This window comes from Vibrio sp. M250220 (genome assembly GCF_036533795.1).
GTDB lineage: Bacteria > Pseudomonadota > Gammaproteobacteria > Enterobacterales > Vibrionaceae > Vibrio.
In genome coordinates this window covers 1-47,541 of the sequence record NZ_JATABI010000033.1, presented here as the reverse complement: position 1 = coordinate 47,541, position 47,541 = coordinate 1, and the positions used below count along the sequence as shown (strand labels likewise).

At 45.4% G+C, this 47,541-nt stretch carries 42 protein-coding genes, 5 tRNA genes and 2 pseudogenes; 37 read left to right on the top strand and 12 right to left on the bottom strand.

Translation table 11 applies throughout. The features are described 5' to 3' along the window. The 9 genes and pseudogenes from QTN94_RS12520 to rpoC all read left to right on the top strand — a co-directional run. Positions 1 to 922: pseudogene (locus tag QTN94_RS12520) on the top strand (elongation factor Tu); the annotation flags it as partial. 275 nt (positions 923 to 1,197) lie between these two features. Beyond that, positions 1,198 to 1,578, top strand: coding sequence for a preprotein translocase subunit SecE (secE, locus tag QTN94_RS12515; protein WP_004747599.1), 381 nt, complete (start codon positions 1,198 to 1,200; stop codon positions 1,576 to 1,578). 13 nt (positions 1,579 to 1,591) lie between these two features. Beyond that, positions 1,592 to 2,140, top strand: coding sequence for a transcription termination/antitermination protein NusG (nusG, locus tag QTN94_RS12510; RefSeq protein WP_008078233.1), 549 nt, complete (start codon positions 1,592 to 1,594; stop codon positions 2,138 to 2,140). 205 nt (positions 2,141 to 2,345) lie between these two features. Next, on the top strand, positions 2,346 to 2,774 hold the full coding sequence (gene rplK / locus QTN94_RS12505) for a 50S ribosomal protein L11 (RefSeq protein WP_138971461.1): 429 nt from the start codon (positions 2,346 to 2,348) through the stop codon (positions 2,772 to 2,774). Positions 2,775 to 2,778: 4 nt separating this feature from the next. Continuing rightward, positions 2,779 to 3,480, top strand: coding sequence for a 50S ribosomal protein L1 (gene rplA / locus QTN94_RS12500; RefSeq protein ID WP_138971460.1), 702 nt, complete (start codon positions 2,779 to 2,781; stop codon positions 3,478 to 3,480). 289 nt (positions 3,481 to 3,769) lie between these two features. Then, positions 3,770 to 4,264: a 50S ribosomal protein L10 gene (rplJ, locus tag QTN94_RS12495; RefSeq protein WP_138971459.1), complete on the top strand. Its 495-nt coding sequence runs from the start codon at positions 3,770 to 3,772 to the stop codon at positions 4,262 to 4,264. 57 nt (positions 4,265 to 4,321) lie between these two features. After that, complete coding sequence (gene rplL / locus QTN94_RS12490; RefSeq protein WP_269378477.1) at positions 4,322 to 4,690, top strand: 50S ribosomal protein L7/L12; 369 nt, start codon at positions 4,322 to 4,324, stop codon at positions 4,688 to 4,690. A 231-nt stretch (positions 4,691 to 4,921) separates the two neighbouring features. After that, a complete protein-coding gene (gene rpoB / locus QTN94_RS12485; RefSeq protein ID WP_331427799.1) occupies positions 4,922 to 8,950 on the top strand; it encodes a DNA-directed RNA polymerase subunit beta in 4,029 nt (1,342 codons plus the stop codon). A 74-nt stretch (positions 8,951 to 9,024) separates the two neighbouring features. Further along, positions 9,025 to 13,227, top strand: a complete 4,203-nt coding sequence (rpoC, locus tag QTN94_RS12480; RefSeq protein ID WP_331418559.1) for a DNA-directed RNA polymerase subunit beta' — start codon at positions 9,025 to 9,027, stop codon at positions 13,225 to 13,227. A 128-nt stretch (positions 13,228 to 13,355) separates the two neighbouring features. On the opposite strand, the gene rsd is transcribed toward rpoC, so the two are convergent. Next, complete coding sequence (gene rsd / locus QTN94_RS12475; protein WP_138971455.1) at positions 13,356 to 13,850, bottom strand: sigma D regulator; 495 nt, start codon at positions 13,848 to 13,850, stop codon at positions 13,356 to 13,358. A 178-nt stretch (positions 13,851 to 14,028) separates the two neighbouring features. Here rsd and nudC point away from each other — a divergent pair, with 178 nt between their 5' ends. The 4 genes from nudC to QTN94_RS12455 all read left to right on the top strand — a co-directional run bounded on the left by nudC (position 14,029) and on the right by QTN94_RS12455 (position 17,914). After that, on the top strand, positions 14,029 to 14,805 hold the full coding sequence (gene nudC / locus QTN94_RS12470; RefSeq protein WP_331418521.1) for an NAD(+) diphosphatase: 777 nt from the start codon (positions 14,029 to 14,031) through the stop codon (positions 14,803 to 14,805). A gap of 270 nt (positions 14,806 to 15,075) precedes the next feature. Next, entirely contained in the window at positions 15,076 to 16,143 is a 1,068-nt protein-coding gene (gene hemE / locus QTN94_RS12465) for a uroporphyrinogen decarboxylase (RefSeq protein WP_331427798.1), read from the top strand. Between the two features lie 105 nt (positions 16,144 to 16,248). Next, positions 16,249 to 16,884, top strand: coding sequence for a TetR/AcrR family transcriptional regulator (locus tag QTN94_RS12460; RefSeq protein ID WP_331418529.1), 636 nt, complete (start codon positions 16,249 to 16,251; stop codon positions 16,882 to 16,884). Positions 16,885 to 16,957: 73 nt separating this feature from the next. Then, the gene (locus QTN94_RS12455; protein ID WP_331418522.1) at positions 16,958 to 17,914 is read left to right on the top strand and encodes a DHHA1 domain-containing protein; all 957 of its coding nucleotides are present in this window, start codon (positions 16,958 to 16,960) and stop codon (positions 17,912 to 17,914) included. A 33-nt stretch (positions 17,915 to 17,947) separates the two neighbouring features. Here the strand turns inward: QTN94_RS12455 and QTN94_RS12450 are convergent, their stop codons facing one another. The 7 genes and pseudogenes from QTN94_RS12450 to rsgA all read right to left on the bottom strand — a co-directional run bounded on the left by QTN94_RS12450 (position 17,948) and on the right by rsgA (position 25,992). Continuing rightward, positions 17,948 to 19,084 carry a murein hydrolase activator EnvC family protein gene (locus QTN94_RS12450; RefSeq protein ID WP_331418523.1) on the bottom strand — a complete coding sequence of 379 codons (1,137 nt, stop codon included), beginning with the start codon at positions 19,082 to 19,084 and terminating at the stop codon, positions 17,948 to 17,950. 158 nt (positions 19,085 to 19,242) lie between these two features. Then, positions 19,243 to 20,775: a 2,3-bisphosphoglycerate-independent phosphoglycerate mutase gene (gene gpmM / locus QTN94_RS12445; protein WP_331427797.1), complete on the bottom strand. Its 1,533-nt coding sequence runs from the start codon at positions 20,773 to 20,775 to the stop codon at positions 19,243 to 19,245. A gap of 239 nt (positions 20,776 to 21,014) precedes the next feature. Then, the gene (locus QTN94_RS12440) at positions 21,015 to 21,902 is read right to left on the bottom strand and encodes a DMT family transporter (RefSeq protein WP_331427796.1); all 888 of its coding nucleotides are present in this window, start codon (positions 21,900 to 21,902) and stop codon (positions 21,015 to 21,017) included. Positions 21,903 to 21,975: 73 nt separating this feature from the next. Beyond that, a pseudogene (locus QTN94_RS12435) lies at positions 21,976 to 22,170 on the bottom strand (methyl-accepting chemotaxis protein); the annotation flags it as partial. A gap of 194 nt (positions 22,171 to 22,364) precedes the next feature. Beyond that, a complete protein-coding gene (locus QTN94_RS12430; protein WP_269378487.1) occupies positions 22,365 to 23,780 on the bottom strand; it encodes an SLC13 family permease in 1,416 nt (471 codons plus the stop codon). Between the two features lie 181 nt (positions 23,781 to 23,961). Then, a complete protein-coding gene (gene asd / locus QTN94_RS12425; RefSeq protein WP_138971446.1) occupies positions 23,962 to 24,825 on the bottom strand; it encodes an archaetidylserine decarboxylase in 864 nt (287 codons plus the stop codon). A gap of 111 nt (positions 24,826 to 24,936) precedes the next feature. Then, positions 24,937 to 25,992, bottom strand: coding sequence for a small ribosomal subunit biogenesis GTPase RsgA (rsgA, locus tag QTN94_RS12420; RefSeq protein WP_331427795.1), 1,056 nt, complete (start codon positions 25,990 to 25,992; stop codon positions 24,937 to 24,939). 127 nt (positions 25,993 to 26,119) lie between these two features. Between rsgA and orn the strand changes: the two genes are divergently transcribed. Further along, positions 26,120 to 26,665, top strand: coding sequence for an oligoribonuclease (gene orn, locus QTN94_RS12415; protein ID WP_331418527.1), 546 nt, complete (start codon positions 26,120 to 26,122; stop codon positions 26,663 to 26,665). A 53-nt stretch (positions 26,666 to 26,718) separates the two neighbouring features. Here orn and QTN94_RS12410 read toward each other — a convergent pair whose 3' ends face one another. Then, a complete protein-coding gene (locus QTN94_RS12410; protein ID WP_331418528.1) occupies positions 26,719 to 27,429 on the bottom strand; it encodes a hypothetical protein in 711 nt (236 codons plus the stop codon). Positions 27,430 to 27,749: 320 nt separating this feature from the next. Between QTN94_RS12410 and QTN94_RS12405 the strand changes: the two genes are divergently transcribed. From QTN94_RS12405 to QTN94_RS12385, 5 genes are all read left to right on the top strand, one after another. Next, positions 27,750 to 27,825 (top strand) — tRNA-Gly (locus tag QTN94_RS12405). Between the two features lie 41 nt (positions 27,826 to 27,866). Further along, positions 27,867 to 27,943: transfer RNA gene (locus QTN94_RS12400), tRNA-Met, on the top strand. Between the two features lie 18 nt (positions 27,944 to 27,961). Next, positions 27,962 to 28,037, top strand: a tRNA-Gly gene (locus QTN94_RS12395). A 41-nt stretch (positions 28,038 to 28,078) separates the two neighbouring features. Further along, positions 28,079 to 28,155: transfer RNA gene (locus QTN94_RS12390), tRNA-Met, on the top strand. Between the two features lie 111 nt (positions 28,156 to 28,266). After that, a tRNA-Gly gene (locus QTN94_RS12385) sits at positions 28,267 to 28,342 on the top strand. 669 nt (positions 28,343 to 29,011) lie between these two features. On the opposite strand, the gene queG is transcribed toward QTN94_RS12385, so the two are convergent. Further along, complete coding sequence (queG, locus tag QTN94_RS12380; RefSeq protein WP_331418395.1) at positions 29,012 to 30,124, bottom strand: tRNA epoxyqueuosine(34) reductase QueG; 1,113 nt, start codon at positions 30,122 to 30,124, stop codon at positions 29,012 to 29,014. A 199-nt stretch (positions 30,125 to 30,323) separates the two neighbouring features. On the opposite strand from queG, the gene tsaE reads away from it, so the two are divergent. From tsaE to QTN94_RS12335, 9 genes are all read left to right on the top strand, one after another. Then, a complete protein-coding gene (gene tsaE, locus QTN94_RS12375) occupies positions 30,324 to 30,788 on the top strand; it encodes a tRNA (adenosine(37)-N6)-threonylcarbamoyltransferase complex ATPase subunit type 1 TsaE (protein WP_331427794.1) in 465 nt (154 codons plus the stop codon). Then, entirely contained in the window at positions 30,782 to 32,506 is a 1,725-nt protein-coding gene (locus QTN94_RS12370) for a LysM peptidoglycan-binding domain-containing protein (protein ID WP_331427793.1), read from the top strand. Before tsaE ends, QTN94_RS12370 begins: the two co-directional genes overlap by 7 nt. 16 nt (positions 32,507 to 32,522) lie before the next feature. Continuing rightward, positions 32,523 to 34,463 (top strand): DNA mismatch repair endonuclease MutL, encoded by a 1,941-nt coding sequence (gene mutL, locus QTN94_RS12365; RefSeq protein ID WP_331418399.1) that lies wholly within the window; start codon positions 32,523 to 32,525, stop codon positions 34,461 to 34,463. Positions 34,464 to 34,465: 2 nt separating this feature from the next. Then, entirely contained in the window at positions 34,466 to 35,416 is a 951-nt protein-coding gene (gene miaA, locus QTN94_RS12360) for a tRNA (adenosine(37)-N6)-dimethylallyltransferase MiaA (protein WP_331427792.1), read from the top strand. Between the two features lie 189 nt (positions 35,417 to 35,605). Next, on the top strand, positions 35,606 to 35,872 hold the full coding sequence (gene hfq, locus QTN94_RS12355) for an RNA chaperone Hfq (protein WP_138971627.1): 267 nt from the start codon (positions 35,606 to 35,608) through the stop codon (positions 35,870 to 35,872). Positions 35,873 to 35,912: 40 nt separating this feature from the next. Continuing rightward, positions 35,913 to 37,202 (top strand): ribosome rescue GTPase HflX, encoded by a 1,290-nt coding sequence (hflX, locus tag QTN94_RS12350; RefSeq protein ID WP_138971628.1) that lies wholly within the window; start codon positions 35,913 to 35,915, stop codon positions 37,200 to 37,202. Positions 37,203 to 37,247: 45 nt separating this feature from the next. After that, positions 37,248 to 38,435, top strand: coding sequence for an FtsH protease activity modulator HflK (gene hflK / locus QTN94_RS12345; protein WP_269378534.1), 1,188 nt, complete (start codon positions 37,248 to 37,250; stop codon positions 38,433 to 38,435). A 2-nt stretch (positions 38,436 to 38,437) separates the two neighbouring features. Further along, positions 38,438 to 39,415 (top strand): protease modulator HflC, encoded by a 978-nt coding sequence (gene hflC / locus QTN94_RS12340; protein WP_331418401.1) that lies wholly within the window; start codon positions 38,438 to 38,440, stop codon positions 39,413 to 39,415. A gap of 62 nt (positions 39,416 to 39,477) precedes the next feature. Next, entirely contained in the window at positions 39,478 to 39,666 is a 189-nt protein-coding gene (locus QTN94_RS12335) for a DUF2065 domain-containing protein (protein WP_331427800.1), read from the top strand. On the opposite strand, the gene QTN94_RS12330 is transcribed toward QTN94_RS12335, so the two are convergent. Both QTN94_RS12330 and QTN94_RS12325 read right to left on the bottom strand, forming a co-directional pair. Next, positions 39,660 to 39,887 (bottom strand): SlyX family protein, encoded by a 228-nt coding sequence (locus tag QTN94_RS12330; RefSeq protein WP_331427791.1) that lies wholly within the window; start codon positions 39,885 to 39,887, stop codon positions 39,660 to 39,662. The genes QTN94_RS12335 and QTN94_RS12330 overlap by 7 nt on opposite strands. 2 nt (positions 39,888 to 39,889) lie before the next feature. Beyond that, on the bottom strand, positions 39,890 to 40,870 hold the full coding sequence (locus tag QTN94_RS12325) for a WD40 repeat domain-containing protein (protein ID WP_138971632.1): 981 nt from the start codon (positions 40,868 to 40,870) through the stop codon (positions 39,890 to 39,892). A 136-nt stretch (positions 40,871 to 41,006) separates the two neighbouring features. On the opposite strand from QTN94_RS12325, the gene fkpA reads away from it, so the two are divergent. The 9 genes from fkpA to QTN94_RS12280 form a co-directional block, all read left to right on the top strand. Next, entirely contained in the window at positions 41,007 to 41,795 is a 789-nt protein-coding gene (gene fkpA, locus QTN94_RS12320; protein ID WP_331427790.1) for an FKBP-type peptidyl-prolyl cis-trans isomerase, read from the top strand. Between the two features lie 188 nt (positions 41,796 to 41,983). Next, the gene (locus QTN94_RS12315) at positions 41,984 to 42,706 is read left to right on the top strand and encodes a helix-turn-helix transcriptional regulator (RefSeq protein WP_138971634.1); all 723 of its coding nucleotides are present in this window, start codon (positions 41,984 to 41,986) and stop codon (positions 42,704 to 42,706) included. Then, positions 42,703 to 43,098, top strand: coding sequence for a sulfurtransferase complex subunit TusD (tusD, locus tag QTN94_RS12310; protein WP_138971635.1), 396 nt, complete (start codon positions 42,703 to 42,705; stop codon positions 43,096 to 43,098). Before QTN94_RS12315 ends, tusD begins: the two co-directional genes overlap by 4 nt. Continuing rightward, the gene (gene tusC / locus QTN94_RS12305; RefSeq protein ID WP_331418404.1) at positions 43,095 to 43,451 is read left to right on the top strand and encodes a sulfurtransferase complex subunit TusC; all 357 of its coding nucleotides are present in this window, start codon (positions 43,095 to 43,097) and stop codon (positions 43,449 to 43,451) included. Before tusD ends, tusC begins: the two co-directional genes overlap by 4 nt. Before the next feature lie 13 nt (positions 43,452 to 43,464). After that, positions 43,465 to 43,740, top strand: coding sequence for a sulfurtransferase complex subunit TusB (tusB, locus tag QTN94_RS12300; protein ID WP_331418405.1), 276 nt, complete (start codon positions 43,465 to 43,467; stop codon positions 43,738 to 43,740). A 189-nt stretch (positions 43,741 to 43,929) separates the two neighbouring features. Then, complete coding sequence (rpsL, locus tag QTN94_RS12295) at positions 43,930 to 44,304, top strand: 30S ribosomal protein S12 (RefSeq protein WP_004399892.1); 375 nt, start codon at positions 43,930 to 43,932, stop codon at positions 44,302 to 44,304. 100 nt (positions 44,305 to 44,404) lie between these two features. After that, positions 44,405 to 44,875, top strand: coding sequence for a 30S ribosomal protein S7 (gene rpsG / locus QTN94_RS12290; RefSeq protein ID WP_045957025.1), 471 nt, complete (start codon positions 44,405 to 44,407; stop codon positions 44,873 to 44,875). A gap of 154 nt (positions 44,876 to 45,029) precedes the next feature. Beyond that, the gene (gene fusA, locus QTN94_RS12285; RefSeq protein ID WP_331427789.1) at positions 45,030 to 47,129 is read left to right on the top strand and encodes an elongation factor G; all 2,100 of its coding nucleotides are present in this window, start codon (positions 45,030 to 45,032) and stop codon (positions 47,127 to 47,129) included. 155 nt (positions 47,130 to 47,284) lie between these two features. After that, positions 47,285 to 47,541 (top strand): GTP-binding protein (locus QTN94_RS12280; RefSeq protein ID WP_331427788.1); only part of this gene is annotated, 257 nt, incomplete at its 3' end.

Genomic DNA, 47,541 nt, shown 5'->3' with positions numbered 1-47,541 from the left:
GCTAAAGTGTACGGCGGTGAAGCGAAAGACTTCGCATCTATCGATAACGCTCCAGAAGAGCGTGAGCGCGGTATCACAATCTCAACTTCTCACGTTGAGTACGACACTCCAACTCGCCACTACGCACACGTAGACTGTCCAGGACACGCTGACTATGTTAAAAACATGATCACAGGTGCTGCACAGATGGACGGTGGTATCCTAGTTGTTGCTGCGACAGATGGCCCAATGCCACAAACTCGTGAGCACATCCTACTAGGCCGTCAGGTTGGTATCCCTTACATCATCGTATTCATGAACAAATGTGACATGGTTGACGATGAAGAGCTTCTAGAGCTAGTAGAAATGGAAGTTCGTGAACTTCTATCTGAGTACGACTTCCCAGGTGATGATCTACCAGTAATCCAAGGTTCAGCTCTAGGCGCACTAAACGGCGAAGAGCAATGGGAAGCTAAGATCATTGAACTAGCAGAAGCGCTAGACAACTACATCCCAGAGCCAGAGCGTGCAGTAGACATGCCGTTCCTAATGCCAATCGAAGACGTATTCTCAATCCAAGGTCGTGGTACAGTAGTAACTGGCCGTATCGAGCGCGGTATCCTAAACGTAGGTGACGAAGTTGCTATCGTAGGTATCAAAGAGACAATCACAACAACATGTACTGGTGTTGAGATGTTCCGTAAGCTTCTAGACGAAGGTCGTGCGGGTGAGAACGTTGGTGCACTTCTACGTGGTACTAAGCGTGATGAAGTAGAACGTGGTCAAGTACTAGCGAAGCGTAGAAATGGTAATGCCAGGCGATAACATCAAGATGACTGTAGAGCTAATCGCTCCAATCGCGATGGACGAAGGTCTACGTTTCGCGATCCGCGAAGGTGGCCGTACAGTTGGTGCTGGTGTTGTTGCTAAGATCTTCGCTTAATTCTAACGAATTAGCTAAAGTCTTCGGAAAATCTTGGAATAAGATTTGACGAACCAGTAGCAAAAAGGGCATCATTTGATGCCCTTTTTCTGCACTATACAAAATGTCTGTTGCATTGTTATGAAAACAGACATGTAAGCAGGATTTTTTGATTGAGGTGTTGCTTCTCAATCAATAAAAGCGTGCGTCAATCTAGTTAGATTGCCGTTTAATGGATTTGCCCTGCAACAGCGGGGTTGTTGTCGTCTATATTAAGACTTAGACAGGTTGGTTTTATGAAAGCAAATAATGCTGAAACTCCTGATAGCTCAAATGGCGCAGATATCTTTAAGTGGATTGTCACTTTCGCTCTGTTAGCTGCCGCTGTTGTGGGTAATTACCTGTATGGTGAAATGTCTGTAGTAATTCGTGCTGCAGGAGTTGTTGTATTAATCGCTGCGGCACTTGGTGTTGCTGCTACAACAACTAAGGGTAAAGCTGCGATTGAGTTTGCAAAAGAGTCGCGTATGGAAGTACGCAAAGTGGTTTGGCCTACTCGCCAAGAAACTATGCAAACTACTTTAATCGTTTTAGCTGTAAGTATTGTAATGGCTCTAGTGCTTTGGGGCATTGACGGCATCATGGTTCGTCTTGTCGCTCTAGCAACTGGGGTATAGAGGGTTTTAATTCATGAGTGAAGCTCCAAAAAAACGCTGGTATGTGGTTCAAGCCTTCTCTGGATTTGAAGGCCGTGTAGCCCAATCTCTTCGTGAGCATATCAAAATGCACAGCATGGAAGAGCTGTTTGGTGAAGTTCTAGTCCCTACTGAAGAAGTAGTGGAAATGCGTGCAGGTCAGCGTCGTAAGTCTGAGCGCAAGTTCTTCCCTGGTTACGTCCTAGTTCAGATGATCATGAACGATGAATCATGGCACTTAGTACGCAGTGTGCCGCGTGTCATGGGCTTCATTGGTGGTACCTCTGATCGTCCAGCTCCTATCACTGATAAAGAAGCTGATGCGATTCTTAACCGTCTAGAGAAAGCAAGTGAAGCTCCTCGCCCACGTACTATGTACGAAGCGGGTGAAGTTGTACGTGTTACAGACGGTCCATTTGCTGACTTCAACGGTACAGTTGAAGAAGTGGATTACGAGAAGAGCCGCCTGAAAGTGTCTGTATCGATCTTTGGTCGTGCGACACCAGTTGAGCTTGAATTTGGTCAGGTTGAAAAACTGGACTAATACTCTGATTTGTAGAGTATAAAAAATCACCTTTTTAGGCTTGTATAAGGCGCGAATTATTACTATAATCTCGCGCCTTATTATTTCAATCGAAGCTTAAGTATTATTTCAATCGAAGCTTAAGTTTTGAGCGAAATAAAAAGAATTTGTATCAACGGGGAGCTGATCGGTCGATTAGCGCTTGTACCCAAAATTAGGAATAATCATGGCTAAGAAAGTTGAAGCTTACATCAAGCTACAAGTTGCTGCTGGTATGGCAAACCCAAGTCCACCAGTTGGTCCTGCACTAGGTCAACACGGTGTTAACATCATGGAATTCTGTAAAGCGTTCAACGCGAAAACAGAATCTCTAGAGAAAGGTCTACCTACTCCAGTAGTTATCACTGTATACAGCGATCGTTCTTTCACGTTCATCACTAAGACTCCACCTGCTGCTGTTCTTCTTAAGAAAGCTGCTGGCGTTAAGTCTGGTTCAGGCCGTCCAAACACTGAAAAAGTGGGCACTGTAACTGAAGCTCAAATCCAAGAAATCGCAGAAGCTAAAGCTGCTGACATGACTGGTGCTGACATCGAAGCAATGAAGCGTTCAATCGCTGGTACTGCTCGTTCAATGGGCCTAGTGGTAGAGGGTTAATAAGATGGCTAAACTAACTAAGCGCATGCGCGTAATCCGCGACAAAGTTGACGCGACTAAAGAATACGAAATCAACGAAGCTGTAGCTCTTCTTCAAGAACTAGCAACTGCTAAATTCGTTGAGTCTGTAGACGTTGCTGTTAACCTAGGCATTGATGCTCGTAAATCTGACCAAAACGTACGTGGTGCAACTGTACTACCACACGGTACTGGCCGCGACATCCGCGTTGCAGTGTTCACTCAAGGTGCAAACGCTGAAGCAGCTAAAGAAGCTGGCGCAGACATCGTTGGTATGGAAGATCTTGCTGAGCAAGTTAAGAAAGGCGAAATGAACTTTGACGTAGTTGTTGCTTCTCCAGATGCAATGCGCGTTGTAGGTCAACTAGGTACTATCCTAGGTCCTCGCGGTCTAATGCCAAACCCTAAAGTTGGTACTGTAACTCCTAACGTTGCTGAAGCTGTTAAGAACGCTAAAGCTGGTCAGGTTCGTTACCGTAACGACAAAAACGGCATCATCCACACTACTATCGGTAAAGCAAACTTCTCTGCTGAGCAGATCAAAGAGAACCTAGAAGCTCTTCTAGTTGCTCTGAAGAAAGCTAAGCCATCTTCTGCTAAAGGTACTTACCTGCAGAAAGTAAGCATCTCTACTACTATGGGTGCTGGTGTTGCTGTTGATCAGGGTAGCCTGAACACTCAAGCATAATTGATTTGATTAGGCGCGAAATTAATGTATAATTCTGCGCCTAATATTTGTGGTTGGGGCTGAACTTTGGTTCATTAAATTCTTCTAGAATTTGTTGTGAATTATGACCCAGTCTCCGTCCAAGACCGTAGGTGTTTGACTTGTCAAACTTAATCATCCTACGTAGATGGTGCCCGAACTGACAGAAAGCTCTATGTAAATAGTTACCTTTCTTCTGGGAAGCACCTTTTAAGCTCTCACTGTTGTGATAATAGTGAGTGGTGTAACGACAACCAGGAGTTAATCCAAGATGGCTTTAAACCTTCAAGACAAAAAAGCAATTGTTGCTGAAGTCAACGAAGCTGCCAGTGGTGCACTTTCTGCAGTTGTAGCTGACTCTCGTGGCGTTGAAGTGGGCGCAATGACTTCTCTACGTAAACAAGCTCGTGAAGCGGGCGTTTACCTGAAAGTTGTTCGTAACACGCTGATGCGTCGTGCGGTAGAAGGTACTAGCTATGAGTGTCTAACAGAGACATTCACTGGTCCTACTCTAATCGCATTCTCTAACGAGCACCCAGGTGCTGCAGCGCGTCTTTTCAAAGACTTCGCTAAAGAGAACAAAAACTTCGAGATCAAAGCTGCTGCATTTGAAGGCGCGCTAACTGACGCTGAAGTACTAGCGACACTACCAACTTACGACGAAGCAATCGCACGCCTAATGATGTGCATGAAAGAAGCTTCTGCTGGCAAGCTGGTACGTACATTCGCTGCTATCCGCGATCAAAAAGAAGAAGCTGCGGCGTAAGCCTTGCTTTTTTCTGGTTGCTTAATAAACTTATTGTTGATTTAAAAGAGAATTGTTATGTCTATTACTAACGAGCAAATCCTAGACGCAGTTGCAGAAATGTCTGTAATGCAAGTTGTTGAACTAATCGAAGCGATGGAAGAGAAATTCGGCGTTTCTGCTGCAGCTGCTGTTGTAGCTGGTGGCGCTGCAGCTGGCGAAGCTGCTGCTGAGCAAACTGAGTTCGACGTAATCCTAGAATCTGCAGGCGCTAACAAAGTTGCTGTTATCAAAGCAGTACGTGGCGCAACTGGCCTAGGTCTTAAAGAAGCTAAAGCTCTTGTAGACGGCGCTCCAGCACCTCTTAAAGAAGGTGTTGAGAAGGCAGAAGCTGACGCTCTTAAAGCTCAGCTAGAAGAAGCTGGCGCAGTAGTTGCTGTTAAGTAATTATTACTTAGCTTCTTAGCCTAACGGCTAATGGCTGGTGGTTTTATAACCACCGGCCTTTTTGCGCTGTAGGGGTTGGGTGATTTTTCCGCTGTTTGAGCACCCATACTTCAAGCAAAAAACGCTTCATTAGCTCTTAATGAAACGCTACTACACTCAAACAGATATTTAGTCACTGTCTCATACTACCAGAGGCAGTTTGGGTCACTTATCAGCGAGCTGAGGAACCCCATGGTTTACTCTTATACCGAGAAAAAGCGCATCCGTAAGGACTTTGGTACTCGTCCACAAGTGTTGGACATTCCATACCTGCTATCGATCCAGCTCGATTCGTTCGAGAAATTTATCGAACAGGATCCTGAAGGTCAATACGGTCTTGAAGCTGCTTTCCGTTCTGTATTTCCGATTCAGAGCTACAACGGCAATTCCGAGCTGCAATACGTTAGCTACCGTCTTGGTGAGCCAGTTTTTGACGTTAAAGAATGTCAAATCCGCGGCGTAACTTATTCAAAGCCACTACGCGTAAAACTACGTCTAGTTATTTTTGATAAAGACGCGCCAGCAGGTACTGTAAAAGACATTAAAGAACAAGAAGTCTATATGGGCGAAATTCCGCTTATGACAGACAATGGTACCTTCGTTATCAATGGTACCGAGAGGGTTATCGTATCCCAGCTGCACAGAAGTCCTGGCGTATTCTTCGACAGCGATAAGGGTAAGACCCACTCATCAGGTAAAGTTCTATACAATGCACGTGTTATTCCTTACCGTGGTTCATGGCTTGATTTCGAGTTTGATCCTAAGGATAACCTATACGTACGTATTGACCGCCGTCGTAAGCTACCAGCATCTATCATTCTTCGCGCACTAGGTAAGACGACTGAAGAGATCCTGGACATCTTCTTTGAGAAGGTGAACTTCGAAGTTAAAGATCAAACTCTTCTAATGGAGCTTGTTCCTGATCGTCTACGTGGTGAAACTGCGTCGTTCGATATCGAAGCTAACGGTAAGGTTTACGTTGAGACTGGCCGTCGTGTGACTGCACGTCATATCCGTCAACTTGAAAAAGACAGCATTGACCACATCGAAGTACCTGTAGAGTACATCGTTGGTAAAGTTGCATCGAAAGATTACATCAACGAAGCAACCGGTGAGATCATTGTTGGTGCAAACCAAGAGATCAGCCTAGAAGCTCTAGCTAACCTTTCTCAAGCTGGCCATAAAGCTCTATCTGTTCTATTCACGAACGATCTAGACCACGGCCCATTCATGTCAGAGACACTACGTATCGACAGCACTGTTGATCGTATTTCTTCGCTGGTAGAAATCTACCGCATGATGCGCCCTGGCGAGCCACCAACGAAAGAAGCTGCTGAAGCACTATTCGAAAGCCTATTCTTCTCTGAAGAGCGTTACGATCTATCGACTGTTGGTCGTATGAAGTTCAACAGCTCTATCGAACGTGAAGATGCTCAAGAGCAAGGCACACTTGATGAAACTGATATCATCGAAGTGATGAAGAAGCTTATCGCTATCCGTAACGGCATCGGTGAAGTGGACGATATCGACCACCTAGGTAACCGTCGTATCCGTTCTGTTGGTGAAATGGCAGAAAACCAATTCCGCGTTGGTCTAGTACGTGTTGAACGTGCTGTTAAAGAGCGTCTAAGCCTTGGTGACCTTGATGCAATCATGCCTCAAGATCTAATCAATGCTAAGCCGATCTCTGCTGCGGTTAAAGAATTCTTTGGCTCTTCTCAGCTATCTCAGTTCATGGACCAAAACAACCCATTATCAGAAGTAACGCACAAGCGTCGTATTTCTGCGTTGGGTCCTGGCGGTCTAACTCGTGAACGTGCTGGCTTCGAAGTACGTGACGTACACGTAACTCACTACGGTCGTCTATGTCCTATCGAAACACCTGAAGGTCCAAACATCGGTCTGATCAACTCTCTATCTGCGTTTGCGCGTTGTAACGAGTACGGTTTCCTAGAGACTCCATACCGTCGTGTTGTAGATGGCGTAGTAACAGACGAAGTAGATTACCTATCTGCTATTCAAGAAGGTCAGTACGTTATCGCTCAGGCGAACACTGTTCTTACTGAAGAAGCCACATTTGCTGAAGAGCTAATCACAGCTCGTCAGAAAGGTGAATCTGGTCTACACCCACGCGAACATGTTGACTACATGGACGTTGCAACTAACCAGGTTGTATCTATCGCTGCATCGCTTATCCCGTTCCTAGAACACGATGATGCGAACCGTGCATTGATGGGTGCGAACATGCAGCGTCAGGCAGTTCCAACTCTTAAAGCTGATAAGCCTCTAGTTGGTACTGGTATTGAGCGTAACATCGCAGTTGACTCTGGTGTTACTGCGGTAGCGAAACGTGGTGGTGTAATCCAGTCTGTAGATGCTTCTCGTATCGTTGTTAAAGTGAACGAAGAAGAGTTGATCCCTGGTGAAGCAGGTATCGATATCTACAACCTAACTAAATACACTCGTTCTAACCAAAATACGTGTATCAACCAGCGTCCATGTGTGATGCCTGGTGAACCTGTTGCACGTGGTGACGTTCTTGCTGATGGTCCTTCAACAGACCTTGGTGAACTTGCTCTTGGTCAGAACATGCGTATCGCGTTCATGCCTTGGAACGGCTACAACTTCGAAGACTCGATCTTAGTATCTGAGCGCGTAGTTCAAGAAGACCGTTTCACGACTATCCACATTCAAGAACTATCTTGTGTGGCGCGTGATACTAAGCTTGGTGCTGAAGAGATCACCGCTGATATTCCAAACGTAGGTGAGTCTGCTCTGTCTAAACTAGACGAGTCAGGTATCGTTTACATCGGTGCGGAAGTGAAAGGCGGTGACATCCTTGTAGGTAAAGTAACGCCTAAAGGTGAAACTCAGCTAACTCCTGAAGAGAAGCTACTACGTGCTATCTTCGGTGAGAAAGCGTCAGACGTTAAAGATACGTCTCTACGCGTACCAAACTCTGTTTCAGGTACTATCATCGACGTTCAAGTATTTACTCGTGACGGTGTTGAAAAAGACAAACGTGCACTTGAAATTGAACAGATGCAGCTTAAAGAAGCGAAGAAAGACCTTACTGAAGAATTCCAGATTCTTGAGGGTGGCCTTCTAAACCGTGTTAAAGCTGTACTTATCGACGGTGGTTACACTGAAGCGAAACTAGATGCTATCGATCGCAAGAAGTGGCTAGAACTGACGCTTGAAGACGATGCTCTACAGACTCAGCTAGAGCAACTAGCAGAGCAGTATGACGAGCTACGTGCAGACTTCGATAAGAAGTTTGAAACCAAGCGTCGCAAGATCACACAAGGTGATGATCTAGCACCTGGCGTACTGAAGATCGTTAAAGTTTACCTAGCGGTTAAACGTCGTATCCAGCCTGGTGATAAGATGGCGGGTCGTCACGGTAACAAGGGTGTAATCTCTAAGATCAACCCTGTTGAAGACATGCCATACGATGAAAAAGGTCAACCTGTTGACATCGTACTGAACCCACTAGGTGTACCTTCGCGTATGAACATCGGTCAGATCCTAGAAGTACACTTAGGTCTGGCAGCGAAAGGTATCGGTGACAAGATCAACCAGATGGTTAAAGAGCAGCAAGAGCTAGCTAAGTTCCGTGACTTCCTACAGAAGGTTTACGATCTTGGTGAAACTCGTCAGAACGTAGACATCGCGTCTCTATCTGATGATGAAGTTCGTACGTTGATCTCTAACCTACGTGGCGGTCTACCGATCGCAACGCCGGTATTCGATGGTGCAAATGAATCATCAATCAAAGAGCTTCTAAAACTAGGTGACCTACCAGAATCTGGTCAGTTAACTCTGTTTGATGGTCGCACTGGTGATGCGTTTGAGCGTCCTGTAACTGTTGGTTACATGTACATGCTGAAACTGAACCACCTTGTTGATGACAAGATGCACGCTCGTTCGACTGGCTCGTACAGCCTAGTAACTCAGCAACCACTTGGTGGTAAAGCTCAGTTCGGTGGTCAGCGTTTCGGTGAGATGGAAGTATGGGCACTTGAAGCTTACGGTGCTGCTTACACGCTACAAGAAATGCTAACAGTTAAGTCTGATGACGTTAACGGCCGTACTAAGATGTACAAGAACATCGTAGACGGTAACCACAGCATGGAACCTGGTATGCCAGAATCGTTCAACGTACTGTTGAAAGAGATTCGCTCGCTAGGTATCAACATCGAGCTAGAAGACGAAGAGTAATCCCACGGGATTATTTGGTAGAAGGTGCTCACTTTTGCGGGTGAGCTCCTTTTAACTCCTTACAGGAGCTGATTGTGAAAGACTTATTAAACTTTCTAAAAGCGCAGCATAAGACCGAAGAATTTGATGCAATCAAAATCGGTCTATCTTCACCAGACATGATCCGTTCATGGTCTTTTGGTGAAGTTAAAAAACCTGAAACGATCAACTATCGTACGTTCAAGCCTGAGCGTGATGGTCTGTTTTGTGCGCGTATCTTTGGTCCAGTAAAAGACTACGAATGTCTTTGTGGCAAATACAAGCGTCTAAAACACCGTGGCGTTATCTGTGAGAAGTGTGGCGTTGAAGTTACACAAACTAAAGTTCGTCGTGACCGTATGGGCCACATCGAGCTTGCTTCTCCAGTAGCTCACATCTGGTTCCTAAAATCGCTACCGTCTCGTATCGGTCTACTAATGGATATCCCTCTACGTGATATCGAGCGTGTTCTTTACTTCGAAATGTACGTAGTAACTGAACCAGGTATGACTGATCTAGAAAAATCTCAGATGCTTACAGAAGAAGAGTATCTAGATCGCCTAGAAGAGTGGGGTGACGAGTTCACGGCTAAGATGGGTGCAGAAGCGATTAAAGACCTACTTGCGTCTATGGATCTGCCTGCTGAAATCGAAGAGATGCGTGAAGAGCTTCAGTCTACTAACTCAGAGACTAAGCGTAAGAAGATCACTAAGCGTCTGAAGCTAGTTGAAGCGTTTGTTCAATCTGGTAACAAACCAGAGTGGATGATCCTAACTGTGCTTCCGGTACTTCCGCCAGATCTACGTCCTCTAGTACCTCTAGATGGCGGTCGCTTTGCGACGTCTGATCTGAACGACCTATACCGTCGCGTAATCAACCGTAACAACCGTTTGAAGCGTCTACTAGAGCTAGCGGCTCCGGACATCATCGTACGTAACGAAAAGCGTATGCTGCAAGAGTCTGTTGATGCACTTCTAGATAACGGTCGTCGCGGTCGTGCGATCACAGGTTCGAACAAGCGTCCTCTGAAATCTCTTGCTGATATGATCAAGGGTAAACAAGGTCGTTTCCGTCAGAACCTTCTAGGTAAGCGTGTAGACTACTCTGGCCGTTCTGTAATCACAGTAGGTCCATACCTTCGTCTACACCAGTGTGGTCTTCCTAAGAAGATGGCACTAGAGCTATTCAAACCATTCATCTACAGCAAGCTAGAGACTCGTGGTCTTGCGACTACAATCAAAGCTGCTAAGAAGATGGTTGAGCGTGAAGAAGCGATCGTTTGGGATATCCTAGACGAAGTTATCCGCGAACACCCAGTACTATTGAACCGTGCACCTACACTTCACCGTCTAGGTATCCAGGCGTTCGAACCAGTACTAATCGAAGGTAAAGCGATTCAGCTACACCCACTAGTGTGTGCGGCATACAACGCGGACTTCGATGGTGACCAAATGGCGGTTCACGTGCCTCTAACCCTAGAAGCACAGCTTGAAGCTCGTACTCTGATGATGTCGACAAACAACATTCTGTCGCCAGCGTCAGGTGATCCGATCATCGTACCTTCTCAGGACGTTGTATTGGGTCTTTACTACATGACTCGTGAAAAGATCAACGTGAAAGGCGAAGGTATGTACCTTGCTAGCCCAGCAGAAGCTGAGAAGGCATACCGCACTAAGACTGCTGAGCTACACGCTCGCGTTAAAGTTCGTATCACTGAGACTGTAAAAGACGAAGATGGTCACAGCACAACAGAGACTAAGCTAGTTGATACAACTATCGGCCGTGCAATGTTGTGGCAAATCGTGCCAGAAGGTCTACCGTACAGCATCGTTAACCAAAAGCTAGGTAAGAAGCAAATCTCTAACCTACTTAACGAAGCGTACCGTAAGCTTGGTCTGAAAGACACGGTAATCTTCGCTGACCAAATCATGTACACAGGTTTTGCTTACGCGGCACTTTCTGGTGTATCGGTTGGTATCGACGATATGGTTGTACCAGCAGCTAAATACACTGAGATCGAAGAAGCTGAAGCAGAAGTTCGCGAAATCCAAGAACAGTACCAATCTGGTCTTGTAACTGCGGGTGAGCGCTACAACAAAGTGATCGATATTTGGGCATCGACCAACGATCGCGTAGCGAAAGCGATGATGGAAAACCTTTCATCTGAAACGGTAGTTAACCGTGACGGTGAAGAAGAGCAACAAGAGTCATTCAACAGCATCTACATGATGGCTGACTCGGGTGCTCGTGGTTCTGCAGCTCAGATTCGTCAGCTAGCTGGTATGCGTGGTCTGATGGCTCGTCCAGACGGCTCAATCATCGAAACGCCTATCACAGCGAACTTTAAAGAAGGTCTAAACGTACTTCAGTACTTTATCTCAACGCACGGTGCTCGTAAGGGTCTTGCGGATACGGCACTGAAAACTGCGAACTCGGGTTACCTAACTCGTCGTCTAGTAGACGTTGCGCAGGACGTAGTAGTACACGAGCACGACTGTGGCACCCACGAAGGTGTTGACATGATGCCGCACATCGAAGGTGGTGACGTTAAAGTTGCACTTTCTGAGCTAGCTCTAGGTCGTGTTGTTGCTGAAGATGTTCTTAAGCCAGGTACAGAAGAAGTTCTGATCCCACGTAACACTCTAATTGATGAGAAGTGGTGTCAAATCATGGAAGAGAACTCAGTAGACAGAATGAAAGTTCGCTCTGTAGTTACCTGTGATGCGGACTTCGGTTGTTGTGCACAGTGTTACGGTCGTGACCTAGCACGTGGTCACCTAGTGAACCAAGGTGAAGCAGTGGGCGTAATCGCTGCTCAGTCTATCGGTGAGCCGGGTACACAGCTTACGATGCGTACGTTCCACATCGGTGGTGCGGCATCTACTGCAGCAGCAGAGAACAGCATCCAAGCTAAGACAACAGGTACGGTTAAGCTACACAATGCTAAGTTTGTAACGAACAAAGATGGTAAGCTTGTTATCACTTCTCGTGCATCTGAACTGACTATTATTGATGAGTTTGGTCGTACGAAAGAGAAACACAAACTGCCTTACGGTTCTCTACTAACTAAAGGCGACAACGATTCAGTTCAAGCTGGTGAAACAGTAGCGAACTGGGAAGCGCACACTATGCCAATCATCACTGAAGTGGCAGGTCGCATCCAATTCGTTGACATGATCGACGGTGTAACAGTTTCTCGTCAAACGGATGACCTAACAGGCCTATCGTCAAGCGAAGTAACTGAAGCGGCAGCTCGCCCAGCAGCAGGTAAAGATATGCGTCCAGCAATCAAACTTGTTGATGAGCAAGGTAACGATGTAATGATCCCTGGTACTGAAATGCCAGCTCACTACTTCCTACCAGGTAAAGCTATCGTTAACATCGAAGACGGTGCAGAAGTAGGTGTGGGTGATACGCTTTCACGTATTCCTCAGAAGTCTGGTGGTAACCGAGACATCACTGGTGGTCTTCCACGAGTTGCTGACCTATTCGAAGCACGTAAGCCGAAAGAGCCTGCGATCCTTGCTGAGCACACAGGTACTGTGAGCTACGGTAAAGAGACGAAAGGTAAGCGTCGTCTAATTATCACTCGCGATGGCGGTGAGACGTACGAAGAGATGATTCCTAAGCATCGTCAGCTTAACGTATTCGAAGGCGAGAAGATTGAACGTGGTGACGTGATCGCAGATGGTCCAGAGTCTCCACACGATATCCTACGTCTACGTGGTATCCACGCTGTGACTCAATACATCGCGAACGAAGTTCAAGAAGTATACCGTCTTCAAGGCGTTAAGATTAACGATAAGCACATCGAGACTATCGTTCGTCAGATGCTACGTAAGTGTACTATTACTCACGCTGGTGACTCTGAGTTCCTAGCAGGTGAGCAAGTAGAATACGCTAACGTTAAGATTGCTAACCGTGCACTAGAGGCAGAAGGCAAAGAGCCAGCACGCTTCGAACGTGAACTACTAGGTATCACTAAAGCATCGCTAGCAACTGAGTCGTTCATCTCTGCGGCATCGTTCCAAGAGACAACTCGCGTACTAACAGAAGCTGCGGTTTCTGGTAAGCGTGATGAACTACGTGGTCTGAAAGAAAACGTAATTGTAGGTCGTCTAATCCCTGCAGGTACGGGTTTCGCTTACCACCAAGATCGTCAAGCTAAGCGTGCAGAAGAGCAAGAAGGTCCTTCAGCTGAACAAGCGACTGACAACCTTGCAGCACTACTAAACGCTGGTTTCTCTACTGACGAGTAATCGTTAGAGTGAAAAATGAGAAAAGGCACCTTCGGGTGCCTTTTTTGTTTTTAGTTACATCCTGTGGTGCTCTGTAACGTTTCACGGCAGGATGTTGGCTTTGGTAGTCTTGTTTTTCCGCTTCTCGCTTACGCGCCGGGAGGAACGGCCAGACTGTCGGCAATCATCTGAATAAGCTTATCTTCGACTTCAAACCTTACTTCGATGATCTCCCCAATAAGAGACATATCGCTGTCAAAACTGTCCAACGTGTCCTCGTCACTTACTGCGGCATATTTGTCTGTGAAATTGAGCAACGGTTCTGTCGTCAGAACGATCTTGCCATAAGTTTGGTTAATTTCGTCGGTTGCTTCAAATCCTGTCGCTCGCCATTTGTCCATTACCATGTCGTAGATCTTGAAATGCCCTTCAGAGATATAGTCGACGAGATGTTGGCAAAATACTTGGAGTTCTTGTGGAGTTGGCAGCGATGACAGTGCAGATTTAGTAGAGCAGGGTTGAAGTGCGGCTAGTTTACAATACTCAACAATGAGTGATTGTCTGGTTTCAAGCCAGTGATCGATGACTTCACTAGAGCCACCCCATTGTTCTTGTGTGTGTTTGAATTTATTCAGCATGACCATATCCTCATGATCGGATCACTTCTCTGGTGATCATTACGCTTTGGTCCCAAAGCTTGTTCAGAGTTACAACCTCTTGTCGTTACTAAAATTTATAGTCTTGAAATTGCGTGACTACAAACTCTGGTATGAATTTAGATTGCCAGTAAAATAGATGAACTGCAAGTGGAGAGGCGAGCTAATGTTACGTAAAGGTGATACAAACCGTATGAAAGATGCTTATTGGTGTGTTGTTTCAGGAAGCGACATTTGGCTGTTAGATGGTCAACTTCCTAAAGGTCTTGCTGATGATTTAGGTCTACCTTTCGAGCAGGCAACTCCACTTGGGCACTACGAGAATACACCGGTTTTTTGGCTCAATGAGGCTGACATTAATACCGAACTGGACCTGACCTCGTTACGTGATTGCTTGCACTTTCCACAAGCCCTGTTTCTTTTGATGAGCAAGGCAATTCAATATGGCCATATGTCGCAGACACTGCGCTTTTGTCCACAGTGCGGGGGACGGAATCACTTAAATCACAATCAGCTAGCCATGCAGTGTGGTGATTGCCGGACGTTGCATTATCCACGTATCTTCCCTTGTATTATTGTTGCGGTAAGACGAGACCACGAATTGTTACTGGCTCAGCATCCGAGGCATCGTAACGGAATGTACACCGTGATTGCAGGGTTTGTAGAGGTTGGTGAAACGTTGGAACAGTGTGTTGCTCGTGAAGTGAAGGAGGAGACGGGTATTAATGTGACCAATATTCGTTATTTTTCCAGCCAGCCTTGGGCTTTCCCCTCAAGTCTGATGATGGGTTTTTTGGCCGATTATCATTCGGGTGAGCTGAAGCCGGATTATAGCGAGTTGAGTGATGCGCAATGGTTTGATGTTGATCATTTACCACCCGTTGCTCCAGAAGGAACCATTGCGAGGGCCTTAATTGAGCATACAATCACATTGGCCAAGTAATTATGTTTTTGAATTTTAAATAAAAAAAAAACCTCCAGAAGGAGGGGGTAAGTAAGATGTCGTTATGAGATGCTGAACACGATGTGTCCAGTTTATAATTGTAGTTTTCGCTAGCAAACAAATTTTTAACACTGATAATGAGTGGGTGCAAATTAAGCACTGATTTAAAAGTTAATAACTTGATCTAGGTTGCAAAGCACACAGCTTTTGAGAGCCAAACAGTGTTAGAATAGCCGCCACAAAGTTGAGCCTAATAATCGGATAAACGGAATGACAGTACTAAAAAATGACCGCTACCTTCGTGCGTTACTAAAGCAGCCTGTAGACTACACTCCTGTATGGATGATGCGTCAGGCCGGTCGCTACCTTCCTGAATATAAAGCGACTCGCGCAGAAGCGGGTGACTTTATGTCTTTGTGTAAGAATGCAGAGCTTGCATCGGAAGTAACATTACAGCCACTACGCCGTTTTCCTCTAGATGCCGCCATTTTGTTTTCAGACATTCTCACTATCCCTGATGCTATGGGATTAGGCCTGCGCTTCGCAGCGGGTGAAGGCCCAGTGTTTGATAATCCAATTACATGTAAAGCTGACGTAGAGAAAATTGGTCTGCCAGATCCAGAAGGTGAACTGCAATACGTTATGAACGCAGTGCGCCAGATCCGTAAAGATCTTAATGGTGATGTTCCGTTAATTGGTTTCTCTGGTAGCCCATGGACTTTAGCGACTTACATGGTTGAAGGTGGCAGCTCTAAAGCATTCACAAAGATCAAAAAGATGATGTATGCTGAACCACAAACGTTACACCTGTTGCTTGATAAGCTTGCAGACAGTGTCATCGAGTACCTAAATGCACAGATTAAAGCGGGTGCTCAATCTGTCATGGTATTTGATACTTGGGGGGGTGTTCTAACTCCTCGTGATTACAACCTCTTCTCGCTTCAGTACATGCACAAAATCGTTGATGGTCTAATCCGTGAAAACGAAGGTCGCCGTGTTCCTGTTACTCTGTTTACCAAAAACGGTGGCATGTGGTTAGAACAGATTGCCGCTACAGGTTGTGATGCGGTTGGCCTAGACTGGACGATTAACATTGCAGACGCTGTTAAGCACGTAGGCGACAAGGTAGCACTGCAAGGCAATATGGATCCTTCAATGCTGTACGCATCTCCAGAGCGTATCCGTGAAGAAGTTGCCACTATCCTTGAAGGATTCGGTGATGCGGGTACTGGTCACGTATTTAACTTAGGCCACGGTATTCACCTAGATGTGCCGCCAGAAAATGCGGGTGTATTTGTTGAAGCGGTGCATGAGTTATCTAAGCCGTACCACAAATAATTGAGTAATTGAATGAAAGCGCCTGATATGACCAGGCGCTTTTTTGTTATAGGTTACACTAGTCGCTATACTGCCTTTGGAAATGGAAAGGGATTGAAACAACTAATGAAAACTCGTGACAAGATAGTGCTTGCTGCACTGGACCTATTTAATGAGCATGGTGAAAGGAATATCACCACTAACCACATAGCGGCGCATATTGATATTAGTCCGGGTAATCTGTATTACCATTTCCGCAATAAACAGGAAATTGTGCGCGAGATTTTTACTTTGTACTCCAATGAGTTGCTGGAACGTTTTACGCCGATTCAGGGTCAGCAAGAGAGCTTGGTATTACTTAAACACTATTTAGACTCGATCTTTACTCTGATGTGGAAATATCGTTTTTTCTACGCCAACTTGCCAGAGATCTTGCAGCGAGATGAACAATTGCATGAGGAGTACATCCAAGTACAGGATAAGTTGCAGGCTAATCTTATCAATATCATGCGTGCTTTTGTTGGGTTAGAGCTAGTGACGGTCGCTGATAGTGATATGAAGTCATTAGTGACAACTCTGCACTTGATTGCGTCAAGCTGGCTGGGGTATCAAGCGGCAATGTCTCCTAAAACTCAGATTACTGAACAAGTGATCCATCAGGGAATGCTGCAGATGATCTCGGTAGTCAAACCCAAAGCGACGGCACAAGGTCTAGAACAATTACAATTGTTGGAAGATGGCGTTAAAGCGATTCATGCTTAGTCATAACTAATTGAAATTGTACAAAGATGATTAACCCATTAGAGTAGCGAAAGCGACTTTGATGGGTTTTTTTATGCACTATGATGTTTTTAATGGTGATGCCGATGGCATCATCGCACTGCTCCAACTCCGACTAGCTGAGCCAAAAGCATCGATGTTGGTTTCTGGAGTAAAGCGTGATATTCAGTTATTGGAGAAGTTGTCGGTGAACCCCGGTGACTCAGTCGTGGCTTTGGATATCTCAATGGAACAAAACAAAGTGGGGCTAGAAGCTCTTCTTGCTGCAGGCGCAAGCGTGTTTTATGCCGATCACCATAAGTGTGGTGATATTCCCCAGCATGCTAACTTAGCCACCCATATCGACCTTGATCCCAATACATGTACCGCGCTTATTATCGATAAGCTGTTAAATGGTCGCTTTCACACATGGGCGATTACGGCTGCTTATGGTGATAACCTGATTACCAAAGCGGAACAACTCGCGGATGATGCCAAGTTATCTTCTCAGCAGAAAGAACAGTTGAAAGAGCTTGGTACCTTGATCAACTACAATGGGTATGGAGCCAAGTTGGAAGACCTTCATTTTGATCCGGTGCGCCTGTTCCAGCAGCTTTTGGCTTATGATGATCCATTTGCGGTAATTGCTGATCAAGCCTCGCCGTTTTATGTTCTCCGAGCTGCATATCAGCAAGATATGGACAAGGCACTGGCGATCGCTCCAAAGTATCACAGTGAAAAATTGGGTCTATTTGAGCTTCCTAATGATGCCTTTTCGCGGCGAATCAGTGGCGTTTACGGCAACTTACTCGCTAACCAAAATCCCGATTCAGCACATGCGGTATTAACGACAAATCTTGATGGAACTTATACCGTTTCATTGCGCGCACCCCTTAACAACAAGCAGGGGGCTGGGGATATATGTAGCCAATTTCCATCTGGTGGTGGGCGTGCAGCGGCGGCGGGGATAAATGCGTTAGAGCAAACGGATCTTGAACGATTTATTGAAACGGTTGAGTCCTATTACTCTTAACCTTTAAAAGGCCTGAACAAGCAGGCCTTTTTGTTATCGCGTTAACCAAGCTTTCGGATCTTGAGTTTTACTGTTGCGGCGAATTTCAAAGTAGAGGGATGGACGAGACTGACCTCCCGTATCTCCTGCAAGTGCGATACTCTCACCCGCAGCGACTTTGTCTCCCTCTTTTTTCAGTAGGCTTTGATTAAATCCATACAAAGTCATATCGCCCTTGCCGTGATCGAGTAGCACAACTAGACCGTAGCCACGTAGATAGTCAGCGAATACGACCGTACCTGAGTAAACAGCTTTGACTGATTGCCCATAATTGGCATTGATTACCATGCCTTTCCATTTGATTTGCCCGGTTTGATGGCTGCCATAGCTATGAAGCGTTGTGCCTTTTAGTGGCCAAGGCAGTTTGCCTTTTTGTTTTGCTAAGCCATCCATTGGCACGGCATTTCTCTTGGCGGCTTTTGCAATTTCAGCTTTTAGTCTTGTCTCATTGCGTTGCAATTCAGAGAGGTAAACTTTGTCATTGGAGATGCTTTTCTGAATCTGAGATACCGTTCCCTTACGCTGACTTTGGGCTTTGGTTAGCTCATCTCGCTGTTTGGTTTGCTGGTTCAGCAAGGTTGTAATTTGTTGTTTTTCCAAATTAAGTTGTTGACGGCTTTGTTCAAGCTCGGTCACGGTTGCTTCTAACTCAGCAATTGTACTTGCACGTTGTTTGGCTAGGTGTTGAAAGTATTGGCTAATTCGGTCTTCTTCAACACCTTGATTCAGAATGTTCGCTGACGACTTAGCACGTTGAGTGACGTAGTAGGTCTGAATAAGCTCAGCTAACTTATCACTCTGGGCTTTCTTGTCTCGTTCTAAATTATCGACCTTACTCTCTAACGTCGCGATATTTTGGTTGGTGCTTTGCAGAGCTGCTTTGGATTGTTTGATCTCGTTTTCGAGTCGATTAATCGTTGTTTCTTGCGATTTAAGCGATTGCTGTAGGGAGTCGAGTTTTTTCTGTTGTGAAGTGAGCGCATTTTTTTGGCGCGAGATTTCACCACTGACGCCCTTTAGCTCTGCATTGGTAGCAGCGTAGCTAGGAGATAATGAACAGGCAGAAAGAATTAACCCGAGAGTCACGAGTCGTTTACCGGCTGAAATTGTCCGGAGGTAAGTGGCAGCCATTGTTCAAATCAATCCTAACTATTTGACAGGCAATCAGTATACCCAAACAAATTCGTTAGACGAAAGAGGAATGTTAAAACTTGCTGGTGATAAGGGTATATCAGAAAAATAAAAGCCCGAGCTGATGCTCGGGCTTGATATCAAGGTATTCAGTTAAATTATTTAATCAATACTTCGCCTGACATTTCTGCAGGAATTTCTAGACCAGTCAGTGCTAGCATTGTTGGAGCTAGGTCAGACAGTTTACCGCCTTCTTTGAACTCAACCGCTTTGTCACCCACATAGATTAGAGGAACTGGAAGGTTAGTGTGCGCAGTGTGCGTACCGCCAGTTTCTGGGTCTACCATCATTTCTGCGTTACCGTGGTCAGCTGTGATCAGCATTTGACCACCGACTTCTTCGATAGCAGCAACGACTTTACCTACGCAAGCATCAACGGCTTCAATGGCTTTCTCAGCCGCTTCGTAAACGCCAGTGTGACCAACCATGTCTGGGTTAGGGTAGTTACAGATAATAGCGTCGTACTTGCCAGATTTGATTGCTGCAACCATTTTCTCTGTTAGCTCTTCTGAACTCATTTCTGGTTGTAGGTCGTATGTAGCGACTTTTGGCGAAGCAACAAGTTGGCGTTCTTCGCCTTCAAATTCAGATTCAACACCGCCATTGAAGAAGAAAGTAACGTGCGCGTATTTTTCTGTTTCTGAAATACGTAGCTGAGTCTTACCTTGCTTAGATAACCATTCGCCGTACGTGTTCTCAAGAGAAGCAGGTGGGAAGGCAATAGCTAGAGGAATGTCAGCAGCGTATTGCGTTAGCATTACGAAGTTGATCGCAGGGAATGATACACGCTCAAAGCCAGCAAAATCAGGTACGAAAGTACGCGTGATTTGACGAGCGCGGTCAGCACGGTAGTTCATGAAGATAACGGTATCGCCATCTTGCATTACCGCATCTTCTTGGCCGTCAGTTTTGATTGCAGTTGCTTTCACAAATTCATCGTTTTCTTCACGAGCATAAGCGGCTTCAAGACCAGCAATTGCTGAATCGTAAGTGAAGTCTGCTTTAGCTTGAGTGAGTAGGTCGTAAGCTACTTGAACGCGATCCCAGTTGTTGTCACGGTCCATTGCGTAGTAACGGCCAACTAGAGAAGCAACACGACCTTTGCCTAGTTTAGCGAATAGGTCTTGGAAGCGTTGTAGAGAGCCTTCTGCACTGCGTGGTGGCGTATCACGGCCATCAAGGAAGCAGTGTAGGTAAATCTTTTCTGCGCCACGTGCAGCTGCCATTTCAACGGCTGCGTAGATGTGATCTTCGTGAGAGTGTACGCCACCTGGAGACATTAGACCCATAATGTGAACGGCTTTATCTGCTTTTACCGCAGAATCGATCGCTTCTACTAGAGCGGCTGTTTGGGTGAATTCACCGTCAGTGATTGATTTGGTGATGCGAGTCAGGTCTTGGTATACCACTCGGCCAGCACCGATGTTGGTATGACCTACTTCTGAGTTACCCATTTGACCGTCAGGTAGGCCTACATCCATGCCAGAAGCAGAGATTAGAGTATTTGGATTGTTAGCAAACAGACCGTCTAATACAGGAGTGTTAGCGTTAGCGATCGCATTGCTTGCAGTTTCCTCACGGTGTCCGTAACCGTCAAGAATAACTAGAGCCATTGGCTTCTTAGCTGTCATAGTGATGACCTCGTCAAATTTCAAAGTAACTTTGGAAACAAAATTAGCGTAATTTTACTACACTTTTTAACCAAAACTGTAGGTTAAGATCAAATATTGTTTGCTAAATAATGTTGCTATCTTTCACGCGACTCAAAATGTATTCAAACTACACCGTTCGAGTGATTTGCTTCAATTGCTCCATTTTCACCTGTCTAATGAAAAAAGAAAGTCGGAAATACCTATTGTTATAATCGCTACTAGCTGACCAGTATCCCAGTACCAGCAACCGCGATAATTGCCCCAATCCATGCGAAGCGATTAGGGCGTTTACCTGAATAAATCCAAAGTATAGGCAACAACATGATGGGTGTCGTCGAAGAGAGCAGAGCAACCATACCGACATTCCCTTGCTGAAGTGCATAAAGGATAAGTGTCATCCCAACCGCCATAGCTAGGAAGCCGTTAAGGGCTGTAATAGAGAAAATTTTGATATTGATTGGGCGAGTAGCACGAGCGAGTTTCGCTCCTGTTAGATAGAACAAGCAGTGTGTGGCAAACGCAGTCATCATTCTCATTGCCGATGCCGCGATGGGGTCGATTTCCGTTTGCATCACAGGTTTGGCGATGATGCCTCCCAGTGCTTGGCACAGGGCTGCCAATAGTCCTAAGCAAACGCCAACCCAGACTTTGCCATTTATGGACTCTAATTGGTTATTGGACTGACCTTTTCTACCAAAGAAGATTGCCGTTAATACGCCTGAGAATACCAGTCCAGAACCTAATAGCTCTAGATGAGTCATGGTCTCGCTAAACAAGAAGTAACCGAGAATGGCAGAAAAGACAGCGTGACACGAAAACAGCAAGCCAGCTTGCCGTGGGCCCATACGATTCAAGCACGCAAATAGCGCCGTATCACCGATGAAGATACCAATCACACCAGATAGCATCATCGCAGATATGGCGCTGCTTTCCACGCTAGCCCAGCCGCCTGTCAACAGCGCAATCGACGCGAGGATAGCGGAGGTACATCCCATACGCCAACGGCTATAAGCAAACGTACCTAAGTGCTGAGCCGGAACCACAGAGAGTATGCTGGCAACTGCCCATAAAAACGCAGCTGCCAGTGCCAGCCATTCATAACCCATCGACTCCATGTCCTTGTGATGTGGGAGTAATACAGGCTGACAATATGCATCAAAATAGACTTAAAACAAAGCGTTAAACCTTAAAGCGTCCCACTTCTGCTCGCATGGTTTCAGCCGAGTGGCGCATGTTGTTCGCACTCGCACTACTCTGAATCGCTTGTTCTGCCAGAACGTCAGATGCGTCTTTGATACCTTGAGTGTTGCGACTAATGTCTTCACTCACCGCACGTTGTTCTTCGGCAGCACTGGCAATTTGTAGAGCCATGTCTCTAGATAGCAATGACCGCCACATATTCTCACTTTGACAGTGAGAAGGGGGTACTTTTATATCCGACTGATTTTATATCTGAAATTGGTTAATTGAGGTGATCCATGTATTGAATTTACTAATTAACCATTTTATTTGTAAGGTTTAATGGGTTGGGTTTCGTTGAGAAGAACAACCAAACCCAACTCTCTGTCTTAAGTCAGAAGCAGAGCACCAGCATAGACAATCGACAACCCAATCACACCGATGATGAGACCTGTTTTCGCCATATCCTTACTTTCAATTAATCCGGTTGAATAAGCCAAAGAGTTTGGTGGTGTAGAGACTGGTAGAATCATGCCCAGTGAGGCTGAAAACGCGACGACAACGAGTAGAGCCTGTAAGCCACCAACAGAAGCAAGACTTTCCATAGAGGCACCAATAGCCGCAGCAATGGGCATCAATAAGTTTGCCGTTGCGGTGTTAGACATAAAGTTTGCCATCAGCCAACAGATGAGCGACATGGTCAGAACAACGGCAATCGGAGACAACGACTCATAATCAACAGCGTGTGCCAGAGCTGACGCAAGCCCTGTTTTATCAAGACCAATACCAATCGCTATCCCCCCGGCAACCAGCCAGAGTACATCCCAGTTGATCAATTTCAGTTCGGCTTTCCCCATAATGCCCGTTAAGGTAAACACGGCTAGAGGGATGATGGAGACGACATAGGTGTTCATGCCATGAATCTTAGTAGTCATCCACAGCAGGATGGTCGTCGCGAATGTAGCGTAGACCACAATGGCTCTCCAATTCTTCTGGAACTGACCATCAAGTTTGAGTTTCATGGTTTGCTGAGAGGAAGGGAAAAGTTTTTGCAGCAAGAACCAAGCAATAGTCAGTTGAACAATGACAAACGGTAAGCCCATCATCATCCAGCTAAGAAAGTCGATACTGTTTTCGCCTGTCAGATATTGAAGTGCAATCGCGTTTGGTGGTGTACCAATTGGTGTTGCGATACCGCCTGTATTGGCTGCGATAGGGATGCACAGTACCAGAGCCTTGATACCCAAATCTCCTTTTGGTGCAGAAGCGACAATCGGACCAAGTAGTGCAAGCATCATCACCGTGGTAGCCGTGTTAGACATAAACATAGAGAAAATGGCGGTAATGAGCATTAGACCTAGCATGATGAATTTAGGCTGGTGGCCGAATGGCTTAAGTAAAACGCGCGCAAGGTTGTTATCAAGTTCATACTTTGACGCGGCAATAGCAAGAGCAAAACCGCCCATGAAAAGAATGATGATCGGTGAAGAGAACGCGCTGAAGATATCGGTGTAATTCATTAATTCACCAAGATCATGCCCACTAGGTGGCGTTCGGAACAAGTGGAGTCCTTTGTTCGAAATCATAACCAGTTCAAGCGCAATAATGAGTATCGATGTAGCAAAAACTGGAACGGGCTCTAATACCCACAGTAGCGCAGCAAGAAGAAAAATGGCCAGTAAGCGATGCTGAATCAATGTTAAGTCATCAATCGGAATCCAATCGATAGGCATAAACAATACAGCAATGGGCAGACCGAAACTGACTAAGAGTTTGATGACGATTCCTGATTCTACCTTGGGCATAGAGAAGGTGACCTCACAGATAACTTGATGAGGCTATAGATTAATTTACAAACAATGTCAGGTCTTAGAGCTAGTCTAGAGTTTTGTTAAACAATTGAATTTGTTGAGTGGGATTTGTTTTGCGTCAATAAAAAGCCCCGAACTTTCGGGGCTGATAACAGTTACCGGTTTGGTACTCATTTTACGCTTGTTTAGTATGAGCGTATGCAGTACCCATTACGGTTGCTTGACCATTCTGCATTGATTCATCAAACACGATGGCATCTTTTGCAAACAAGTTGATAACAGTTGAGCCAAGTTTAAAGCGGCCCATCTCTTCGCCTTTCTTGAGAATAACGGATTTATCACCTTCAGCTGGGTAATCCCACTTGTATACCGTGTTACCGCGAGGTGGTGTTACCGTACCTGCCCAGACTTGCTCTATACTGCCTACGATGGTTGCGCCAACAAGCACCTGTGCCATAGGGCCAAATTCGGTATCAAAAATACACACAACGCGCTCATTGCGAGCAAATAGGTTAGGTACGTTTTCTGCTGTCAGTGGGTTTACAGAGAACAGGTCGCCAGGTACGTAGATCATCTGACGCAATGTACCATCGCATGGCATATGTACACGGTGATAATCTCGTGGTGACAAGTAAAGAGTGGCAAACTCACCTTCTGCAAACTCTGCAGCTAGAGCTGCGTCGCCGCCGAGCAGTTCTTGAGCAGAAAAGTCGTGACCTTTTGCTTGGATTAGTTTTCCATCTGTAATTGGACCAAACTGGCTCACGCACGCGTCAGCTGGATGAGTAATGATTGACTCACCTTCAGTGATAGGTCGCGCTCCCTCTTTGAGTTCACGGACAAAGAATTCATTGAACGTCTTAAAATGCTTAGGATCAGAGTGAAGCGCCTCGTCCATGTTGACGTTGTACTGTTTGATAAACCAGCGAATGATCGCTGTTGTTAGACCGCCAGCCTTTGCAGAAGCTAGCTTGCCCACTAAGCGCGTTAGGCCATGTTGTGGAATCCAATATTGCAGTCCAACTTTAATCTTATCCATTGTGTTCAATTCCAATGTTATTTGCTTGATTGACTATATTCTGGGCGCGAGATGTTACTCAAATTGCACCCAAAAGTCAGTAGTTGCGATAGTTTGCTTACAAATTTGCGATTATAAATCGGCTTTTTTGTTTCGAGAATATTGGCGATTGGCTTTCATCTCCACCATGCTCTCCAAGATTCGATGATAGTTGTCGAAGCGAGTTTGGTTGATTTCACCCTCTTCGACAGCTTGGCGCAATGCACAACCAGGATCGTCATTGTGCTTGCAGTCACGGAATTTGCAGCCGCCTAGGAAAGGTCTGAACTCGACGAAGGCTTTAGTGATTTCGTCCGCTTCCAAATGCCAAAGACCAAATTCACGCACCCCAGGTGAGTCAATCAAATCACCGCCTGTGGGAATGTGGTAAAGGCGAGAAGCTGTCGTTGTATGTTGACCTAAGCCCGAGTTTTCAGAAATTTCACCTTCTTCCACATTGAACTGAGGCATCAATGCGTTAACCAGGCTGGATTTACCAACACCAGACTGTCCAACGAAAATGTTAATTCGGTCGGTAAGCTCGGTTTCTAGCTCCTTGATGCCTTCACCTGTCTGTTTACTCACAAAGAGTACCTTGTAGCCAATTTTCTCGTATTCGGCTAACCATGTTTTGTATTCAGCGAGCTGTTGTTCTTCTAGTAAATCAATTTTATTCAGAACCAGCAGCGGCGCAATGTTCAGCGTTTCAGAAGCAACTAGGTAGCGATCAATGATATTGAGCGATAACTCGGGCAATACAGAAGAAACGATCACCATTTGATCAACGTTGGCAGCCACAGGTTTAAGGCCGTCATAGTAGTCTGGGCGTGTTAGTACAGAGGTTCGAGGCTCTACGGCTTCGACAACACCACTGATCCCTTCCATTGACTCGAGACCCGGACGCCAAATGACCTTATCGCCAGACACTAAGGTTTCAATGCCACGACGCAAGTTACAACGCTGAATGTCACCGGTTTTAAGATCTTCGATATCTGCGTGTTGCCCAAAACGAGTGATAACCAGGCCAGACTTACTGTTACCAAGCATAGATTCATCCCACTGGATTGACTCTTCTTGATCGAGTTTGCGCTTCTGGTTATGACGCACGCGCCTTACCTGACCTTTGGTTAGCTTTTTCTTTTTAGCCACGTTTCTCTACTTCAATTGATTAATTTATTGAGTGATACCAGCAAGAAGGAGAACATCTCAAACTATCTTGGGTATCGGAATTTGGGTATAGTACCTTTTTTATCAGAAAACCAATAGGCAACGATTTATGTCCTTTAGCGATCAGAATTTGATTTGGATAGATTTAGAGATGACAGGACTAGACCCTGAAACTCATAAAGTCATCGAAATTGCTACCATTGTCACCGATAGTGAATTGAATATTTTAGCTGAAGGACCCGTACTTGCCATTCATCAGCCTGAAGAAGAACTGCTAAAAATGGATGAATGGTGTACCACAACCCATACCGGTAGTGGTTTAGTCGAGCGTATTCGCAATAGTAAGATTGATGAGCAAGAAGCCGTTCGTCAAACAATAGAATTTCTAGAAAAATGGGTACCCAAAGGCAAATCACCAATATGCGGTAACAGTGTTGGGCAAGATCGCCGTTTCCTCTACAAACACATGCCTGAGTTAGAAGAGTACTTCCACTACCGATACATTGATGTTAGTACGTTGAAAGAATTGACTCGCCGTTGGAAGCCTGAAGTGCTGGACGGATTTTCGAAAAAAGGCAGTCATTTAGCCTTGGATGACATCCGAGAGTCGATTGCAGAGCTGCAATACTACCGCAATACCATTATTTCAATCTAACAAAATAGAGCCAGCATAATTGCTGGCTCTATTTTTATCTGAGCTAAGTCCGATTAAGGGACTGGCAAGAAAGCGAACTGAGCGACGCCTTGTACAACCTTAGTAATGCTTCGATTCGTCTTGTCGGCGACAATCAAAGCCATCATGTCTTGAATCATAACCATCTTGGAAAATAGGCGATCAAAGCTTATGTCGGATCCATCTTCATCGAAGGAATTGCTGTAGATGAGAGGATTACCTTGGCTGTCTTTGCGATGGTAGAGACGCCAAACAAACACTTCGATATTGCGAGCGCTGTTGTAGAGAGATTGTTCATCTAGAGAGTCGAGAATAAAGAATTCTTGCTGGTGGTTGTATGAACGTCTGAGCATCTCGGACAAACCGACGACGGCGGCAAACACCCTGTCACCTTGATAGTTATCATCAAAACTCAGCAAAATCGCGTCAATCCCGGTGACACCGTTAAGTTCGTCAAAAATGAGAGGAGGGAGGTCGATACTATCTTCAACACCAAAAATTTGTGCGATACGGCTGTCTATGGTTGCTTGAGGATTTTTCTTTAGCTGGATTGGATTTCGCACATACAGTTTTCGGGTTAGCTCGACCATTTGTTCTTTCAATTGTCGAGCGTGAACGTCCATAACAAAATCCACATCACTTTTACCCAAGTTGCGTACAGGTTTCGGGATCGAGCCACATCCTACAATGAAGGCGACCAGAATCAGGGTTATCAGGGCTTTCCAATAGTGCTTGAGGTATGACATGGATAAGAGAACCTACTACGACAACGCTTAAATGCATGATTCGTTTGGGGGATTTATAGACACTAGTTATATATAAAATGTGATGGGCCTGCGACCTACATGGCGTAAAAGGCTGTACAACATCGCATTTTAAACTCTTGTTCAGACTTAAACTTCATCATGCGAAGCCTAGGTTCTGTATAAATATCAAGCTTGTTTGTCTATTGGTGTGCGCTTTTTATCCAAACGAAAAAAAAATAGATTATTTTTGCATGAAGGACTTGCATCACAAAAAAATGCACTTATAATTCGCAGCCCTGAACAGCGGAAACGTTGTTGATGCGACACTAGCTCAGTTGGTAGAGCGCAACCTTGCCAAGGTTGAGGTCACGAGTTCGAACCTCGTGTGTCGCTCCAAATTTACAAGCGCTCATCATGCTTTGAATGGTGAATACGGACGCGGGATGGAGCAGCTTGGTAGCTCGTCGGGCTCATAACCCGAAGGTCGTCGGTTCAAATCCGGCTCCCGCAACCAATTCTCTTTTGAGAATATGCGACACTAGCTCAGTTGGTAGAGCGCAACCTTGCCAAGGTTGAGGTCACGAGTTCGAACCTCGTGTGTCGCTCCAAATTTACAAGCAATCATCATGCTTTGAATGGTGAATACGGACGCGGGGTGGAGCAGCTTGGTAGCTCGTCGGGCTCATAACCCGAAGGTCGTCGGTTCAAATCCGGCCCCCGCAACCAAATTTATAGGTGTTGTGATTCGCTAGCTCGTCGGGCTCAGCCATTCATAAAACCTTGCGAAGGTCTCTGGTTCAAATCCGGCCCCCGCAACCAATTCTCTTTTGAGAGTATGCGACACTAGCTCAGTTGGTAGAGCGCAACCTTGCCAAGGTTGAGGTCACGAGTTCGAACCTCGTGTGTCGCTCCAATTTAAAAGCCTTCATCGTGCTTAACGATGAAGAATGCGACACTAGCTCAGTTAATCGAGCACAGCCTTGTCAAGGTTGAGGTCACGCCTTTCTGTTTATGAATAGGGAACCTCGTGTGTCGCTCCAAATCTCCTTCAAATGACAAGCTCGTTTGAATAGACCTTTAAGGTCACCGCTCTTTAGCTAATGCTGCGAAGCATGAACCCCAAAATTGTAAAAAGTCCTCCTAGTACTAGGTGGGCGTTTTTATGCCTCAACGAAAAATCTCAGCATACCTATGCTCAGGGAATCACTATAGCAAACACCATGTGGGCTAGGTCTCTACGCATTCGTCAACAGAGTTATCCACAGTTTTGCCAATGTGGATAAGTTGGTGGGTAACCTGATTTTTCACTATGTATAAAGCTTGACTAAAACGATCTTTTTGCTTAAAGAGGATTCTTTAAATTAACAAAATCCTTAGTAAGTCGTTGTTTTTAAAGTGATAAATTGTAATTTCTGCTATTTAGCTGAAGTGAGAAATAGATCATTAAGTCACTATTTTTTGATCCCAGTCATTTCCACACAATGTGATTAACTTCTTCACTTGTAAGAAAATGAGCATTCTCTCTTGGTTTTTTCCACATTTAGAGCTAAATCAAGTTCTGAACTGTCATGCTCGGCAAGCATTATGCATCTCTAGGCAATCCTTTCTCTACAATTCGAATTAGTCTAGCCAATTTATTGGATGCTGATGGAAGTTGCGATTGTTGCTGAGCCAATGCCCAGTGGATATGCGTATCTAAAACGTCGCTCAAGCCGATACGCTGCTGGAGAGCGTCGACAATTGCTGACGAATAAGGCGCATTACCCATTGCGATAGAGAGATTACGCATCCATTGAAGGTGACCAATACGGCGGATTGCGGAACCTTCCATATTTTTGAGAAAGGTTACCTCATCCCAAAGAAAGAGCTCCGTTAGGTCTGCTTTTTTTAATGCCTCTCTACGATGAAAGTCTTCCTGATGAGTGACTTCAGCGAATCGGTTCCAAGGACAGACCAATTGACAGTCATCACAGCCGTAAACTCTATTTCCCATTGCCTGACGAAATTCTTCCGGAATCACACCATCGTATTCGATCGTGAGATATGAAATGCAGCGTCGAGCATCGACAACGCCGTCGTCGATAATGGCTTGTGTCGGGCATGAGGCAATGCAGGACTGACACTTGCCACATTGTTCAGTACTAGGTTGATCAACGGGCAGTGGCAAGTCGATGAGTAACTCTCCAAGAAAGAACCATGAGCCACAATCTTTATCTAGGATGAGGGAATGCTTACCAGTCCAACCTAATCCGGCTTTTTGCGCCAAGGGCCTTTCGAGTATTGGGGCGGAGTCAACGAATGGGCGATAGCCGAACTGACCCACTTCTTGTTCTATTTTTTGGCCTAGTTTTTTAAGCTGGTTGCGGATAAGTTTGTGGTAGTCACGTCCAAGAGCATAACGACTGATATAAGCTTGTGTTGGATCGGATAAGTTTGATGCAAATTGCGCTTCAGGAGGGAGATAGTCCATTCTGACGGAGATAACACGAATTGTGCCAGGCAAGAGTTCGCTTGGGCGTGCTCTCATCATGCCGTGACGCGCCATCCAGTCCATTTCACCGTGATAACCAGCATCTAACCATTTTTGTAGCGCCGCTTCATGCTCGGACAGATCGATGTCGCAGATCCCTACTTTTTGGAAACCGAGTTCTTGGCCCCAACTTTTGATCTTGTCTGCGAGCGCTTGGTAGTTCATGCTGGTGTGTTCCTGATTAAGGGGGCAGGATCTTAACGGATCTTATATTTAGGATCTAGCTGGTAAAAAAAGAAAAACGGCAAGAAATCGCTGATTTTTCGTTTTACTTACACAAGAGCTCTTGTCTCTCAAATCCAACCCAGTTTACTATTCCTGTTATTTTAGATTTTATATAGTCACAGCGTAGAGATTGATCTTGATGACCACCAAACAATTTGCCCTTACAGATGAACAGGCCACGATTCAATTAGGTACCGCACTGGCACAGTTGTGTTCTCAGCAAACCACTATTTATCTGCATGGTGATTTGGGGGCAGGCAAAACAACCTTTAGTCGTGGTTTTGTGCGTGCGCTGGGTCATCAGGGGAATGTAAAAAGCCCTACCTATACCTTGGTTGAGCCTTACCAGCTTGATCAGTGGCAAGTTTATCATTTTGATCTTTATCGCCTAGCTGATCCTGAAGAACTTGAGTTCATGGGGATCCGTGATTATTTCACCCCTGATGCTATCTGCCTTGTGGAATGGCCAGAAAAAGGACAAGGTTTGTTGCCTGCTGCCGATCTTGATATTGATCTTCGTTACGATGGTGAGGCACGAGTCGTTCAACTCACGGCAAATAATCCCTATGGAAGTCACTTATTAGAACAGTTGGAGTTATGTTGAAGAGCCGTTTATTAAGAGCTGTATTTTTTCCATTTTTTGTTGCTCTTACTCTTTTCTCCGGTTTTAGTTTCGCGAATGCTCTTGAGGGCATTCGCGTTTGGCCATCTCCAGATGAAACAAGAGTTGTTATAGATTTAAAATCTGAAGCTGACTTCAGTTACTTTACCCTTTCCAGCCCTGAGCGGTTAGTAGTGGACCTCAAGCAGACCACGCTGAGTACTAAGCTACCACTGACGATTTCTGATAGTCCGGTACTGAAAAAAATACGCCAAAGTTCCCCTCCAGAAAAAGGCACCTACCGTTTAGTGTTTGAACTAAAGCGTAAAGTGAATCCCCAGTTGTTTAAGCTGGCACCGACACCCGGTGGGCAGTATGGTCATCGCTTAGTGATTGATATGCCACATGACAGTTCTGGCGCGTCAGCACCTGCAACGACACCAACCAACAGCAAAACGACGGTCAGCCGAGATGCGTCTCAGCTGCATGGCACGGCCGACATTGTGGTTGCTATTGATGCGGGTCACGGTGGTGAAGACCCAGGCTCGATTGGTCCAACAAAAAAATATGAAAAACACGCGACTCTAGCCGTTTCGAAGAAGGTGGCTGCGCAAATCAATGCTGTTCCAGGCATGAAGGCGGTGCTAACTCGTGGGGGGGATTACTACGTCAATTTGAATAAGCGTTCGGAGATTGCACGTAAAAATAAAGCGCACCTCTTAGTGTCAATTCACGCCGATGCATTTCATACTCCTCAACCTAGAGGTGGCTCAGTCTTTGTTCTGAATACACGCCGTGCAAACTCGGAAATTGCTCGTTGGGTAGAGAATCATGAGGAACAGTCACAACTGCTTGGTGGCGCTGGTGAAGTACTGGCTAAGAATAATAATGATAAGAATGTCAGTCAGACGCTACTGGATTTGCAATTTAGCCATTCTCAGAAAGAGGGCTTTAAGGTAGCCACTAAGATTCTGAGTGAAATGACCCGTTCGGGGATCTATCTACATAAGAAAGACCCAGTTAATGCGAGTCTTGCGGTATTAAAATCACCAGACATCCCTTCTGTACTGGTTGAGACAGGATTTATTTCTAACCCAACAGAAGAAAAACTCCTCTTTCAACGCAGTCATCAGGATAAGTTAGCTCAAGCTTTAGCGAAGGCGATAGTCCAGTATTTTGAAGCCAATCCGCCGGAAGGCACTCTGTTTGCGAACCGTGGGAAAGCGATCAAGCATAAAGTGTCTCGTGGTGAGTCATTGTCTGTTATCGCCAACAAATACGGAACGTCGACTAAAGCGATTATGCAGGCTAACAAGCTGAAGAGCAGTAGTCTGGCGATCGGTCAGATGTTGACGATTCCAGGTTCTAGTGGTGCGATAGCTGTACCGCAGATTAAGAACCCTGTAGAAACTAAAACACTCACTCACGTGGTTCAGCGTGGTGAGTATCTAGGTAAAATTGCCACCAAATACAAGGTGTCGGTTGATGCGATTAAGCGAGAGAATAGTCTCAAATCAGACACGCTTAAGTTGGGTCAAAAACTCAAGATCACAGTGAGCTTGAAAGATCAGCCATTGCGTAAGCACACGGTTAAACGTGGTGAGTTCCTTGGTAAGATTGCCAGCAATTATGGTGTGAGTGTTGCCAGTCTTCGCGAAGCGAACAACTTACGCTCTGATCAACTCGCGGTGGGTCAGGTACTCATTATCCCACGCAACTAAAGATTAAGTAGCCAATATGACGATTAGAATTCTTCCAGCTCGTTTAGCGAACCAGATAGCAGCTGGCGAGGTGGTAGAAAGACCAGCTTCCGTGGTCAAGGAGCTGGTTGAAAATAGCTTAGATTCAGGCGCTACACGCATCGATATCGATATCGAAAAAGGCGGAGCTAAGCTGATTCGTGTTCGTGATAATGGTAAAGGAATCGTCAAAGAGGAACTCGGTCTTGCTTTAAGTCGACATGCGACTTCCAAGATCCATACCCTTGACGATCTTGAAGCGATCATCAGTCTAGGGTTTCGCGGTGAGGCTTTGGCTAGTATCAGCTCTGTCGCACGTCTAACTCTGACCTCTCGTCCAGCCACTCAGGAGCAAGCTTGGGCTGCATACAGTGAGGGGCGAGATATGCAAGTGAAGCTTCAGCCTGCAGCTCATCCGATTGGTACCTCGGTTGAAGTGCTGGATCTTTTCTTCAATACTCCGGCTAGGCGTAAATTCCTTCGTACCGAAAAAACCGAATTTACGCATATTGATGAGTTACTTAAACGCATAGCGTTGAGTCGATTCGACGTTACGATCAACCTCAGACATAACGGTAAACTGGTCAAACAGTACCGAGCTGCGAAGACAGAAGCTCAGGCCGAGAAGCGCATAGCGGCAGTTTGTGGCAATAGTTTTGTACGTAATATGCTTAAGATAGAGCTTGAGCATCAAGGACTGAAACTGCATGGTTGGATAACCACCCCTGAAGGTGCAAGGCAGCAAAGCGATCTACAGTATTGCTATGTAAATGGGCGGATGATGAGAGACAAGTTGATCAATCATGCTATCCGTCAGAGTTATGAAACCAGCCTGCGACCAGATCAATTTGCAACTTACGTTCTGTTTATTGAACTCGACCCGCATCAAGTTGATGTCAATGTGCACCCAGCAAAGCATGAAGTTCGTTTTCATCAAGCTCGTTTAGTGCACGATTTTATCTATCAGGCTCTAAGTGATGCGCTGGCACAAAGTGCGTACATCGACAAGCCTCAGCATACAGCGTCCGCATTTCATTCTGAACCTGAACAAGCTCCTGCATCGCTAAGTGAATTGTCGGAGGCTACAGGGGTATCGCAACAAGAGTATCAGGCGATTGAAGCTATTCCTTCGTATCCTGGCAAGGCGGACTATCAAAGCCACCGAGATTCGTTACGTGAATCGCCACCCCGCAATGAGTGGCATGAGTCCAGAGCGGAGCCAAAACCTCGAGTTACCGAGCGATACAGTGAGCCCGCGCCTAGCAGGCAAGAAGTGAAGGCGTATCAAGAGTTATTGAAGACTCCAGAGTTCCACTCAGCACATATGGAGAATCAAACGTCAATTCAGAATCATACTGAACCAATGAGTGGTGATACGGTCGAAACACTGGGCAAAGCGATCTCTATTGCGCAAGGTCGTTATCTGGTCATGGGAGATAAGTCTGGAACTTGCTTGGTGAACTTAGCAAAAGCGGAATGGCTTCGTATTAATGGTCAATTGTCGACGCTCCATGGGGCGTTGAAAAGCCAACCTTTACTCGTTCCACTGTCGCTAAAGTTGGATCCAGAGCTTTTGCAGGTGGCAGAGCGTTTGGACTCGGTACTTAAAAAGTTTGGAATTGAGCTTAAGACACGCAGCAATAAAGCGCTAATGGTTATGGGAGTACCTCAACCATTAAGGCAACAAAACTTACAACAACTGGTTCCAGATCTGCTATCTTACGCCGCTTCGTATGTCGCGACATCGAATTCGCTCAGCGATCCTCAGATCGCAAGTTGGTTAAGTGATCGCATTACTCAAGTGAAAAGCGACTACACTCTGTCGGAAGCAATTCAGATCATCGCTGATCTCGAACAGCTATGGCAAGATCGGCTTCCATTGGGTGACAAGACGTTTGTGAGACCCGTTGATTTTTCTGCAACGATTGCAGCATTTTAGATATGAATAACAGTGAATTACCGTTGGCTCTGTTTTTGATGGGGCCAACCGCATCAGGCAAGACTGATCTCGCAATACGTTTGCGAAAAAAATTTCCAGTAGAGATCGTTTCTGTTGATTCAGCTTTGATCTATAAAGGTATGGATATTGGCACGGCAAAACCGGATGCCAATGAACAGCAGCAAGCACCACATCGTTTGATTGATATTTTAGATCCAAGTGAATCGTATTCGGCGGCGGATTTTCGCCGAGATGCATTAAACGAAATGAACGATATTGTAGAACAAGGTAAGATCCCACTCTTAGTGGGCGGCACTATGTTGTACTACAAAGCGTTGTTGGAAGGTTTATCACCTCTGCCTGCTGCCAATCCTGAAATCCGTCAGCAGATTGAGCAAGAAGCATTGGCTCAAGGTTGGGATAAGCTCCACTCTCAACTGATAGAGATTGATCCTGTCTCAGCTGGGCGAATCCACCCGAATGATCCACAAAGGTTATCAAGGGCATTGGAAGTTTATCGAATTTCAGGTAAAACTCTAACTGAGCTGACTCAAACCAAAGGTGATAGCCTGCCGTTTAGAGTTAAACAGTTTGCAATAGCTCCTAAGGAAAGGGCTGAACTCCATCGTCGGATAGAGCTTCGCTATGAAAAAATGATTGAAGCAGGGTTTGAAGAAGAGATGAGAGCTTTATATGCTCGCCAAGATCTTCATCCTGATCTTCCGTCAATTCGTTGCGTTGGTTACAGACAGATGTGGGACTATTTGGATGGGAATTGCACGTTAGATGACGCCATCTTTAAGGGCGTATGTGCAACCCGCCAGTTGGCCAAGCGACAGATTACCTGGTTACGCAGCTGGGATAATTTAACTTGGTTAGATAGTGAAAACATTGAACAAGCACTAGAAACTGTTTCAAATGCAATAGCATCTGAAGGTTTTAGCTGTGTATAATGTGATCGCTTTTGCGTGAATTTGCCCTGTAAAGGATCTGTTACTTGAAATTTCGGTCTAAAGCCGTCATAACAGGTAGCGACAGGGTGTTATTTTATTCGTTTAGCTCAGAGCAAAGGTCGCATATTTTAATGCAGCGCACCACTAGCTAAATAACTAAAACAAAATTACAAAATAAGGAAAATAAAAATGGCTAAGGGGCAATCTCTACAAGACCCATTCTTAAATGCATTACGTCGTGAACGTATTCCTGTATCAATCTACCTTGTAAACGGAATTAAACTGCAAGGTCAGATCGAATCATTTGATCAATTTGTTATCTTGCTGAAAAACACAGTTAACCAAATGGTGTACAAGCACGCAATTTCTACGGTAGTTCCTGCTCGTCCAGTGAGCCACCATAGTGGTGAACCGCGCCCACAAGGTGATCGTCAGCAAGACAAATCAGAAGATTAATTCTCTGAATTACCCAATTAGTTTTTAAGGAGTTGATTGCTTGTTTGACCGTTATGAAGCCGGTGAGCGAGCCGTACTTGTTCATGTCAACTTCACGCAAGAAGGGGAGTGGGAAGATCTCAGTGAGTTTGAGATGCTGGTCTCTTCAGCTGGCGTATCTGCGTTACAAGTTGTAACAGGCAGTCGTCAGTCACCACACCCTAAATACTATGTCGGAGAGGGTAAGGCTCAGGAGATTGCACAAGCGGTGCAGCTTTCTGATGCTGATATTGTGATTTTTAATCACGCCCTCTCTCCTGCCCAAGAACGTAACCTAGAAGCGTTGTGTAAATGTCGAGTTTTGGATCGCACTGGTTTGATCCTAGATATTTTTGCTCAACGTGCCCGCACCCACGAAGGTAAGCTTCAAGTTGAACTTGCACAGTTACGCCATATCTCTACTCGATTGATTCGTGGTTGGACACACCTTGAAAGACAAAAAGGTGGTATTGGTTTACGTGGACCAGGTGAAACTCAGTTAGAAACTGACCGACGTTTATTGCGTGTTCGTATTAAGACCATACTTCGCCGTTTAGAAAAAGTGGCGAAGCAACGTGAGCAAGGTCGCCGAGCTAGAAATCGAGCGGAAATCCCGACTGTCTCTTTGGTGGGGTATACCAACGCAGGTAAATCTACTTTATTTAACCGAATTACCTCAGCGGGTGTTTACGCGGCAGATCAGTTATTTGCCACACTTGACCCCACGCTACGTAAAATTGAGTTAAATGATGTTGGCCCAGCGATTTTGGCGGATACCGTAGGTTTTATTCGTCATCTTCCGCATGATCTTGTTGCTGCCTTTAAAGCAACACTGCAAGAAACTCAAGAAGCTGACATTTTGTTACATGTTGTTGATGCCAGCGATGACCGTTTTCGTGAGAATATTCAAGCTGTTCATATAGTGTTAGAAGAAATTGATGCCCATGAGGTGCCATCTCTTCTGGTGATGAACAAAATTGATAATCTCGAAGACCAGAAACCAAGAATCGAACGTGATGAAGAGGGTGTACCTCGCGCCGTTTGGGTTTCGGCAATGGAAGGCATCGGTATTGAACTGCTGTTTGAGGCGTTGAAAGAGCGTCTTGCTAGCCAGATGGTTCAATATCAATTGCGAATTCCGCCACAACACCAAGGGCGAATTCGTAGTACATTCTTCCAAATGAAATGTATTCAACGAGAAGAATATGATCAGGATGGTGACTTGTTGATTGATGTTCGCATGCAACAGGTGGATTGGTCTAGACTTGAAAAAAGAGAAGGGGCAGTTTTACGTGACTTTATAGTTACTTAAATGACTGCTACAGTATAACGTCATATCTAATGATGGAGCTTTCTAATGGCGTGGAATGAGCCTGGTAATAATAACGGCAACAATGGCCGCGATAATGACCCTTGGGGGAATAATAATCGTGGTAACAAAGGTGGCCGTGATCAAGGACCGCCAGACTTAGACGAAGTATTTAATAAACTGAGTCAGAAACTGGGTGGAAAGTTTGGTGGTAAAGGTGGTAAAGGTTCGTCTATCGGTGGCGGCGGTGCACTAGGTTTTGGTGTCATTGCTATCATTGCGATAGCAATTTGGTTCTTTGCTGGCTTTTACACCATTGGTGAAGCTGAGCGTGGTGTTGTGCTACGTCTAGGTAAGTATGACCGTGTGGTCGATCCAGGCTTGAACTGGCGCCCTCGCTTTATTGATGAGTATGAAGCGGTCAACGTACAGGCAATTCGTTCATTACGTTCATCTGGTCTAATGCTGACCAAAGATGAAAACGTTGTGACGGTTGCAATGGACGTTCAGTACCGTGTAGCTGACCCATACAAGTATCTATACCGCGTGACAAACGCAGATGATAGCTTACGCCAAGCTACAGATTCTGCTCTACGTGCGGTTGTTGGTGACGCATTGATGGATAGTATCCTGACAAGTGGTCGTCAGCAGATTCGTCAAAGCACACAGGAAACGTTGAATTCGATTATCGATAGCTACGATATGGGTGTGGTTCTAGTTGACGTCAACTTCCAGTCAGCTCGTCCGCCAGAGCAAGTAAAAGACGCTTTTGATGATGCAATTGCGGCTCGAGAAGATGAAGAGCGTTTTGAACGTGAAGCAGAAGCTTATCGCAACGATATCTTGCCGAAAGCGACGGGTCGTGCAGAACGTTTGAAGAAAGAGGCACTTGGTTACTCTGAGCGTGTCGTTAACGAAGCGCTAGGTCAGGTTGCTCAGTTTGAGAAACTGCTACCTGAATACCAAGCAGCACCAGAAGTTACTCGTAACCGTCTGTATCTAGATACAATGGAAGAAGTTTACAGCAGTACTTCTAAGGTTCTGATTGATTCTGAATCAAGCGGTAATTTACTGTACTTGCCGATCGATAAGTTAGCAGGTGAAGCTCAAACTCAAACCAACCGTAAGGTGAAGGAAACTTCAGCTTATGACCAGATTGAGCTTGAATCTCAGCAATCCGATAGCACTTCAGACTCTCAATCTCGTTCAACTGGTTCACGTCAAGGGAGATATTAAGAATGCGTAAGTTAATGATCCCTGTATTAGTTGTAACAATTGCTCTACTGCTGATGTCAGTATTTGTGATTCAAGAGGGTGAACGTGGTTTGGTTATTCGATTTGGTCGTGTTTTAGATGACAACGGCGTATCGAAAATTTACGAGCCTGGCCTCCATTTTAAGATGCCACTGTTTGACCGTGTTAAAACGTTAGACGCTCGCATCCAAACAATGGATGGTCGTTCAGACCGCTTCGTAACGTCAGAGAAAAAAGACGTTATCATCGATACCTACGTGAAGTGGCGTATTGAAGATTTCGGTCGTTTCTATCTAACAACGGGTGGCGGTAACGTATTGACTGCTGAAGCACTTTTAGAGCGTAAAGTAACAGACGTACTTCGTTCTGAGATTGGTGCTCGCGAAATCAAGCAAATTGTATCGGGTCCACGTAATAACGACGTGTTACCAGACAGTGCTGATAGCGAAGAAGTGACGACTGAAGCTGCAAAAGAAGCGTTAGAGATTGATGGTGAGCGCGACAAGATCATGGCCAATGTACTGGAAGGTACTCGTGATAGTGCTCTAACTGACCTTGGTGTTGAGATTGTTGATTTCCGTATGAAGAAAATCAACCTACCTGACAACATCAGTGATTCAATCTACAAACGTATGCGTGCAGAACGTGAGTCGGTTGCTCGTAAGCACCGTTCTCAAGGTCGTGAGCGTGCGGAGGTTATCCGCGCTCAGGCTGAGCTAGAAGTCGCAACCGTTCTTGCTGAAGCCGATAAAACAGCGCGTGTTACACGCGGTGAAGCCGATGCGAAAGCAGCGAAAATTTACTCTAGTGCGTACAATAAAGATCCTGAGTTCTACAGCTTCTTACGCTCACTGAAGGCTTATGAGAAATCGTTCAGTGAGAAGAGTGATATTCTGGTATTGGATCCTAAGAGTGAATTCTTCCAATACATGAATAATGCTGCTGGCGCACCGTCAAAGTAAGATTCATTAAGTAACAAAAAGGCTCCGATATACGGAGCCTTTATTTTTTCATGAGGACAATGATGTCGAATGCACTCTGGTTAGCTTTTGGTTTAGTCTTGATTGTCGAAGGCTTAGGCCCGTTATTCGCACCAAAAGGATGGCGAAACATGGTCGCTCAATTGAGTGAACAATCCGATCATCAATTGCGTAGAATTGGGGGCTGTTTAGTGGTTGCTGGAGCCGTGATCGTCTACGTCTTTTCTCAATAATGAGGTGGTGGCGTCTCTTGTGAAGGATCGGCAAGACTTGAAGAATCGATATTCTTCACTTTTCCTACCACATACTTCATTTGATCTTGCATCTTGGTTATCAGCAATTGTTGCTGACTCAACGCATCGTTAAGTTCTTCGATCGTTTGTTCTTGAAACGCCAACTGACACTCTAAGTCGTTTACGCGCTTTTCTAGCTGTTCAACCTGCTGCTCTGTCATCACTAATAATCCACATTCCAAGCTTGGGCAATACCAGCCGAGGTTCCCGAAATAACACGGTTCTGGCTGTCAAAGGCAGCATCATACACCACTGCGCGAGGAGGGCGAGTATCTTTTAGTGGTTCCGCCTCAAATCCATCGACTCGTTTACCAGTCTTAGTATTCCATACCATGATTCGACTTGAAGGCGTGCCGGTAACAAGGTACTGACCGTCATCAGAAAAGCGCGCAGTTGAGAAGATCAGCTGGCGCGAGAAACTGCTTAGTGATGACAGCTGCTCACCGGTCTTAAGATCCCAGATAATCGCCTGATTACCTCCGTCTGAGGTGAAGGCATAATCACCATCCCTGTGCAGAGCGACACGATTAACTCGTTGCTCGTGTTCAAAGGTCTTGAGTATTTGTCCAGTTTGGGTATCCCACAGGTAAGCTTTGTAGTCGTTTCCTCCAGATAAAGCGAAGCGTCCGTTTGGTGATAGAGCAACAGAATTGACTTTTTCGTTATGGGCGAGGAACTCTAATCGCCGTCCGGTGACTAAGTTGACGTAGATGGCTTTGCCATTTGAAAGACCAAGCAGCACTTGATCACCATTGCTAGCGATGTCGATATCCCTAATGAGTCCATCTGAGATAGACCATAAGCCTTGCGCTTGAGTCCATGCTAAGTCCCAAACTGCAAAGTTAATTTGTGTTGCAGTAACGGCAAAACGGCCGTTGTCTGAGATTCTGATTCGAGAAACGGTACTTGATTGAGGGTCTTGTGGACCTAATGAGGCAAGCTGTTGACTTTCGCTTAGATCCCAAAGCACCAGTTGATGCTCCTTGGAATAGAGCAATGCAAAGCGTGCGTCTCGACTTAGCGCAAAACTGGTTGTTCCTTTAGGTTCAATTGTCCATCGTTGAGCGTCTTGGCTGGAGAAAAAGCAGCCATTTAACGCTGAAATGACAATGGTGATGAGTAGTGAGTTAAAAATAATACGCATTTGGTACCATTCTTCACCTAGTGTAGGTTTAAAAACGACATATATTAGTTATATTGGTACAACATGTTCGTGCACACCAGTGGAAATTCCATATTTGTGCGCAAAGACAAATGGTTAGCCATTATTGGAGAAATTAATGAAATCAATTTTTAAAGTGTCACTGCTTGCTGCAACGGTTGCGTTAGCTGCTGGCTGTCAGAAAGAAGAAGAACCAAAAACAGAAGCAGCACCAGCGGTTGAGCAAGTGCAAGCTGAGACGGGCAAACTTGTTCACTTCAAAACAGAAGATGACAAAGCTGCTTACGCTATCGGCGTTTCTTTTGCTAACTACTTGAGCACGAGCCTAGACAAGCCAAGCGAAATCGGCATTACGCTGAATAAGGAACTTGTGCTTAAAGGTATTGAGCACGTATTTGCTGGTAACCCTGAGCTGAATGAAGAAGAAACACGTGCAGCGTTAGAAGCTTTAGATAAGCGTGTTGCTGAAACAATGCAAAAGCAAGCGGCAGAAAAAGCCGCGGCAGCTAAGCAAGATGGCGACGCATTCCGTGCAGAGTTTGAAAAGCAAGACGGTGTAGTGAAGACTGAATCGGGTCTGCTATACCAAGTGTTGACTCCTGCAGAAGGCGAGAAACCGGCTGATACAGACACCGTTCAGGTTCATTACAAGGGTACCCTTATAGATGGAACTCAGTTCGACAGTTCTTACGATCGTGGCGAACCTGCAACTTTCCCACTTAACCGCGTCATTCCTGGTTGGACTGAAGGTGTTCAGTTGATGTCTGTCGGCTCTAAATTTAAGTTCGTTATTCCGCCAGAATTAGCTTACGGTGAGCAAGACACGCCGACGATTCCTGCAAACTCGACGCTAGTATTTGAAGTTGAGCTACTCAAAGTAGATAACGGCGAAGATGCGGCTCAATAGTCATTGAGTGCATTCCAATCGAAAGGTCTGAGTTATGTCAGACCTTTCTTTTTTTTAACGTTTTGATAAACAGAGATGCTATTTTTTTTGTTCTAAATCACTAGATAGCCGCTTAGCTAGAGGCTCTCATCAAAATTTCTGATAAACTTACATCAATTTGTTGATTTATCGCTCTAAGGCTTAAAAAAGTGACAACTACAGAAACAGTAAACACGGATATGTTGCTCGAAATGGAATCTGTGAATGTGATGCCATTTAGTGAGCACGATAAGATCATTCTCAGATCATACGAAGCTGTTGTTGATGGAATTGCGAGCCTGATTGGCCCGTTTTGTGAAATTGTTCTTCACTCACTTGAAGATTTAAATACATCCGCGATCAAGATTGCCAACGGTGAAAACACTGGTCGTCAAGTGGGTTCACCGATTACAGACTTAGCGCTTAAAATGCTTCGAGATATAGAAGGTTCTGAGCGCAACTTCTCTCGTTCTTACTTCACACGAGCTAAGGGTGGAGTATTGATGAAGTCAATCACAGTGGCTATTCGCAATGGTGAGAATCGAGTAATTGGTCTTTTGTGTGTCAACGTTAACCTTGATGCGCCTTTCTCTCAGGTTCTTCAATCATTCATGCCAACGGAAGAAGCGAAACAAGCTGCGTCATCTGTGAACTTTGCTAGTGATGTTGAAGAGCTGGTCGACCAAACTGTTGAGCGTACTATTGAAGAAATCAATGCGGATAAGTCGGTTTCGAACAACACCAAAAATCGTCAGATAGTGATGGAACTATACGACAAAGGTATTTTTGACATTAAAGATGCAATCAACCGAGTTGCTGATCGTCTCAATATATCTAAGCATACGGTTTACCTATACATTCGTCAGCGTAAGACTGAGGATGAAGAAAGGTGAACCGCTTGACTTATACGCTGGTGGTTAATGGTTCCGTCTACGGTAGCCAATCAGCGCGTAGTGCTTATCAATTTGCTCAAGCCGTTATCGAACAGGGACACACTCTGGTTAGCGTATTCTTCTATCAAGATGGCGTAAATAACGGCAGTGCGTTAACCGTGCCTGCCAATGATGAGTTTGACTTAGTCAAAGCATGGCAGAGTCTAGCGAATCAGCATAGCGTGCGCCTCGAAACCTGCGTTGCGGCTGCGTTGCGGCGTGGAGTAGTGAGTCAGGATGAAGCGAATCAGCATGGCTTATCTCAAAGTAACTTAGCGGAAGGTTTCCAGCAGGCAGGGTTAGGTAGCTTGGCAGAAGCCATGTTAGTTCAAGATAGAGTAGTGCAGTTTTGAGTCAGTTAACTTATTTATTTCGTAGTGCGCCTCACGGTAGCTCCGCTGGTCGAGAAGGCGTTGATGCGTTACTTGCTGCGTCAGCGTATTGCGAAGACATCAGTGTTATTTTCAGTGGTGATGGGGTTTATCAGCTACTTCAAGGACAGCAGACGAGCGATATTCTTAGCAAGGACTACGCACCTATGCTAAAGCTGTTTGACCTCTACGACATAGAGCAAGTTTATGTGTGTGAGTCGTCATTGGCCGAGCGTGGATTGCTTCAAGCAGATCTCGTCTTGGATGCTCAAAAGCTATCGCAAAGTGAGCTCGCTGCCCTGCTTCACCAAGCCGGTAAGATCCTGACATTTTAGGTAGTGGTATTACATGCTCCATATCGTTAAAACCATTCAGGCAATTGAAGAGGCAGTAAAGGTCTATACCCAAGGTGACCAGCTACTGCTAATCGAAGATGCCGTATACAGTGCCAATCCACAGCACAAAACCTATCCTCTTATTCAAGGGTTGAATATCGCTGTATTAAAAGCGGACGTTGATGCGCGTGGAATCACCAACCGTATCAGCCCATCGTTACTCTTGGTTGACTATAGCGGGTTCGTCAATTTGACCGTTGAGTCCACTAATTCGATAACTTGGCAATAACCAAATCATTCTCAGTCAAAAGTGTCGCTGTGCTTTTACACATCGTAGGTAGAAGTTGAGCAAAAAAGATCCGTATATTTCTTGACACACCTCTCACTGCTGAATAGAATTTTGCGTCCCTAACTACCACTAGTGGTTAGGGATAGATTTTTCACAAAGCTTACTTTCAAGTAAATCAGGAGCTAGTTAATGGCAACTATTAACCAGTTGGTACGTAAGCCTCGTGCAAAGCAAGTTGTTAAAAGCAACGTGCCTGCACTAGAAGCGTGCCCACAAAAACGTGGTGTATGTACTCGTGTTTACACTACTACACCTAAAAAACCTAACTCAGCACTTCGTAAAGTTTGTCGTGTACGTCTGACAAATGGTTTCGAAGTAACTTCGTACATCGGCGGTGAAGGCCACAACCTTCAAGAGCACTCAGTTGTTCTAATCCGTGGTGGTCGTGTTAAAGACCTTCCAGGTGTGCGTTACCACACTGTTCGCGGCGCACTAGACTGTGCTGGCGTAAATGACCGTAAACAAGGTCGTTCTAAGTACGGTGTGAAGCGTCCTAAGTCTTAATGGAATCCGTTAAGTAAGGCCAAACACTAAATTATTTTTAATTTTTTGAAAAAACTGAAAAGTTTTGGATAAAACCTGAAGAAGACAACGGAGAAAATCCATGCCACGTCGTCGCGTCATTGGTCAGCGTAAGATCCTTCCAGATCCAAAGTTCAAATCTGAACTGCTGGCAAAATTCGTTAACATCCTAATGGTTGACGGTAAAAAATCTACTGCAGAGAAAATTGTTTACACTGCACTAGACACTATGGCTGAGAAATCTGGTAAAGATCACTTAGCTGTATTTGAAGAAGCTCTTGAAAATGTTCGCCCAGCGGTAGAAGTTAAATCTCGCCGTGTAGGTGGTTCAACTTACCAAGTACCTGTAGAAGTACGTCCGGTTCGCCGTAACGCACTTGCTATGCGTTGGTTGGTTGAAGCTGCGCGTAAGCGTGGTGAAAAATCTATGGCTCAACGCCTAGCTGCTGAAATGCTAGACGCGTCTGAGAACAAAGGTACTGCGGTTAAGAAACGTGAAGACGTTCACCGCATGGCTGACGCAAACAAAGCGTTCGCACATTACCGTTGGTAATACCTTTCAGCGCCGCGGGACTCCCCGCGGCTCTACTCTAGTTCCTATGCGCAAGCTTAGGAACTATTGCTATATCTAGGGCAAGCAAAAAGCACCAAAAACAGGCTAAATTAACTAGAGATAGCAATAGTCCCTAATTCAAGAGGATTCAATCGTGGCTCGTAAAACACCTATCGAGCGCTACCGTAATATTGGTATCGTCGCTCACGTAGACGCAGGTAAAACAACCACAAGTGAACGTATTCTGTTCTACACAGGTCTTTCTCATAAAATCGGTGAAGTGCACGATGGCGCTGCTACCATGGACTGGATGGAGCAGGAGCAAGAGCGTGGTATCACAATTACCTCAGCTGCGACTACAACTTTCTGGCGTGGTATGGAAGCGCAATTCCAAGACCACCGCATCAACATTATCGATACTCCTGGACACGTAGATTTCACTATCGAAGTAGAGCGTTCATTACGCGTACTTGATGGTGCTGTTGTTGTGTTCTGTGGTTCATCTGGTGTTGAACCTCAATCTGAAACTGTATGGCGTCAAGCTGACAAGTACCACGTTCCACGTATGGTATTTGTTAACAAGATGGACCGTGCAGGTGCTGACTTCTTACGTGTTATTGATCAAATCAAAAACCGTCTTGGTGCGAACCCTGTTCCAATCCAGCTTAACGTTGGTTCGGAAGAGAACTTCACAGGTGTTATCGACCTGATCAAGATGAAGATGATCAACTGGAACGAAGAAGATCAAGGTACAACCTTCACTTACGAAGAGATCCCAGCAGACATGCTAGAAATGGCAGAAGAGTGGCGCAACAACCTTGTTGAGTCGGCTGCTGAAGCGTCTGAAGAGCTGATGGATAAGTACCTTGAAGAAGGCGAACTGACTGAAGCTGAAATCAAGCAAGCTCTACGTACTCGTACACTGAATAACGAAATCGTTCTTGCCACTTGTGGTAGTGCGTTCAAAAACAAAGGTGTTCAAGCAGTACTAGACGCGGTTGTTGAGTACTTACCTTCTCCGGTAGATGTTCCAGCAATCAAAGGTGTTGACGAAAACGACAATGAAGTTGAGCGTCATGCAGACGACAACGAACCGTTTGCAGCACTGGCATTTAAAATTGCGACAGACCCATTTGTTGGTACGCTAACCTTTATGCGTGTTTACTCTGGTGTCGTGAACTCAGGTGATGCGGTTTACAACTCTGTTAAGCAGAAGAAAGAACGTTTTGGTCGTATTGTACAGATGCACTCAAACAAGCGTGACGAAATTAAAGAAGTTCGCGCGGGTGACATTGCTGCCGCGATCGGTCTTAAAGACGTTACAACAGGTGATACGCTGTGTGATATTAACCACAAGGTTATTCTAGAGCGTATGGAGTTCCCTGAGCCAGTTATTCAGATCGCTGTAGAGCCACGCTCTGTAGCAGATCAAGAAAAAATGGGCATTGCTCTAGGTAAACTAGCAGCAGAAGACCCGTCATTCCGCGTCGAAACGGATGACGAAACAGGTCAAACTTTGATTTCTGGTATGGGTGAGCTTCACTTAGATATCATCGTTGACCGTATGAAACGTGAATTCAGCGTTGACTGTAATGTAGGTAAACCTCAGGTTGCTTACCGTGAGACTATCCGTGGTAGTGCGGAAGTTGAAGGTAAATTTGTACGTCAATCTGGTGGTCGTGGTCAGTACGGTCACGTATGGATCAAACTGGAGCCATCTGAACCTGGCGAAGGTTTTGTCTTTGTTGACGAAATTGTGGGTGGTGTTGTTCCTAAGGAATACATCAGCTCGGTATCGAAAGGTATCGAAGAGCAAATGAACAGTGGTGTTCTAGCGGGTTACCCAGTGCTAGATATTAAAGCAACACTATTCGATGGTTCTTACCACGATGTTGACTCTAACGAGATGGCGTTTAAGATCGCCGGCTCGATGGCATTCAAGAAAGGTGCACTAGAAGCGCAACCAGTTCTTCTTGAGCCAATGATGAATGTTGAAGTAACCACTCCAGAAGACTGGATGGGCGATGTTGTAGGTGATCTTAACCGTCGCCGTGGCATGATCGCAGGTATGGACGAGGGCGTGGCGGGTATTAAGATCATCCGTGCTCAAGTGCCTCTATCTGAGATGTTTGGCTACGCAACAGACCTACGCTCTGCAACTCAAGGCCGTGCGTCTTACTCTATGGAGTTTTACGAGTACGCTGAAGTACCGAAAAACTTTGCAGAGAAAATCATTGCAGACCGTGGTTACTAATAAATCGTCTTGAACTGAAAAAAAAGTCCAGCTTTTTTTGAAGATCAATGCGTCCAAATATTGCGCTGACTGGCGTTGGCGCATAAAATAGCAATTTCTGGCGCGTCTCGATCAATTCGGATCGTGGCGAATCATAACTAGGAAGGAACACGATCGTGTCTAAAGAAAAATTTGAACGTACTAAACCGCACGTTAACGTTGGTACTATCGGTCACGTTGACCACGGTAAAACAACTCTAACTGCTGCTATCTGTACTACTCTAGCTAAAGTGTACGGCGGTGAAGCGAAAGACTTCGCATCTATCGATAACGCTCCAGAAGAGCGTGAGCGCGGTATCACAATCTCAACTTCTCACGTTGAGTACGACACTCCAACTCGCCACTACGCACACGTAGACTGTCCAGGACACGC

What these genes read in the sequence shown, in the direction of transcription:
- secE (WP_004747599.1), top strand. Translation starts at nt 1,198, where the DNA reads ATGAAAGCAAATAATGCTGAAACTCCTGATAGCTCAAATGGCGCAGAT.
- nusG (WP_008078233.1), top strand. Translation starts at nt 1,592, where the DNA reads ATGAGTGAAGCTCCAAAAAAACGCTGGTATGTGGTTCAAGCCTTCTCT.
- rplK (WP_138971461.1), top strand. Translation starts at nt 2,346, where the DNA reads ATGGCTAAGAAAGTTGAAGCTTACATCAAGCTACAAGTTGCTGCTGGT.
- rplA (WP_138971460.1), top strand. Translation starts at nt 2,779, where the DNA reads ATGGCTAAACTAACTAAGCGCATGCGCGTAATCCGCGACAAAGTTGAC.
- rplJ (WP_138971459.1), top strand. Translation starts at nt 3,770, where the DNA reads ATGGCTTTAAACCTTCAAGACAAAAAAGCAATTGTTGCTGAAGTCAAC.
- rplL (WP_269378477.1), top strand. Translation starts at nt 4,322, where the DNA reads ATGTCTATTACTAACGAGCAAATCCTAGACGCAGTTGCAGAAATGTCT.
- rpoB (WP_331427799.1), top strand. Translation starts at nt 4,922, where the DNA reads ATGGTTTACTCTTATACCGAGAAAAAGCGCATCCGTAAGGACTTTGGT.
- rsd (WP_138971455.1), bottom strand. Translation starts at nt 13,850, where the DNA reads ATGGTCATGCTGAATAAATTCAAACACACACAAGAACAATGGGGTGGC.
- nudC (WP_331418521.1), top strand. Translation starts at nt 14,029, where the DNA reads ATGTTACGTAAAGGTGATACAAACCGTATGAAAGATGCTTATTGGTGT.
- hemE (WP_331427798.1), top strand. Translation starts at nt 15,076, where the DNA reads ATGACAGTACTAAAAAATGACCGCTACCTTCGTGCGTTACTAAAGCAG.
- QTN94_RS12460 (WP_331418529.1), top strand. Translation starts at nt 16,249, where the DNA reads ATGAAAACTCGTGACAAGATAGTGCTTGCTGCACTGGACCTATTTAAT.
- QTN94_RS12455 (WP_331418522.1), top strand. Translation starts at nt 16,958, where the DNA reads ATGCACTATGATGTTTTTAATGGTGATGCCGATGGCATCATCGCACTG.
- QTN94_RS12450 (WP_331418523.1), bottom strand. Translation starts at nt 19,084, where the DNA reads ATGGCTGCCACTTACCTCCGGACAATTTCAGCCGGTAAACGACTCGTG.
- gpmM (WP_331427797.1), bottom strand. Translation starts at nt 20,775, where the DNA reads ATGACAGCTAAGAAGCCAATGGCTCTAGTTATTCTTGACGGTTACGGA.
- QTN94_RS12440 (WP_331427796.1), bottom strand. Translation starts at nt 21,902, where the DNA reads ATGGGTTATGAATGGCTGGCACTGGCAGCTGCGTTTTTATGGGCAGTT.
- QTN94_RS12430 (WP_269378487.1), bottom strand. Translation starts at nt 23,780, where the DNA reads ATGCCCAAGGTAGAATCAGGAATCGTCATCAAACTCTTAGTCAGTTTC.
- asd (WP_138971446.1), bottom strand. Translation starts at nt 24,825, where the DNA reads ATGGATAAGATTAAAGTTGGACTGCAATATTGGATTCCACAACATGGC.
- orn (WP_331418527.1), top strand. Translation starts at nt 26,120, where the DNA reads ATGTCCTTTAGCGATCAGAATTTGATTTGGATAGATTTAGAGATGACA.
- QTN94_RS12410 (WP_331418528.1), bottom strand. Translation starts at nt 27,429, where the DNA reads ATGTCATACCTCAAGCACTATTGGAAAGCCCTGATAACCCTGATTCTG.
- queG (WP_331418395.1), bottom strand. Translation starts at nt 30,124, where the DNA reads ATGAACTACCAAGCGCTCGCAGACAAGATCAAAAGTTGGGGCCAAGAA.
- tsaE (WP_331427794.1), top strand. Translation starts at nt 30,324, where the DNA reads ATGACCACCAAACAATTTGCCCTTACAGATGAACAGGCCACGATTCAA.
- QTN94_RS12370 (WP_331427793.1), top strand. Translation starts at nt 30,782, where the DNA reads ATGTTGAAGAGCCGTTTATTAAGAGCTGTATTTTTTCCATTTTTTGTT.
- mutL (WP_331418399.1), top strand. Translation starts at nt 32,523, where the DNA reads ATGACGATTAGAATTCTTCCAGCTCGTTTAGCGAACCAGATAGCAGCT.
- miaA (WP_331427792.1), top strand. Translation starts at nt 34,466, where the DNA reads ATGAATAACAGTGAATTACCGTTGGCTCTGTTTTTGATGGGGCCAACC.
- hfq (WP_138971627.1), top strand. Translation starts at nt 35,606, where the DNA reads ATGGCTAAGGGGCAATCTCTACAAGACCCATTCTTAAATGCATTACGT.
- hflK (WP_269378534.1), top strand. Translation starts at nt 37,248, where the DNA reads ATGGCGTGGAATGAGCCTGGTAATAATAACGGCAACAATGGCCGCGAT.
- hflC (WP_331418401.1), top strand. Translation starts at nt 38,438, where the DNA reads ATGCGTAAGTTAATGATCCCTGTATTAGTTGTAACAATTGCTCTACTG.
- QTN94_RS12335 (WP_331427800.1), top strand. Translation starts at nt 39,478, where the DNA reads ATGTCGAATGCACTCTGGTTAGCTTTTGGTTTAGTCTTGATTGTCGAA.
- QTN94_RS12330 (WP_331427791.1), bottom strand. Translation starts at nt 39,887, where the DNA reads ATGACAGAGCAGCAGGTTGAACAGCTAGAAAAGCGCGTAAACGACTTA.
- QTN94_RS12325 (WP_138971632.1), bottom strand. Translation starts at nt 40,870, where the DNA reads ATGCGTATTATTTTTAACTCACTACTCATCACCATTGTCATTTCAGCG.
- fkpA (WP_331427790.1), top strand. Translation starts at nt 41,007, where the DNA reads ATGAAATCAATTTTTAAAGTGTCACTGCTTGCTGCAACGGTTGCGTTA.
- tusB (WP_331418405.1), top strand. Translation starts at nt 43,465, where the DNA reads ATGCTCCATATCGTTAAAACCATTCAGGCAATTGAAGAGGCAGTAAAG.
- rpsL (WP_004399892.1), top strand. Translation starts at nt 43,930, where the DNA reads ATGGCAACTATTAACCAGTTGGTACGTAAGCCTCGTGCAAAGCAAGTT.
- rpsG (WP_045957025.1), top strand. Translation starts at nt 44,405, where the DNA reads ATGCCACGTCGTCGCGTCATTGGTCAGCGTAAGATCCTTCCAGATCCA.